The sequence below is a fragment of the Caballeronia glebae genome (assembly GCF_001545035.1).
Classification (GTDB): domain Bacteria; phylum Pseudomonadota; class Gammaproteobacteria; order Burkholderiales; family Burkholderiaceae; genus Caballeronia; species Caballeronia glebae.
In genome coordinates this window covers 1-54623 of record NZ_FCOJ02000044.1, presented here as the reverse complement: position 1 = coordinate 54623, position 54623 = coordinate 1, and the positions used below count along the sequence as shown (strand labels likewise).

59 protein-coding genes and 1 tRNA gene (1 of these 60 running past the window's edge) are annotated in these 54623 nt (G+C 63.3%); 28 read left to right on the top strand and 32 right to left on the bottom strand.

Going from position 1 to position 54623, the window contains the following annotated elements; translation table 11 throughout:
* On the bottom strand, window positions 1–572 hold the 5' portion of the coding sequence (locus tag AWB82_RS25675) for a cation:proton antiporter domain-containing protein (protein WP_086972174.1). 1423 nt of this gene lie to the left of the window's left edge; 572 of the gene's 1995 nt are visible here — the first part of the coding sequence; the start codon lies at window positions 570–572; its stop codon lies off the left edge, out of view.
* Between the two features lie 159 nt (window positions 573–731).
* Here AWB82_RS25675 and kdsD point away from each other — a divergent pair, with 159 nt between their 5' ends.
* From kdsD to AWB82_RS25620, 11 genes are all read left to right on the top strand, one after another.
* Window positions 732–1715, top strand: coding sequence for an arabinose 5-phosphate isomerase KdsD (kdsD, locus tag AWB82_RS25670; RefSeq protein ID WP_086972173.1), 984 nt, complete (start codon window positions 732–734; stop codon window positions 1713–1715).
* Complete coding sequence (locus AWB82_RS25665; RefSeq protein ID WP_086972172.1) at window positions 1715–2254, top strand: KdsC family phosphatase; 540 nt, start codon at window positions 1715–1717, stop codon at window positions 2252–2254. The genes kdsD and AWB82_RS25665 overlap by 1 nt, the downstream gene beginning before the upstream one ends.
* Before the next feature lie 5 nt (window positions 2255–2259).
* Window positions 2260–2862, top strand: a complete 603-nt coding sequence (gene lptC, locus AWB82_RS25660; protein WP_086972171.1) for an LPS export ABC transporter periplasmic protein LptC — start codon at window positions 2260–2262, stop codon at window positions 2860–2862.
* 30 nt (window positions 2863–2892) lie between these two features.
* Complete coding sequence (gene lptA / locus AWB82_RS25655; RefSeq protein WP_086972170.1) at window positions 2893–3579, top strand: lipopolysaccharide transport periplasmic protein LptA; 687 nt, start codon at window positions 2893–2895, stop codon at window positions 3577–3579.
* An 11-nt stretch (window positions 3580–3590) separates the two neighbouring features.
* Window positions 3591–4358, top strand: a complete 768-nt coding sequence (gene lptB, locus AWB82_RS25650; protein WP_086972189.1) for an LPS export ABC transporter ATP-binding protein — start codon at window positions 3591–3593, stop codon at window positions 4356–4358.
* A 153-nt stretch (window positions 4359–4511) separates the two neighbouring features.
* On the top strand, window positions 4512–6029 hold the full coding sequence (locus tag AWB82_RS25645) for an RNA polymerase factor sigma-54 (RefSeq protein WP_086972169.1): 1518 nt from the start codon (window positions 4512–4514) through the stop codon (window positions 6027–6029).
* Between the two features lie 184 nt (window positions 6030–6213).
* Complete coding sequence (gene hpf / locus AWB82_RS25640; RefSeq protein WP_061147280.1) at window positions 6214–6573, top strand: ribosome hibernation-promoting factor, HPF/YfiA family; 360 nt, start codon at window positions 6214–6216, stop codon at window positions 6571–6573.
* Window positions 6574–6948: 375 nt separating this feature from the next.
* The gene (ptsN, locus tag AWB82_RS25635; protein ID WP_341866800.1) at window positions 6949–7440 is read left to right on the top strand and encodes a PTS IIA-like nitrogen regulatory protein PtsN; all 492 of its coding nucleotides are present in this window, start codon (window positions 6949–6951) and stop codon (window positions 7438–7440) included.
* 185 nt (window positions 7441–7625) lie between these two features.
* Window positions 7626–8594, top strand: a complete 969-nt coding sequence (gene hprK, locus AWB82_RS25630; RefSeq protein WP_050453002.1) for an HPr(Ser) kinase/phosphatase — start codon at window positions 7626–7628, stop codon at window positions 8592–8594.
* An 82-nt stretch (window positions 8595–8676) separates the two neighbouring features.
* Window positions 8677–9573: an RNase adapter RapZ gene (gene rapZ, locus AWB82_RS25625; protein WP_086972168.1), complete on the top strand. Its 897-nt coding sequence runs from the start codon at window positions 8677–8679 to the stop codon at window positions 9571–9573.
* A gap of 34 nt (window positions 9574–9607) precedes the next feature.
* On the top strand, window positions 9608–10240 hold the full coding sequence (locus AWB82_RS25620) for an LON peptidase substrate-binding domain-containing protein (RefSeq protein ID WP_086972167.1): 633 nt from the start codon (window positions 9608–9610) through the stop codon (window positions 10238–10240).
* Here AWB82_RS25620 and mutY read toward each other — a convergent pair.
* Together mutY and mutM are read right to left on the bottom strand one after the other, a co-directional pair.
* Entirely contained in the window at window positions 10237–11298 is a 1062-nt protein-coding gene (mutY, locus tag AWB82_RS25615) for an A/G-specific adenine glycosylase (protein ID WP_086972166.1), read from the bottom strand. The genes AWB82_RS25620 and mutY overlap by 4 nt on opposite strands.
* A gap of 6 nt (window positions 11299–11304) precedes the next feature.
* Window positions 11305–12135 (bottom strand): bifunctional DNA-formamidopyrimidine glycosylase/DNA-(apurinic or apyrimidinic site) lyase, encoded by an 831-nt coding sequence (gene mutM / locus AWB82_RS25610; protein ID WP_086972165.1) that lies wholly within the window; start codon window positions 12133–12135, stop codon window positions 11305–11307.
* Window positions 12136–12220: 85 nt separating this feature from the next.
* Between mutM and AWB82_RS25605 the strand changes: the two genes are divergently transcribed.
* The 8 genes from AWB82_RS25605 (at window position 12221) to hisC (ending at window position 19302) form a co-directional block, all read left to right on the top strand.
* Window positions 12221–14080, top strand: a complete 1860-nt coding sequence (locus AWB82_RS25605; RefSeq protein WP_086972164.1) for a tetratricopeptide repeat protein — start codon at window positions 12221–12223, stop codon at window positions 14078–14080.
* The gene (gene lolB / locus AWB82_RS25600; RefSeq protein WP_086972163.1) at window positions 14080–14706 is read left to right on the top strand and encodes a lipoprotein insertase outer membrane protein LolB; all 627 of its coding nucleotides are present in this window, start codon (window positions 14080–14082) and stop codon (window positions 14704–14706) included. The genes AWB82_RS25605 and lolB overlap by 1 nt, the downstream gene beginning before the upstream one ends.
* Before the next feature lie 19 nt (window positions 14707–14725).
* On the top strand, window positions 14726–15607 hold the full coding sequence (ispE, locus tag AWB82_RS25595) for a 4-(cytidine 5'-diphospho)-2-C-methyl-D-erythritol kinase (protein WP_086972162.1): 882 nt from the start codon (window positions 14726–14728) through the stop codon (window positions 15605–15607).
* 53 nt (window positions 15608–15660) lie between these two features.
* A tRNA-Gln gene (locus AWB82_RS25590) sits at window positions 15661–15737 on the top strand.
* Window positions 15738–15787: 50 nt separating this feature from the next.
* On the top strand, window positions 15788–16741 hold the full coding sequence (locus tag AWB82_RS25585; RefSeq protein WP_086972161.1) for a ribose-phosphate pyrophosphokinase: 954 nt from the start codon (window positions 15788–15790) through the stop codon (window positions 16739–16741).
* A gap of 151 nt (window positions 16742–16892) precedes the next feature.
* Window positions 16893–17513: a 50S ribosomal protein L25/general stress protein Ctc gene (locus AWB82_RS25580; protein WP_086972160.1), complete on the top strand. Its 621-nt coding sequence runs from the start codon at window positions 16893–16895 to the stop codon at window positions 17511–17513.
* Between the two features lie 105 nt (window positions 17514–17618).
* On the top strand, window positions 17619–18221 hold the full coding sequence (gene pth, locus AWB82_RS25575) for an aminoacyl-tRNA hydrolase (RefSeq protein WP_035497577.1): 603 nt from the start codon (window positions 17619–17621) through the stop codon (window positions 18219–18221).
* Between the two features lie 13 nt (window positions 18222–18234).
* Window positions 18235–19302 carry a histidinol-phosphate transaminase gene (gene hisC, locus AWB82_RS25570; protein ID WP_086972159.1) on the top strand — a complete coding sequence of 356 codons (1068 nt, stop codon included), beginning with the start codon at window positions 18235–18237 and terminating at the stop codon, window positions 19300–19302.
* Here the strand turns inward: hisC and AWB82_RS25565 are convergent.
* The 3 genes from AWB82_RS25565 to rsmD all read right to left on the bottom strand — a co-directional run bounded on the left by AWB82_RS25565 (window position 19299) and on the right by rsmD (window position 20876).
* Window positions 19299–19559, bottom strand: coding sequence for a YfhL family 4Fe-4S dicluster ferredoxin (locus AWB82_RS25565; protein ID WP_086972158.1), 261 nt, complete (start codon window positions 19557–19559; stop codon window positions 19299–19301). The two genes, hisC and AWB82_RS25565, sit on opposite strands and share 4 nt — an antisense overlap.
* Before the next feature lie 84 nt (window positions 19560–19643).
* The gene (gene coaD / locus AWB82_RS25560) at window positions 19644–20150 is read right to left on the bottom strand and encodes a pantetheine-phosphate adenylyltransferase (protein WP_086972157.1); all 507 of its coding nucleotides are present in this window, start codon (window positions 20148–20150) and stop codon (window positions 19644–19646) included.
* A gap of 99 nt (window positions 20151–20249) precedes the next feature.
* Complete coding sequence (gene rsmD / locus AWB82_RS25555) at window positions 20250–20876, bottom strand: 16S rRNA (guanine(966)-N(2))-methyltransferase RsmD (protein ID WP_200818202.1); 627 nt, start codon at window positions 20874–20876, stop codon at window positions 20250–20252.
* Between the two features lie 232 nt (window positions 20877–21108).
* Between rsmD and ftsY the strand changes: the two genes are divergently transcribed.
* Window positions 21109–22368, top strand: coding sequence for a signal recognition particle-docking protein FtsY (gene ftsY / locus AWB82_RS25550; protein WP_086972156.1), 1260 nt, complete (start codon window positions 21109–21111; stop codon window positions 22366–22368).
* Between the two features lie 34 nt (window positions 22369–22402).
* On the opposite strand, the gene AWB82_RS25545 is transcribed toward ftsY, so the two are convergent.
* From AWB82_RS25545 to AWB82_RS25535, 3 genes are read right to left on the bottom strand one after another with little or no spacing between them, the layout of a single operon-like run.
* The gene (locus AWB82_RS25545) at window positions 22403–23035 is read right to left on the bottom strand and encodes a LysE/ArgO family amino acid transporter (RefSeq protein ID WP_086972155.1); all 633 of its coding nucleotides are present in this window, start codon (window positions 23033–23035) and stop codon (window positions 22403–22405) included.
* Complete coding sequence (gene maiA, locus AWB82_RS25540) at window positions 23032–23676, bottom strand: maleylacetoacetate isomerase (protein ID WP_086972154.1); 645 nt, start codon at window positions 23674–23676, stop codon at window positions 23032–23034. The genes AWB82_RS25545 and maiA overlap by 4 nt, the downstream gene beginning before the upstream one ends.
* Window positions 23677–23686: 10 nt before the next feature.
* Window positions 23687–24385 (bottom strand): fumarylacetoacetate hydrolase family protein, encoded by a 699-nt coding sequence (locus tag AWB82_RS25535; RefSeq protein ID WP_086972153.1) that lies wholly within the window; start codon window positions 24383–24385, stop codon window positions 23687–23689.
* Window positions 24386–24712: 327 nt separating this feature from the next.
* Between AWB82_RS25535 and ybiB the strand changes: the two genes are divergently transcribed.
* Together ybiB and leuA are read left to right on the top strand one after the other, a co-directional pair.
* Window positions 24713–25705, top strand: a complete 993-nt coding sequence (gene ybiB / locus AWB82_RS25530; protein ID WP_086972152.1) for a DNA-binding protein YbiB — start codon at window positions 24713–24715, stop codon at window positions 25703–25705.
* A gap of 427 nt (window positions 25706–26132) precedes the next feature.
* On the top strand, window positions 26133–27785 hold the full coding sequence (gene leuA / locus AWB82_RS25525; RefSeq protein WP_086972151.1) for a 2-isopropylmalate synthase: 1653 nt from the start codon (window positions 26133–26135) through the stop codon (window positions 27783–27785).
* Between the two features lie 16 nt (window positions 27786–27801).
* On the opposite strand, the gene AWB82_RS25520 is transcribed toward leuA, so the two are convergent.
* Window positions 27802–28185 carry a nuclear transport factor 2 family protein gene (locus AWB82_RS25520; protein ID WP_086972150.1) on the bottom strand — a complete coding sequence of 128 codons (384 nt, stop codon included), beginning with the start codon at window positions 28183–28185 and terminating at the stop codon, window positions 27802–27804.
* A gap of 45 nt (window positions 28186–28230) precedes the next feature.
* Window positions 28231–28797 (bottom strand): acyloxyacyl hydrolase, encoded by a 567-nt coding sequence (locus AWB82_RS25515; protein ID WP_086972149.1) that lies wholly within the window; start codon window positions 28795–28797, stop codon window positions 28231–28233.
* A gap of 361 nt (window positions 28798–29158) precedes the next feature.
* Here AWB82_RS25515 and rpoH point away from each other — a divergent pair, with 361 nt between their 5' ends.
* Window positions 29159–30094 (top strand): RNA polymerase sigma factor RpoH, encoded by a 936-nt coding sequence (gene rpoH, locus AWB82_RS25510; RefSeq protein WP_086972187.1) that lies wholly within the window; start codon window positions 29159–29161, stop codon window positions 30092–30094.
* Window positions 30095–30225: 131 nt separating this feature from the next.
* On the opposite strand, the gene nagE is transcribed toward rpoH, so the two are convergent.
* From nagE to AWB82_RS25485, 5 genes are all read right to left on the bottom strand, one after another.
* Window positions 30226–32016 carry an N-acetylglucosamine-specific PTS transporter subunit IIBC gene (gene nagE, locus AWB82_RS25505; protein WP_086972148.1) on the bottom strand — a complete coding sequence of 597 codons (1791 nt, stop codon included), beginning with the start codon at window positions 32014–32016 and terminating at the stop codon, window positions 30226–30228.
* Between the two features lie 86 nt (window positions 32017–32102).
* Window positions 32103–34691: a phosphoenolpyruvate--protein phosphotransferase gene (ptsP, locus tag AWB82_RS25500; protein WP_200818201.1), complete on the bottom strand. Its 2589-nt coding sequence runs from the start codon at window positions 34689–34691 to the stop codon at window positions 32103–32105.
* Between the two features lie 12 nt (window positions 34692–34703).
* Window positions 34704–35711 carry an SIS domain-containing protein gene (locus AWB82_RS25495; protein ID WP_086972147.1) on the bottom strand — a complete coding sequence of 336 codons (1008 nt, stop codon included), beginning with the start codon at window positions 35709–35711 and terminating at the stop codon, window positions 34704–34706.
* Window positions 35704–36807, bottom strand: a complete 1104-nt coding sequence (nagA, locus tag AWB82_RS25490; RefSeq protein WP_086972146.1) for an N-acetylglucosamine-6-phosphate deacetylase — start codon at window positions 36805–36807, stop codon at window positions 35704–35706. Before nagA ends, AWB82_RS25495 begins: the two co-directional genes overlap by 8 nt.
* Window positions 36808–36967: 160 nt before the next feature.
* Window positions 36968–37702, bottom strand: a complete 735-nt coding sequence (locus tag AWB82_RS25485) for a GntR family transcriptional regulator (RefSeq protein WP_086972145.1) — start codon at window positions 37700–37702, stop codon at window positions 36968–36970.
* Between the two features lie 124 nt (window positions 37703–37826).
* Here AWB82_RS25485 and AWB82_RS25480 point away from each other — a divergent pair, with 124 nt between their 5' ends.
* On the top strand, window positions 37827–38933 hold the full coding sequence (locus AWB82_RS25480; RefSeq protein WP_235023435.1) for a bifunctional helix-turn-helix transcriptional regulator/GNAT family N-acetyltransferase: 1107 nt from the start codon (window positions 37827–37829) through the stop codon (window positions 38931–38933).
* Window positions 38934–39008: 75 nt separating this feature from the next.
* Here the strand turns inward: AWB82_RS25480 and AWB82_RS25475 are convergent, their stop codons facing one another.
* Complete coding sequence (locus AWB82_RS25475; RefSeq protein WP_086972143.1) at window positions 39009–39821, bottom strand: MetQ/NlpA family ABC transporter substrate-binding protein; 813 nt, start codon at window positions 39819–39821, stop codon at window positions 39009–39011.
* A gap of 203 nt (window positions 39822–40024) precedes the next feature.
* Between AWB82_RS25475 and AWB82_RS25470 the strand changes: the two genes are divergently transcribed.
* Window positions 40025–40324 (top strand): YciI family protein, encoded by a 300-nt coding sequence (locus AWB82_RS25470; protein WP_086972185.1) that lies wholly within the window; start codon window positions 40025–40027, stop codon window positions 40322–40324.
* Between the two features lie 34 nt (window positions 40325–40358).
* On the opposite strand, the gene AWB82_RS25465 is transcribed toward AWB82_RS25470, so the two are convergent.
* From AWB82_RS25465 to AWB82_RS25445, 5 genes are read right to left on the bottom strand one after another with little or no spacing between them, the layout of a single operon-like run.
* The gene (locus AWB82_RS25465; RefSeq protein ID WP_086972142.1) at window positions 40359–40949 is read right to left on the bottom strand and encodes an SCO family protein; all 591 of its coding nucleotides are present in this window, start codon (window positions 40947–40949) and stop codon (window positions 40359–40361) included.
* Entirely contained in the window at window positions 40946–41851 is a 906-nt protein-coding gene (cyoE, locus tag AWB82_RS25460) for a heme o synthase (RefSeq protein WP_086972141.1), read from the bottom strand. The genes AWB82_RS25465 and cyoE overlap by 4 nt, the downstream gene beginning before the upstream one ends.
* A gap of 9 nt (window positions 41852–41860) precedes the next feature.
* On the bottom strand, window positions 41861–42973 hold the full coding sequence (locus AWB82_RS25455; protein WP_086972140.1) for a COX15/CtaA family protein: 1113 nt from the start codon (window positions 42971–42973) through the stop codon (window positions 41861–41863).
* A 9-nt stretch (window positions 42974–42982) separates the two neighbouring features.
* The gene (locus AWB82_RS25450; RefSeq protein WP_086972139.1) at window positions 42983–43633 is read right to left on the bottom strand and encodes an SCO family protein; all 651 of its coding nucleotides are present in this window, start codon (window positions 43631–43633) and stop codon (window positions 42983–42985) included.
* A gap of 30 nt (window positions 43634–43663) precedes the next feature.
* A complete protein-coding gene (locus AWB82_RS25445; protein WP_086972138.1) occupies window positions 43664–44419 on the bottom strand; it encodes an SURF1 family protein in 756 nt (251 codons plus the stop codon).
* 125 nt (window positions 44420–44544) lie between these two features.
* Between AWB82_RS25445 and AWB82_RS25440 the strand changes: the two genes are divergently transcribed.
* On the top strand, window positions 44545–44754 hold the full coding sequence (locus AWB82_RS25440) for a twin transmembrane helix small protein (RefSeq protein ID WP_061158857.1): 210 nt from the start codon (window positions 44545–44547) through the stop codon (window positions 44752–44754).
* 204 nt (window positions 44755–44958) lie between these two features.
* Here the strand turns inward: AWB82_RS25440 and AWB82_RS25435 are convergent, their stop codons facing one another.
* From AWB82_RS25435 to AWB82_RS25400, 8 genes are all read right to left on the bottom strand, one after another.
* Window positions 44959–45816 carry a cytochrome c oxidase subunit 3 gene (locus AWB82_RS25435; protein WP_086972137.1) on the bottom strand — a complete coding sequence of 286 codons (858 nt, stop codon included), beginning with the start codon at window positions 45814–45816 and terminating at the stop codon, window positions 44959–44961.
* Between the two features lie 85 nt (window positions 45817–45901).
* A complete protein-coding gene (locus tag AWB82_RS25430; protein ID WP_086972136.1) occupies window positions 45902–46105 on the bottom strand; it encodes a DUF2970 domain-containing protein in 204 nt (67 codons plus the stop codon).
* 4 nt (window positions 46106–46109) lie between these two features.
* Window positions 46110–46682: a cytochrome c oxidase assembly protein gene (locus AWB82_RS25425; RefSeq protein WP_086972135.1), complete on the bottom strand. Its 573-nt coding sequence runs from the start codon at window positions 46680–46682 to the stop codon at window positions 46110–46112.
* A 9-nt stretch (window positions 46683–46691) separates the two neighbouring features.
* A complete protein-coding gene (locus AWB82_RS38480) occupies window positions 46692–46832 on the bottom strand; it encodes a cytochrome oxidase small assembly protein (protein WP_086972134.1) in 141 nt (46 codons plus the stop codon).
* A gap of 55 nt (window positions 46833–46887) precedes the next feature.
* On the bottom strand, window positions 46888–48498 hold the full coding sequence (gene ctaD / locus AWB82_RS25415; protein WP_086972133.1) for a cytochrome c oxidase subunit I: 1611 nt from the start codon (window positions 48496–48498) through the stop codon (window positions 46888–46890).
* A gap of 94 nt (window positions 48499–48592) precedes the next feature.
* A complete protein-coding gene (coxB, locus tag AWB82_RS25410) occupies window positions 48593–50206 on the bottom strand; it encodes a cytochrome c oxidase subunit II (protein WP_086972132.1) in 1614 nt (537 codons plus the stop codon).
* Window positions 50207–50248: 42 nt separating this feature from the next.
* Window positions 50249–50722 (bottom strand): DUF2244 domain-containing protein, encoded by a 474-nt coding sequence (locus AWB82_RS25405; protein WP_086972184.1) that lies wholly within the window; start codon window positions 50720–50722, stop codon window positions 50249–50251.
* A gap of 232 nt (window positions 50723–50954) precedes the next feature.
* On the bottom strand, window positions 50955–51935 hold the full coding sequence (locus AWB82_RS25400; RefSeq protein ID WP_086972131.1) for a methyltransferase domain-containing protein: 981 nt from the start codon (window positions 51933–51935) through the stop codon (window positions 50955–50957).
* 149 nt (window positions 51936–52084) lie between these two features.
* Between AWB82_RS25400 and AWB82_RS25395 the strand changes: the two genes are divergently transcribed.
* Both AWB82_RS25395 and trmL read left to right on the top strand, forming a co-directional pair.
* A complete protein-coding gene (locus AWB82_RS25395) occupies window positions 52085–52870 on the top strand; it encodes a ComF family protein (RefSeq protein ID WP_086972183.1) in 786 nt (261 codons plus the stop codon).
* A gap of 22 nt (window positions 52871–52892) precedes the next feature.
* Window positions 52893–53363 carry a tRNA (uridine(34)/cytosine(34)/5-carboxymethylaminomethyluridine(34)-2'-O)-methyltransferase TrmL gene (trmL, locus tag AWB82_RS25390; protein WP_086972130.1) on the top strand — a complete coding sequence of 157 codons (471 nt, stop codon included), beginning with the start codon at window positions 52893–52895 and terminating at the stop codon, window positions 53361–53363.
* Here the strand turns inward: trmL and AWB82_RS25385 are convergent.
* Both AWB82_RS25385 and AWB82_RS25380 read right to left on the bottom strand, forming a co-directional pair.
* Window positions 53336–53866, bottom strand: coding sequence for an O-acetyl-ADP-ribose deacetylase (locus AWB82_RS25385; protein ID WP_086972129.1), 531 nt, complete (start codon window positions 53864–53866; stop codon window positions 53336–53338). The two genes, trmL and AWB82_RS25385, sit on opposite strands and share 28 nt — an antisense overlap.
* 29 nt (window positions 53867–53895) lie before the next feature.
* Window positions 53896–54623, bottom strand: a 728-nt coding sequence (locus AWB82_RS25380) for an NAD(P)H-dependent glycerol-3-phosphate dehydrogenase (RefSeq protein WP_086972128.1), incomplete at its 5' end; no start/stop codon positions are given.

Sequence of the window (54623 nt, the reverse complement as noted above, 5' to 3'; positions counted from 1 at the left end):
ATCTTCACCGCCGCGATGCCGAGCCACATCGGGAGTTTCGACGAATCGCCGTTGCCGAACGCCGCGATGATGATGAGCAGCGGCACGACCGCCAGATCCTGGAACAGCAGTACGCCGAAGATATTGCGGCCGTGCTCCGATTCGAGTTCGAGCCGCTCCGCGAGCAGCTTGCTGACGATGGCGGTCGAGGACATGGAGATCGCGCCGCCGAGCGCGAAGCTCGCCTGCCAGGACATCTCGGTCCAGAAATTCGCGATCCAGCCGAAGAGCAGCGCGAGCGCGATGGTCGCCGCGACCTGACACGCGCCGAGACCGAACACGATGCGCCGCATCGAGCGCAGCTTCGAGAGCGAAAATTCGAGCCCGATGGAGAACATCAGGAAGACGACGCCGAATTCGGCGAGATGCTGCGCGCGGTCGGTATCCGGCGCGATGCCTGCCGCGTTCGGCCCCACGATGATGCCAACCGCCAGATAACCGAGCATCGGCGGCAGGTTGAAATAGCGAAATACGACGACGCCTGCCACAGAGCAGAGCAGCAACAACAGCGTCATTTCAAGCGGAGAGGTCATCCGTCTAGCGTCCTCGTTCGTCAGCGATGCGAGGCGCGTTTCCAGCGCTCCGGCATCTTAAAAAAGGCCCCTGACGACAGGGCTTGCGGGGGCGGATAGGCGGCGGCGCACCGGGCTCCCGACGGGGCGGCCCGGAATCGCCTTTGCTATACTCCGCGCATGATAGCGAAAATCAATGGCGACCGGGCGCTGGCGCTGGCTCGCAACGTACTCCATATCGAAGCCGACGCCGTTCGCGGGCTCTCAGAACTCCTCGACGACAACTTCACGAACGCGGTCGAAACGCTGCTCGGCTGCCGCGGTCGCGTGGTCGTGTCGGGCATCGGCAAGTCGGGACATGTCGCGCGCAAATTCGCCGCCACACTCGCCTCCACCGGCACGCCGGCCTTCTTCGTGCATCCGGCCGAAGCGAGCCACGGCGATCTCGGCATGGTCACCGCCGAAGACATTTTCATCGCGCTGTCGAACTCGGGTGAAACCGAGGAACTCGTCGCCATTTTGCCGCTCATCAAGCGGCTCGGGGCGAAGCTGATCGCAATCACCGGCCGTCCGGAATCCAGTCTCGCCCAGCTCGCAGACATGCATCTGAACGCGCGTGTGGAAAAGGAAGCGTGCCCGTTGAATCTCGCGCCCACGGCCAGCACGACCGCCGCGATGGCGCTCGGCGATGCGCTCGCCGTCGCCGTGCTCGACGCGCGCGGCTTCGGTCCCGACGACTTCGCGCGCTCGCATCCGGGCGGCGCGCTCGGGCGGCGCCTGCTCACTTATGTACGCGACGTAATGCGCGTGGGCGACGAAGTACCGGTCGTTTCGCTCGATGCAACCGTATCGGACGCGCTCTTCCAGATCACGGACAAGCGCATGGGCATGACGGCCGTCATCGACGAAAATCGCCACGTCCACGGCATTTTCACCGACGGCGACCTGCGCCGCATCCTTCAGCGCGACGGCGATTTCCGCGCGCTCAAGCTCGCCGATGTCATGACCCGTAATCCGCGCACGATCGCGCCGGATCATCTTGCGGTCGAAGCCGTGGAACTGATGGAGCGCTTTCGCATCAATCAGATGCTGGTCGTGGACGCCGATGCGACTTTGATCGGCGCACTGAACATGCACGACCTCTTCTCCAAGAAGGTAATCTGATGGCGCAGAAGCCTCCCACCGCCGCCGAACGCGCGAGCCGGCTCAAGCTGATGGTGTTCGACGTCGACGGCGTTTTCACCGACGGCAGTCTCTACTTCACCGCCGAGGGCGACGCGATGAAGTCGTTCAATTCGCTCGACGGCCACGGCGTGAAGATGCTGCAATCCGCCGGCGTGCAAACGGCGATCATCACGGGACGGCAATCGGGTATCGTCGCGGCGCGCGCGCGCGAGTTAGGCATCACGCATCTCTATCAGGGCGTCGGCGATAAAACCGTCGCGCTCGCCGAACTCCTCGAAGCCACCGGCATTTCGGCCGACGAATGCGGCTACATGGGCGACGACTGGCCCGACCTCGCGGTAATGCGCCGCTGCGGCTTTGCGGCCGCACCCGCGAACGCGCATCCCGAAGTAATCCAGCGCGTGCATTGGGTCGCGGAAGCGCGCGGCGGCCAGGGCGCGGTGCGCGAAGTCTGCGACGCCATCCTGCGCGCGCAACATCGCTACGACGAACTGCTCGCCGCGGCGCTCGGAGGCTAACGCTCATGCCGCGCCCCGGAAAGCTCGCCTCCCTCGGGCCGCTCCTCACGATGGCGGCGCTCGCCGGCATCACTTACTGGCTGCTGCAAGCCACGCTGCCTCCGGCTCAGCCGGCGAGCGCGCCAGAGAAGCGCCACACGCCCGATTACTTCGCCAACGACTTTTCTGTTTCCGAACTCGACGCCACCGGCACGACACAATATCGTCTGACGGCGAAGTCGATGGTGCATTACGAAGACGACGAGATCAGCGACCTCACGCTGCCCGCAATGCGCATGTTCCAGCCGATGAAGCCGACCGTCACGGCAACGGCCCAGCGCGGCACGGTCAACGGAGACGTTTCGATCGTCGATCTGTATGACGACGCGCGTATCCTGCGCGCGGCCGGTTACGGCGATCCGCAGATGCAGGCGGATTCCCAGCATTTTCGCGTGCTGGTGAACGACGATGTCATCGAAACGGAAAAACCGGTTAGACTTCAGCGCGGCCCGTCGGTGATGACCGCCGCTGGCATGAACTACAACAACGTGACCCGGGTGATGAAGCTGTTCGGTAACGTGCGCGGCGCGATCGCCGCCACGGATATCAACGGCGGCTCCTCCAAGTAAGCCGGGCACTCCCATCCGAATTGTGACTGCATGAACGAAAGGTTCCCTCGTCCCGATGGCGGCCCTGCGCACGCAACGCGCGCGCGCCGTGCCACGCACGCCGTGCGGGCCGGGCTCGCTGCCGCCCTGACCGTCGCTGTCGCGCTGGCCGCATTGCCGGCGCACGCCGAAAAGGCCGACCGCGACAAACCGCTCAACATCGAAGCGGACAACATGTCCTACGACGATCTCAACCAGAAGAACGTCTTCACCGGTCACGTGGTCGCGACGAAAGGCACTATCGTGATCAAGGCCGACCGCGTCGACGTGACGCAGGACCCGCAGGGTTATCAATACGCGACCGGCACGTCGACTGGTGGCAATCTCTCGTATTTCCGCCAGAAGCGCGACGGCCTGGACGAGTACATCGACGGCAACGCGGTGCGCATCGATTACGACGGCAAGAACGACTTCACGAAACTCACGACGCGCGCCGTCGTGCGCCGCCTGCAAGGTCTGACGACGGTGCAGGACGAGGTGCATGGCAGCGTGATCACCTATGACGGCCAGAAGGATTTCTATACGGCGAGCGCGGGCAAGGACCAGGCCGGCCCCGGCAATCCGAGCGGCCGCGTGCGCGCGATGCTCGCACCGCGTTCCGGCGGCGCCGCGCCGCTGAACGGGTCGCCCGCCACGCTTTCTCCGTCGAACTCCATTAAAGGAACGCCGCAGCAGTGAATTCGCCCGCCATGCCCCACCGTAAGCCGGAAGGCGAATCGAGCTCGCTCGTCGTCCGCAATCTGAAGAAGCGTTACGGCTCGCGCACCGTGGTGAAAGACGTGTCGCTCGATGTGAAGAGCGGCGAAGTGGTCGGTCTGCTCGGCCCGAACGGCGCGGGCAAGACCACGTCGTTCTATATGATCGTCGGCCTCGTGCCGCTCGATGGCGGCGAGATCGACCTCGACGGCAACTCGATCAGCCTTCTGCCGATCCACCAGCGCGCGCACCTCGGCTTGTCGTATCTGCCGCAGGAAGCATCGGTGTTTCGCAAGCTCACCGTCGAGCAGAATATCCGCGCGGTACTGGAACTGCAAAGCGATGAATCGGGCAAACGCCTGTCAAAAGACGCCATAACCGAGCGCGCCGAAGCCTTGCTCGACGAGTTGCAGATCGCGCATCTTCGCGAGAATCCGGCGCTCTCGCTGTCGGGCGGCGAACGCCGTCGGGTCGAGATCGCGCGGGCGCTCGCGACCAATCCGAGCTTCATTCTGCTCGACGAGCCGTTCGCGGGCGTCGATCCGATCGCGGTGCTGGAAATTCAGAAAATCGTGAAGTTTCTGAAGCAGCGCAACATCGGCGTTTTGATCACCGATCACAACGTGCGCGAGACGCTCGGCATCTGCGATCATGCGTACATCATCAGCGACGGCTCGGTGCTCGCAGCGGGCGCGCCGAAGGAAATCATCGAGAACGAAAGCGTGCGCCGCGTGTATCTCGGCGAGCATTTCCGGATGTGAGCGGACCGACGCAAAGTGGCGCGCAATCGTGCGCCGCATCATGCGAAAGTTGCAATACTTACGTGCCGCCCTCCCGGGCGGCATGCGCTTTTTTGGAATCCCCGCGAGGTTTCGCGCGCGTGGCAAACTCTCTACAATGAATAAAACTTTGCCATGAAAGCCAGCCTCCAACTCCGCCTCTCGCAGCATCTTGCGCTGACCCCGCAACTTCAGCAGTCGATCCGGCTGCTGCAGTTGTCGACGCTCGAATTGCAGCAGGAAGTCGCGATGGCCATCGCTCAGAATCCGCTGCTGGAGAACGAGGACGACTGGATCGCGAGTCCGCTGCGCGTCGCCGCCGACGGCTCGCTGATCACATCGCCCGCGACGCAGAGCGCGCCGTCCGACTCGATGATGAGCAACGGCTCGTCATCGGGCACCTCCAGTTCCGAACGTTCGGAAAACAGCGAGCCGCAAGGCGTCGACGAATACAACGGAATGGGATCGGACAGCGGTCAGGATTCGAGTTCGTGGAACCTGGAGGACTACGGCCGCTCGAACAACGCTTCCGACGACGACGATCTCCCGCCGCTGCAAATCCACGAATCGACCACGACGCTGCGCGATCATCTGAGCGCGCAGTTGCGCATGACCGCGGCGAATCAGCGCGATCGCGCGCTCGTCACGTTTCTCATCGAATCGCTGGACGAGGACGGGTATCTCACGTCCTCGCTCGATGAGGTTCAGACCGATCTTCCCGAAGAACTCGAAGTCGATCTCGACGAACTGAGCGCGGCGCTCGCATTGCTGCAAAGCTTCGATCCGTCGGGCGTAGGCGGACGATCTGCGTCGGAATGTCTGAAGCTGCAACTGCTGCGGCTCGACGCTTCGCCCACGCGCACGCTGGCGCTCGAAATCGTCACGAATCACTTGGAATTGCTCGCCGCGCGCGACTTCACGCGTCTGCGCAAGCAACTGAAGGCGGGCGACGACGCCCTACGGGACGCGCATTTGCTGATCAAGTCGCTGGAGCCGTTCCCCGGCGCGGCATACGGCAAGAGCGAAGCGGACTACGTCGTGCCGGACATCATGGTGCGGAAAACTTCGGGCGGCTGGACGGCGGAACTGAACCCGGAAATCGTGCCGAAGCTGCGTATCAACCATCTGTACGCGAACATCCTGCGCAACAACCGCGGCGATCCGGGCAGCGGCTCACTGCGTCAGCAGCTTCAGGAAGCGCGCTGGCTCATCAAGAATATTCAGCAGCGGTTTGAGACGATCCTGCGTGTCGCGCAGGCGATTGTCGAGCGTCAGAAGAACTTTTTTGCACATGGTGAAATCGCCATGCGGCCCTTGGTTTTGCGGGAGATTGCTGATACGCTGGGATTACACGAATCGACGGTTTCTCGTGTGACCACTGGCAAGTACATGCTCACCCCATTCGGGACGCTTGAATTTAAGTACTTCTTTGGATCACACGTTTCGACCGACACAGGAGGCGCGGCATCGTCAACGGCGATCCGGGCCCTCATCAAGCAACTGATTGGAGCGGAAGAACCTAAAACTCCTCTTTCAGACAGCCGCATCGCCGAACTGCTGGCGGAACAAGGATTCGTGGTCGCGCGGCGTACCGTCGCCAAGTACCGCGAAGCCCTCAGGATCCCGGCAGTGAATCTGCGCAAGTCTCTATGACCCGTCTCTGTAGTCCATCGCGTGTTGCGATGGGCGTTTACCGGCCGCAACGCGAAAGCGCGGACGTGCCGGCCGATGCGCCCCGCTTCTCAAGCGCGCCAGAATGACGCGCCGGCGGGACACATCGCCGACCGGTATCGGACGAGCCGACGTGGCCTAGCGGCCATTAGCTTGGAGAGCAACTATGAATCTGAAGATCAGTGGACACCACCTCGAATTGACGCCTGCGTTGCGCGAGTATGTGATCACGAAACTGGACAGGGTGCTCCGTCATTTCGATCAAGTGATCGACGGCAACGTGGTCCTCTCGGTCGACAATCATAGGGAAAAGGAAAAGAGGCAGAAGGCGGAAATCAACCTGCATCTGAAGGGCAAGGACATTTTCATCGAGAGTTGTGACGCTGATATGTACGCGGCCATCGACCTGATGGTCGACAAGCTGGACCGGCAGGTCATCAAGCACAAGGACAAGATCCAAGGCCACGCCCATGAGTCCGTGAAGTACCGTGGCGAGCCGCATGAAGTCGAAGCGCCGTCGCCCTGAGCGTTAAGAAGGCATGCTTACCGGTCGATCCACGGATTAAAGCAACCCGCCGCCATACGACGGCGGGCGTGATTGGAGGAAGTCCTCGAATATCCGGAAACGACCGATTCCAGCATGTGCCGAACCGAAGCCGCCCCGACTGGCGGCTTTTTTGTTGGATTTACGCCGTAGTGCGGCACAAGCCATTGATTTTCAGGGCTTTGTCCTGCACATTTGATCGCAAAACGGTGCCATTGCGCGGCGCACCATCGCGCTGTGGCCTGTTCTATAATGATCCGGTAATTTTCGGGTCGCACGACAGGCACGCTGCAGGCAATGCCGCCAGCGCACTTTCTGTTTCACCATCGCCGTGAGCGCTTTCAGACAGCGGCCACGATGAGGAGCTATCAGGCCACGCATCAGCCTGCCAACATGAATCGTTTAGCTAAATTTCTTCCCATCGAGAACGTGGTTCTCGGACTGTCCGTTACCAGCAAGAAACGCGTATTCGAGCAAGCGGGCCTGATTTTTGAGAACCAGAACGGCATCGCCCGCAGCATCGTTACCGACAATCTCTTCGCGCGTGAGCGCCTCGGCTCGACCGGCCTCGGCGAGGGCGTCGCTATTCCGCACGGCCGTATCAAGGGGCTGAAGCAACCGCTCGCCGCCTTCGTGCGTCTAGCCGAACCCGTGGCATTCGAATCGCCGGACGGCCAGCCTGTCTCGCTGCTCATCTTCCTGCTCGTGCCCGAGCAGGCCACGCAGCAGCATCTTGAAATTCTTTCGGAGATCGCCCAACTACTCTCCGATAGCGAGGCGCGCGAGCGTCTGCACAAGGAAGAAAATCGTGACGCGCTCTATCAAGTGCTCACGCAATGGCAACCGTAACAGCCACACGAACCTAGCAATACGCGTCCGAGGCGCGTCCGTGCTGCTTTCGCGCCGGACGCGCCTCGCGCGCGTGTTGCATCTGGGGCACAATCGATCAAACGCAGCGCCATGCGGCGTATCGAAGCAATTCGCTTCGTCGTAACGCGAAGGCTGCGCCCGGCTTCCAACGGAGTTCCGGTCTCATGGATACGTCCAGCATCAACGCCCAAAGCATTTTTGACGACAACGCCGCCGCTCTGAAGCTCAGTTGGCTCACCGGGCACGAAGGCTGGGAACGCGGCTTTTCGAGCGAGACGGTCGCCAACGCGACGTCGAGCGCCGACCTGGTCGGCCACCTGAACCTGATCCACCCGAACCGTATCCAGGTGCTCGGCGACGCCGAGATCAACTACTACCAACGCCAGTCCGACGAAGACCGCTCGCGCCACATGGCCGAGCTGATCGCGCTCGAACCGCCGTTTCTGGTCGTCGCGGGCGAAGTGGGCGCGCCGCCGGAACTCGTTTTGCGCTGCACGCGCTCGTCGACCCCGCTCTTCACGACGCGCATGTCGGCGGCCGCCGTGATCGACAGCCTGCGCGCGTACATGTCGCGGATTCTCGCGCCGCGCGCCACGCTGCACGGCGTGTTCATCGATATCCTCGGGATGGGCGTGCTGCTCACCGGCGACTCCGGTCTCGGCAAAAGCGAGCTCGGACTGGAACTCATCAGCCGCGGCCACGGACTCGTCGCGGATGACGCCGTCGATTTCGTGCGCCTCGGTCCCGATTTCGTCGAAGGCCGCTGTCCGCCGCTGCTTCAGAATCTGCTCGAAGTGCGCGGCCTGGGCCTGCTCGACATCAAGACGATCTTCGGTGAAACCGCCGTGCGCCGGAAAATGAAGCTCAAGCTGATCGTGCAACTCGTGCGCCGGCCGGACGGCGAATTCCAGCGTCTGCCGCTCGAAAGCCAGAGCGTCGACGTGCTCGGCCTGCCGATCAGCAAGGTGACGATTCAGGTCGCGGCGGGCCGCAACCTCGCCGTGCTGGTCGAGGCCGCCGTGCGCAACACCATTCTGCAACTGCGCGGCATCGATACCCTGCGCGACTTCATGGATCGCCAGCGCCTCGCCATGCAGGACCCCGATAGCCAGTTTCCCGGCAAGCTGATCTGAGCGCGCATCGCGCAACGTCGCGCGCGCCGAAACGAATCGGGCACAGGTGCTAAGCTTAGGGAAAGCGAATCCCTCCAGACCCATGCGTATCATTCTGATTACCGGCATCTCCGGCTCCGGCAAATCCGTCGCGCTGAACGCGCTGGAAGACGGCGGCTACTACTGCGTCGACAACTTGCCGCCGCGCTTTCTGCCCGAACTCGCCGACCACCTCGCGAAGGAAGGCCAGACGCGGCTCGCCGTCGCGATCGACGCGCGTTCGAGCCTCTCGCTCGACGAGGTGCCGTCGATCATCGACAAGCTCTCGAAGGACTACGATCTGCGCGTGCTGTTCCTCAACGCCAGCACGCAGTCGCTCATTCAGCGCTTCTCCGAGACGCGCCGGCGTCATCCGCTGTCCGGCCCGCCGATGCGCGAAGCCGATGTCGGCGTGCTGAATTCGCTCGCCGAGGCGATCGAGCGCGAGCGCGAACTCGTCGCGAGTCTCGCGGAATACGGGCATCAGATCGACACGAGCAATCTGCGCGCGAACGTGCTGCGCGCCTGGGTCAAGCGCTTCGTCGAAACAGAAGCCGCCGATCTCACGCTGATGTTCGAATCGTTCGGCTTCAAGCGCGGCGTGCCGCTCGACGCCGACCTCGTTTTCGACGTGCGCACGCTGCCCAACCCGTACTACGACCGCGAGTTGCGCCCGTTCACAGGCCTCGATAAACCCATCATCGAGTTCCTCATCGCGCAGCCGCTGGTCGGCGAGATGATCGACGATATCGGCGCGTTCGTCGGCAAATGGCTGCCGCGCTTTCGCGACGACAACCGCAGCTATCTCACTGTCGCGATCGGCTGCACGGGCGGCCAGCATCGCTCGGTGTTCATCGCGGAGGCGCTTGCCGCGCGCTTTCGCGAGCAGGCAAACGTGATCGTGCGGCATCGTGACGCGCCCATCCCTGTGGATGAAAGCGCGACCCACACGCGAACCTGATCGCCGCGCCGGCGGTCCATCCTGGAGGGACGCGATGTCCGCGAATCCTATTCTGGCCGACTTGCCGCTGTTTCCGCTTCACACCGTGCTCTTCCCCGGCGGCCTGCTGCCGCTCAAGATTTTCGAGGCACGCTATCTGGACATGGCGCGCGAGTGTCTGCGCGAGAAGACGCCGTTCGGCGTGTGTCTGCTCAAAAGCGGACACGAAGTCGCTTCGCCGGGCGATCCGTCGGTGCCGGAGAACATCGGTTGCCTGGCCGAAATCTCGGAATGCGATGTCGATACGTTCGGTCTGTTGCTCGTGCAGGCGCGCGGAACCGATCGCTTCCGGCTGACGGATCATCGTGTTGAACCGAGCAATCTGATCGTCGGCACGGCTGAGTTGCTGGGCGAAGATCAGCCGCTGCAAGGCGTCGAAGCGCTCGCGAAGTTCGGCGCGTGCGCGGAAGTGCTGGAGCGCATCATCGACACGATCAAGGAGCGCGAGCCGCAAAATCTGCCCTTCGCCGAGCCCTTCCTATTCGACGATCCCACCTGGGTCTCCAACCGCCTCGCCGAAATCCTGCCGATCCCGATGCGCGCCCGCCAGAAGCTCATGGAGCTGATGGACGCCGGCGCGCGTATCGACGTCGTGCATCACTACATGCAGCATCATCAACTGCTTTAGATGAGCGAGCCCGTCAGCGCGTCGAGCAGCTTGCGCACGGGCGCGGGCACGCCATAGGCGTCGATCTTCGCGAGCGACGCCCAGACGGTTTCGGTGTCCATCAGATCGCGCGGTGCGTTTCGCGCCTCGCCCAGCCGCGGCTCGATATCCAGCTTGAAGTGCGTGAACGCGTGCGATAGCGGCGCGAGCCGCTGAAGATGTTCGTCCGCGCCCAGACGCTGCGCGACATCCGCGAGCGCGGCTTCGTCCGCCGCTTCGGGCAGGCTCCACAATCCGCCCCAGATGCCGATCGACGGACGCTTCTGCAGCAAGATCGAATCGCCATCTTTCAGGATCAGCATCCATGTCTTGCGCGTCGGCACGGCTTTCTTCGGGCGCGCGGCGGGCAACTCGCGCTGGCGCCCCTCGACCTTCGCCACGCAGTCCGATGCGAACGGGCAGCGCGCGCAATCCGGCTTGCCGCGCACGCACAGCGTCGCGCCGAGGTCCATCAGGCCTTGCGTGTACGCGGTCACTTCGTCCTTGTTCGCGGCATCCGGCAAGAGCGATTCCGCGAGCGTCCACATCGCGTTTTCGACTTTCTTCGCGCCCGGAAATCCTTCGATGCCGAACACGCGCGCAAGCACGCGTTTCACGTTGCCATCGAGAATCGTCGCGCGCGCGCCGAACGCGAACGACGCGATCGCCGCCGCCGTCGATCGTCCGATGCCCGGCAGCATCGCGAGTTCGTCGACGGTCTGCGGAAACCGGCCGCCGTGTTCGTGCGCGACAACCTGCGCGCAGCGATGCAGATTGCGCGCGCGCGAGTAGTAGCCGAGCCCGGCCCAGAGCGCCATGACGTCGTCGATGGGCGCGTCGGCGAGCGCCGTCACCGTCGGAAAGCGTTCCAGAAATCGCGCGTAGTACGGAATGACGGTGGAGACCTGCGTCTGCTGCAGCATGATCTCCGAGAGCCATATGCGGTACGCGTCGCGCGTGTTCTGCCACGGCAGTTCGTGGCGGCCATGAATGCGTTGCCACGCGATAAGGCGCGACGAAAAATCAGTGAGAGCGAGCATCGGAAATTAGCGTTGGCAGCGCGGACAAAAGTACGTCGAGCGCTGTCCCTGGACGATTTGTCTGATCGCCGTACCGCAGACGTGGCACGGCAAGCCCGCGCGATCATAGACGAAATAGTCGAGCTGGAAGTAGCCGGATTCGCCGTTGCTGCCGACGAAATCGCGCAGCGTGCTGCCGCCCTTTTCGATGGCGGCGGCGAGTGTTACGCGCACGGCGTCCGCGAGCAAATCGTAGCGCACGAGCGAGATACGCCCGGCCGCGGTCGTCGGCCGGATGCCCGCCCGAAAAAGGCTCTCCGACGCATATATATTCCCGACGCCCACCACGATGCCGCCCGCGAGCAGCGCCTGTTTCACCGAAACCTTGCGCCCGCGCGTCTCGCGAAACAGCAGCGCGCCCGAAAACTCCGGCGAAAACGGCTCGACGCCGAGGCTCGCGAGCAGCGGATGATCGAGCACGTCGCCATCCGCGCGCGGATGCCAGAGGATCGCACCGAAGCGGCGCGGATCGCGAAAACGCAGGATGAAATCGTCGAACACGATATCGACGTGATCGTGCTTGGCCGCTTCGGGCGGCTTCGGCACGTTTCGCAGCACGCGCAGCGTGCCGGTCATGCCGAGATGGACGATCAGCCAGCCTTCCACGGTTTCGAACAGCAGATACTTCCCGCGCCGTTCCACCTTCTCGATTTTCAGATGATCCAGCGTCTTCGGAAGATGCTTCGGGATGGGCCAGCGCAGCGCGGGCGTGCGCACATCGACGTGCTCGACGCGCCGTCCGGCGACATAAGGTTCGATTCCCCGGCGGGTGACTTCGACTTCCGGCAGTTCGGGCATTTTTCTGGAGTGAGACTTGCTCTGGCGTATGTGCCGGTATTTTAGCGACCGCGTTACAATCGACTGAAACATCGTCTGGATTTCCATGAACTCGTTCGTCATGAAGCTGTTTTCGAAGCGTCAGGCCATCTTGACGCATTCGTTCGCCATGCCAATGTCGCGAATCGCCGGCGCCGTTGCGCTCGCGATGGCCGCGCTAGCGTTCGCACCCGCGCACGCACAAACGCCGAACGCGACGCCCGCACCGAGCGCCGACGATCAGGCCGACGCGCAAAACGCCGCCGATCTGCTGACCGCGCCGGTCAGCGGCGCCGAGACGCAGGATTTGCCGAATGTGGCAATGTCCAGCCAGATCGTGTTCCAGGTTCTGGCGGCCGAAGTCGCGTTGCAGCGCGGCCAGCCAGCGCCCGCATTCCAGACCTATCTCGCGCTCGCGCGCGACACGCACGACCCGCGGTTTGCGCAGCGCGCGACCGAAATCGCGATCGCCGCGCAAAGCCCGAACGACGCGCTCACGTCGGCGCAACTCTGGCAGCAGTTCGCGCCTCATTCGGATCGCGCGGCACAGTTGAGCGCGTCGCTTCTGATCGTCAGCGGCAAGCCCGAAGACGCGAAACCGACGCTCCAACGCGAGCTCGCGAAGGTTTCGCCCGATCAGCGCGGCGACGCCATCCTTTCTCTTCAGAGCTTGCTCGCGCGCGGACCGAATCGCGTCGGCGGCCTGAACGTGCTCAAAGATCTGACGCAAAACGATCAGGACCGGCCCGAGACGCAACTCGCGCTCGCGCGCCAGCAACTAGTCGCCGACGATCCGCCGGGCGCGAAGGCATCGCTCGAAAAAGCGTTGCAACTCAAGCCGGACTATTTGCCCGCCGCGCTGACGCTCGCGCGCATGGGCCCGGAAGAACGCAAGGAAGGCATCGCATCGTTCGAGAAATATCTCGACAAGAATCCGAAATCGCACGACGCGCGGCTCGCGCTGGCGCAGTTGTATTTGTCGGCCGACAGGCTCGACGACGCGCAGAAGCAGTTCGAGATCATGCGCAAGAACGATCCGAAAGACCTGACGCCGTTGATGGCGCTCGCGCTCATCAACATTCAGAAGAAGCAGTTCGATCGCGCGCAGGATTTTCTGAATCAGTACGCGAAGACGGCGGAAAGCACGCCGGGCGCGGACCCCGGCCAGGCGTACATCTATCTCGCGCAACTGGCGCTCGAACAGAAAAACGACGACGCCGCGAGCCAATGGCTCGACAAGATTCCGCGCGCGAGCCAGCAATATCTGCCCGCGCAGATCACGCGTGCGCAACTGCTCGCGAAGCAAGGCAAGGTCGACGATGCGCGCGCGCTGATCGGCAACCTGCAAAGCTCCGATCCGCGCGATCTGGCGCTGCTCGCACGCACCGACTCGGCCATTCTTTTCGAGGCGCATCGCTACAAGGAGGCGGAGGCGAATCTCGCGAAGGCGGTGACCGCGTTCCCCGACGATCCCGATCTCGTCTACGACTACGCCATGGCCGCCGAAAAGAACGGTCACTACGACGTCATGGAGACTCAGCTTCGCACGTTGATGCGCACGCAGCCGAGCAACCCGCAAGCGTACAACGCGCTCGGCTATTCGCTCGTCGACCGCAATCAACGGCTTGACGAAGCGGTGAAGCTCATCGAGACGGCCGTTTCGCTCGCCCCGAACGACGCCTTCATCATGGACAGCCTCGGCTGGGCGCGCTTCCGCCAGGGCAACGCGGCCGAGGCGGAGAAGATTCTGAAGAACGCCTACAACCTTCAGCCGAATGCCGAAATCGGCGCGCATCTGGGCGAGGTCCAGTGGAAGTCCGGGCAGCAGGATCAGGCGCGCGCGACGTGGCGGCAAGCGCAAAAGCTCGAACCTGACAACGATACGCTCGTCAAAACGCTGAAACGACTCCAGGTAAATGACCTTTGATGGTATTCGATTTTCTCGCCGGCGCATCGCTTCGACGCGGCGCGCTCGGCATTGCGGCAGCCGCCTCGCTGGCCATGTCGGGTTGCGCGCTCCAGCCGCGCGTTCCCACAACGACGAACGCATCCACGTCGCTCACGGCCCAGACGAGCCACATGTATCACGGACGCTTCGCCGTGCAGTACAACGACCAGAACGGCGCGCAGCGCAATGCCTACGGCAATTTCGACTGGCAGGAGACTGGCGACACCGTCACGCTGCAGTTACGCAACCCGCTAGGCCAGACGATGGCGATCGTGACTTCATCGCCGTCGCTCGCCACGCTCGAATTGCCTAACAAGCAACCGGTGAGCGCCGACAACGTATCCCTGCTGATGCAGAACACGCTCGGCTTTGCGTTGCCGGTCGAAGGCCTGCGCTACTGGCTGCAACCGTCGGCCGCGCCGTCCTCGCGTGCGCAGACCACGCTCGATCCGGAAGCGAACAACGGACGTCCGAAGGAAATAAGGCAGGACGGATGGACCATCGACTATCTGGCCTATGCCGACGCGCCCGCGACGGGCGTGAAGCGCGTGAATCTTTCGCGCAACGAACCGCCGCTCGACATCAAGCTCGTGCTCGATCAATAACCTTGCCGTTGCATCACGCATGTCCTCATCGAACGATTCGCTCCGTGACTGCCTCGCGCCCGCGAAGCTGAACCTTTTCCTGCACATCACGGGCCGCCGTCCGGATGGCTACCATTCGCTGCAGACCGTTTTCCAGTTGCTCGACTGGGGCGACCATCTGCACTTCAAGCGGCGCAACGACGGCGTCATCACGCGCAAGACCGACGTGCCGGGCGTACCCGAAGAACACGATCTCGTCGTGCGGGCCGCGCGTCTGCTTCAGCAGCACACGGGCACGAAGTTCGGCGCGGAGATCGAGATCGACAAGCGTCTGCCAATGGGCGCGGGCCTCGGTGGAGGCAGTTCCGACGCGGCGACAACTCTTTTAGCGTTAAATCGTCTCTGGGGTGTTGATCTTTCGCGTGAGATTCTGCAGAATCTCGGCCTGCAACTCGGCGCGGACGTGCCGTTTTTTGTCTTCGGGCAAAATGCTTTCGCAGAAGGCGTAGGTGAGGCGCTGCAGGCAGTCAATCTGCCGAAGCGTTTCTTCCTCGTAGTAACGCCCGATGCTCACGTCCCCACCGCGGCGATTTTTTCCGAGAAAAGCTTGACACGGAACTCGAAAGTCGTCACAATGATGGACTTTCTCGCACAGCAAAGGTCAGACACAAACTGGCCAAACAGCTTCGGTCGAAACGACATGCAAGCTGTAGTTGCAGGAAAGTACGCGGAAGTTGCAACGGTGCTCGAGTGGTTTTCCGAACTCGCACCGGCGCGAATGACCGGATCTGGAGCAAGCGTGTTCGCTGCTTTCACCAGCCGAGCCGAAGCGGAACTGGCGCAAGCCAAACTGCCGGCAAGCTGGAAGAGTGTGGTGACAGCAAGTCTGGATTCTCATCCTCTCTTCGCTTTCGCGTCATAGGTTTTGTTTTGTCGGGTATGTTCTACACTTCCCGGCAAGATTCAGAGTTGTGTAGGGGAGTCGCCAAGTTGGTCAAGGCACCGGATTTTGATTCCGGCATGCGAGGGTTCGAGTCCTTCCTCCCCTGCCATTCCTTTTCTCGCGTTTTTCCTCTCGCCTCCAGCCGCAGACAGGTGCACGATGAGCAGTGACGGCCTGATGGTTTTTACTGGCAACGCGAATCCCGCGCTTGCACAGGAAGTCGTCAAAATTCTTGGAATTCCTCTCGGCAAAGCAATGGTCAGCCGCTTCTCAGACGGCGAGATCATGGTCGAGATTCAGGAAAACGTTCGGGGCAAAGACGCGTTCGTTCTGCAATCCACTTGCGCTCCCACGAACGATAACCTGATGGAACTGATGATCATGGTCGATGCGCTCAAGCGCGCATCTGCAGGCCGGATCACCGCAGCCATCCCCTACTTCGGCTATGCGCGTCAGGACCGCCGTCCGCGTTCCGCGCGAGTGGCCATCTCGGCGAAGGTCGTCGCGAACATGCTGGAAATTGCCGGCGTCGATCGCGTGATCACCATGGACCTTCACGCCGACCAGATTCAAGGCTTCTTCGACATCCCCGTCGACAACATCTATGCAACGCCCGTGCTGCTCGGCGATCTGCGCAAGCAGAACCATGACCATTTGCTGGTCGTGTCGCCGGACGTCGGCGGCGTGGTGCGCGCGCGTGCGCTCGCCAAGCAGTTGAACACGGACCTCGCGATCATCGACAAGCGCCGTCCGAAGGCGAATGTCGCCGAGGTGATGAACGTCATCGGTGAAGTGGAAGGCCGTACTTGCGTGATCATGGACGACATGGTCGACACCGCCGGCACGCTGTGCAAGGCCGCGCAAGTGCTGAAGGACCGCGGCGCGAAGCAGGTGTTCGCATACGCGACGCACCCTGTTTTGTCGGGTGGCGCGGCGGCGCGCATCACGGCTTCGGAACTGGATGAACTCGTCGTCACGGACACGATTCCCCTGTCGGCTGAATCGCTCGCGTGCGCGAAGATCCGCCCGCTTTCGAGCGCGGGTCTGCTCGCGGAGACGTTCTCCCGAATCCGGCGCGGCGACTCGGTGATGTCGCTCTTCGCCGAAGGTTAAACGGAATTGAGCAAGGAACGCGAAGCACACGCTTCGCGTTTTTGCATGATCGATGCGAACGGACGAAGGTTCGCGTCGCTAGTTGTGGGATCACACATTTTCGATGGTCCCGGTTTCCCTGCCTGGTCGCGGGCAGATATAGGAGTCAAAGATGAAAGTAGTCGCTTTCGAGCGTAGCAAGCAAGGTACGGGTGCGAGCCGCCGCCTGCGTAACTCGGGCAAGACCCCGGGTATCGTGTACGGCGGTGAAACGGACGTTCAACTGGTCGAACTCGACCACAACGCCCTGTGGCACGCCCTGAAGAAAGAAGTTTTCCACTCGTCGATTCTCGACCTGGAACTGGCCGGCAAGTCGCAACAAGTTCTGCTGCGCGACGTGCAATACCACCCGTTCAAGCAGCTCGTGCTGCACGTGGACTTCCAGCGCGTCGACGCGAAGAAGAAGCTGCACACCAAGGTGCCGCTGCACTTCATGAACCAGGAAAGCAATCCGGCCGTGAAGCTGGCGGGCGCGGTGATCTCGCACGTCGTGACGGAACTGGAAGTGGAATGCCTGCCGGCAGACCTGCCTGAGTTCCTGGAAATCGATCTGGGGAAGATTGAAGCTGGCCAGACGATGCACGCGAAAGACATCTCGCTGCCGAAGGGCGTGAGCCTGACGGTCTCCGTCGAGGCGGAAAATCCGGTGGTGGCTTCGGCGACCGTCCCGGCTGCCGTCGTGTCGGAAGAGGCTGGCGAGACTCCTGCAGGCGATAAGCCCGCAGCCGAGTAAGCACGCGGAACACCGCTATCCTCTCGATCCGTTCGCAAGAACGGTCGACGTGACCCGCCGGCGCGCAAGCCCCGGCGGGTTTTTTTTCGCTCTACAAGATTCGACATGATCAAGTTGATCGTCGGCCTGGGCAATCCGGGCGCCGAATACACCGCTACGCGGCACAACGCGGGCTTCTGGTTCGTTGACCAGTTCGCACGCGACGCCGGAGCCACACTGCGCGACGAACGCCGCTTTCACGGTTTCTATGGGAAGGGACGTCTGCACGGCCACGAAGTGCATCTGCTCGAACCGCAGACATTCATGAACCGCTCGGGACAATCGGTCGTCGCGCTCGCGCAGTTCTTCAAGATTCTTCCCGATGAAATTCTCGTCGCGCACGACGAACTCGATCTGCCGCCCGGCACGGTCAAGATGAAGCTCGGCGGCGGCAGCGGCGGACACAATGGCCTGAAGGACATCTCCGCGCATCTTTCGTCGCAGCAATATTGGCGGCTGCGCATCGGCATCGGGCATCCGCGCGACTTGATTCCCGAAGGCGCGCGCGCGGGCGCGAAGCCCGATGTCGCGAACTTCGTCCTCAAGCCGCCGCGCCGCGAGGAACAGGACGTGATCGATCAGTCGATCGAGCGCGCGCTTGCCGTGATGCCGTTCGTCGTCGCCGGCGAAACCGAACGTGCGATGATGAACCTGCACCGCAATTCATGATTTGGAGCCGACAGTGAGCCGTTTCTGGAGCGACATCGTCCATCGTCTGACGCCGTATGTGCCGGGCGAGCAACCTGCGCTGGCGCATCCCGTCAAGCTCAACACCAACGAGAATCCGTACCCGCCGTCGCCGCGTGTCGTCGAAGCGATTCGTCGCGAACTCGGCGAGGACGGCGCGTCGCTGCGCAAATATCCCGATCCGACCGCGCGTGCGTTGCGCGAGACCGTCGCGAAGCATCACGGGCTGCGCATCGAACAAGTATTCGCGGGCAACGGTTCCGACGAAGTGCTCGCGCACGCGTTCCAGGCCCTTCTCAAGCACGACCGGCCGATCCGCTTTCCCGACATCACCTACAGCTTTTATCCGGTCTATGCGCAGCTTTACGGCGTCGAATACGAGACCGTGCCGCTGAACGCCGATTTCGCGATCGACGTGGACGATTACCGCGCGCCGTGCGGCGGCGTGCTGCTTCCGAATCCGAACGCGCCCACGGGCCGTGCCCTGCCGCTTGCGGAAATCGAAGTGCTGCTCAAGGCGAATCCGGACGCGCCCGTCATCATCGATGAAGCGTATGTGGATTTCGGCGCGCAATCGGCGATGAGTCTGATCGACGCCTATCCGAACCTGCTCGTCGTTCAGACGACTTCGAAAGCGCGTTCGCTGGCGGGCATGCGCGTCGGCTTCGCATTCGGCGATCCGGCGCTCATCGAAGCGCTCACGCGCGTGAAGGACAGCTTCAATTCGTATCCGCTCGATCGCCTCGCGCAAGTCGCGGCGATTGCGTCGTATGAGGATCAGGCGTGGTTCGAGGAAGGTTGCGCGAAGGTAATCGCGAGCCGTGAGCGGCTCACATCGCAGTTACGAGCCTTGGGGTTCGATGTCGTTCCGTCGGGCGCCAACTTCGTCTTCACGAAGCATCCCGCGCTCGATGCGGCGACGCTCGCCGCCGCATTGAAAGAGAAAGAGTTTTTCGTGCGCCATTTCAAGCTGCCGCGCATCGATCAGCATCTGCGCATTTCCATCGGCACGCCGGCCGAATGCGACGCGCTCGTCGCGGCGTTGACGCAGATCGTCGGTTAGGAATTGCCTTTCGCCGCCATCAGCGCATGGTACTTGGCCATGAGTTGCTCTGGCGTTTCGACGTGCGCCGGATCGCGCGGAATGCATTCCACAGGGCACACTTGCTGGCACTGCGGCTCGTCGAAATGGCCGACGCATTCCGTGCATTTGTTCGGGTCGATCACGTAGATCTCGGGCCCCATCGAAATGGCGTCGTTCGGGCACTCGGGCTCGCAAACGTCGCAGTTGATGCACTCGTCGGTAATGATCAAAGACATGCTTCACTCTCTTGCGCCGGCTTCGAAACCGGCATGACGCCCGCGCGTAACATCCAGCGGCGATGAAACGCGCGGGCCCGGCGCTCAGGGCGCCGCGGGATCCTTCTGCGACAGAATAGCGACTTTGTCCATCAGCCGCTTTTCCACTGACGGGAACACGAACTTGCTCACGTCGCCGCCGAGTTGCGCGATCTCGCGCACGATGGAGCCGGAGATAAACTGATATTGATCGGACGGCGTCATGAACATCGTCTCGACATCGGGCAGCAGATAGCGGTTCATCCCGGCCATCTGAAACTCGTATTCGAAGTCGGAGACGGCGCGCAGTCCGCGCACGATCACGCGCGCATTGTTCGTGCGCACGAAATCCTTCAGTAGCCCGGTGAAACTGCTCACCTGCACGTTCGGGTAATGCCCGAGCACCTCGTGCGCGATATCCAGCCGCTCCTGCAGCGAGAAAAACGGCTTCTTTGCGCGGCTGTCCGCGACGCCCACGACGAGCTGATCGAAAATGCTCGATGCGCGCCGCACGATGTCTTCATGCCCGCGGGTGAGCGGGTCGAATGTACCCGGATACACGGCGACAACCATGAGCTTCTCCTCTTCTATTTACATTGGACCGCGTGGCTGCGACGACCAACTTTGCCTCATTCCCCGCGAGATCGGTCAAGCCGAAATCGGGAACGCGCATTATTCCTCATTTTCGCGGCGCAGCAAATGATAGCGAACGGCGCCCGCCTTGCCTTCGCGCGCGACGCTCCAGCCAGCGAGCGCATCGATGCCCGACAGATCCAGCGGATCGCCGCATTCGACGTAGATCGACCCATCCGGCGCGGCAAGCGGCGCGGCCAATTCGAGCGCGCGCAAAAGCAACGCGTGATCGCCGAAGGGCGGGTCCAGAAAAATGACGCCGAATGAACCGGGCGCGAGGCGCGCGACGAGACGCAACGCGTCGGTTTCCGCGATTTCGATATTGCGCGCGCCGAGCTTCGCCTGATTCGCGCGGATCTGCGCGGCCGCCTTCGCGCTTCGTTCGACCATCAAGACGCGCGCCGCGCCGCGCGACGCGGCCTCGAAACCGAGTGCGCCGGTGCCGGCGAACATGTCGAGACAATGCTGTCCGGAAAGATCCTGGCCGAGCCAGTTGAAGAGGGTCTCGCGCACGCGATCCGGCGTGGGCCTGAGGCCGTTGAGATCGAGCACGGGCAGCGGCGTGCGCTTCCAGTCTCCGCCGATGATGCGGATCGTGTGCGGTTTGCCTCCGCGCGATGGCGTATGGCTGGGCAAGGCGGAACGGGTAGCGGACGAGCGGGGCATGACGGGATGGCTGGAGTCGGGCTCGCCGGTCGTTTTTGCTTGAAGATCGGCCGGCGCGAGCAATGAAAGCCAACGTTACCACACGCGCGCGCCATGCCGGGAGCCGCACGGGCGCGCACGGCGGCGCCTGATAAAATATGCGGCTTCTATCCCATCGCGCGAGCCTCGCACAAAGCGACTCGAAAGCGCGCACAGGGCCGTCGGATCACGCGCGCATCATCGTCACACATCCATGTTCAGCTTCTTCAAGAAATTCAAAAAACCGGCCGATGAGCCGCTCGACGCGCCTCAGGAGGAATCCGTCGAGGCAGCCGTTGACGAAGAGATCTCCGACGCCGATCTCGAACGGCAGGCGCTCGCCGCCGAAATGCCGCTGGAAGAAGCGCCGCCGGAAGAGCCGGCGCCTGTTGCATCGGTTGAATCGGTCGCGCCGAAGCACGCAGCGTCCCCTGCCCCCGCGCCGCCGTCCACGCCATCCTCGGAAAAATCGAGCGAATATTGGCAAGGCCGCACGCAATCGCAATGGGCGCGCGGCCCGGAGACGGATCAGGCGAACGAGGAAGTCGTGCCGCCGCCCACGCTCGATCCGGCCGCGAAGAAGTCGTGGATCTCGCGTCTGCGTCACGGTCTCTCGAAAACAAGCTCCAATCTGACGGGCATTTTCGTCAGCGCCAAGATCGACGAGGACCTGTACGAAGAGCTCGAAACCGCGCTGCTCATGTCCGACGCGGGCGTCGATGCGACCGAATTCCTGCTCGAATCGCTGCGCGAGAAGGTGCGCGCGGAGCGCCTGACCGACGCGTCGCAAGTGAAGAAGGCGCTGCGCGAACTACTCGTCGACCTGCTGCGCCCGCTCGAAAAATCGCTGATGCTCGGCCGCGCGCAACCGCTCGTGATGATGATCGCGGGCGTGAACGGCGTCGGCAAGACGACGAGCATCGGCAAGCTGGCGAAGCACTTGCAGCGCTTCAACCAGTCGGTGCTGCTCGCCGCCGGCGACACGTTCCGGGCCGCGGCGCGCGAACAACTCACGGTCTGGGGCGAGCGCAACAACGTGATGGTGATCGCGCAGGAAAGCGGCGACGCCGCCGCCGTGATCTACGACGCGGTCGGCGCGGCGCGAGCACGCAAGATCGACGTGATGATGGCCGACACCGCCGGCCGTCTGCCGACGCAACTGCATCTGATGGAAGAACTGCGCAAGGTGCGCCGCGTGATCGCGAAGGCCATGCCCGACGCGCCGCACGAAGTGCTGCTCGTGATCGACGCGAACACGGGTCAGAACGCGCTCGCGCAGGTCAAGTCGTTCGACGACGCGCTCGGCCTGACCGGGCTCATCGTGACGAAGCTCGACGGCACCGCGAAGGGCGGCATTCTCGCCGCAATCGCGCGTCAGCGGCCCGTGCCGGTTTATTTCATCGGCGTGGGCGAGAAAGTCGAGGACTTGCAGCCGTTCAGCGCCGAGGAATTCGCCGACGCGTTGCTCGGCTGAATCTGAAAAGAGCGTCCACACGGACGCTCTTTTTTCATCGGGCGAAGATCAGGGAAGCCGCGATCCACCACATCACGCAGCCGACGATCACATCGAGCACGCGCCACGACACGTCTTTCTCGAACCACGGTTCCAGAAGCCGCGCGCCATAGCCGAGCGCCGTGAACCAGACGGCCGACGAACACATCGCGCCCGCCGCGAACCACGCGTTGCCCGGCCAGCCGCGTTGCGCGCCGATGCCGCCGAGCAGCACGACGGTATCGAGATAGACGTGCGGATTGAGCAGCGACAAGGCGAGCACGGTGGATGCCGCGCCGATCGCCGTCTGCGAATCGCCCTCCGATGCGTTCAGATGTCCCGGCCCGCGCCACGCCGCGATGAACGCGCGCACGCCGTACAGGAACACGAAGATCGCGCCGGCCCAGCGGATCACGTCGAGCAGAAAGGGCGCACGCGCGATGAGCGCGCCCATTCCGGCGACGCCGAGCGCGATCAACATGACATCGATGAACGCGCAGATCGATACGACGATGCCCACGTGCCGGCGCTTCAAGCCCTGCCGCAACACGAACGCATTCTGCGCGCCGATCGCGACGATCAGGCTCGCCCCCAGTCCCGCGCCCGACAGATAACTCGACAGCGCTCCGGCCGAGACCGCCGTCGTCATTCGGCGTCCGGCTGCTGCGCCGGAGCGGCCCGCGCGAAGGCGTCGAGCGTGCAGGCGTAGTCGGCGATGCGCGCGATGGTCGGATAAGGGCTCACGTCGATGCCGAAGCGCCGCGCGTTGAACACCTGCGGCACGATGCACAGATCGGCAATGGTCGGCGTGTCGCCGAGGGTGAGCGAGCCGACGCGCCTGTCGGCGGCCAGCCGCTTCTCCAGCGACGCGAAACCCGCCTCGACCCAATGCCGATACCACGCGTCCTTCACGTCATCCGGCACCTTGACCTGATGCTTCAGGTACTTGAGCACGCGCAGATTGTCGAGCGGATGAATCTCGCACGCGACCTGCATCGCCACCGAGCGCACGAACGCGCGATCGGACGGGCTCTTCGGCAGCAGCGCCGGCTCGGGATGCGTCTCCTCCAGATACTCGATGATCGCGAGCGACTGCGTGAGAACGTCGTCGCCATCGACGAGCGCCGGCACGATGCCGTCCGGATTCACCGCGCGATATTCGGGCTTCAGTTGCTCGCCGCCGTCGCGCAGCAGATGAACGCCCTCGTACTCGTAATCGAGTCCCTTCAGATTCAGCGCGATGCGCACGCGATACGCCGCCGAACTGCGGAAATAGCTGTAGAGCTTCATGTTCGCGGACTCAGACCACGCGCACGGAGAACTCGCCGATGCCGTCGACGCCGCCCTTCAGCACGTCGCCCTTCACGACCGCGCCGACGCCTTCGGGCGTGCCGGTGAAGATGAGATCGCCGGGGAAGAGTTCGAAGAGCGTCGACAGATACGCGACCGTCTCACCGACCGACCAGATCAGTTGCGAGATGTCCGAGCGCTGCTTTTGCTCGCCGTTCACGGTCAGCCAGATCGTGCTCTTTTCCAGATGCCCGACCTTCGATACCGGATGAATCGGGCCGATCGGCGCGGAGTGGTCGAAACCTTTCGCCGTGTCCCACGGACGGCCGAGCTTCTTCGCTTCGGCCTGCAGGTCGCGGCGCGTCATATCGAGCCCGAGCGCGTAGCCGTAGACGTAATCGAGCCCTTTATCGGCGGGAATGTCCTTGCCCTGCTTGCCGATCGCGGCAACGAGTTCCATCTCGAAGTGCAGGTTTTTCGTCTGCGACGGATAGGGGAATTCGGCCGTCGAGCCCGGCGCGACGTTCAGCACGGCGTCTGCCGGCTTGCTGAAGAAGAACGGCGGCTCGCGGTCCGGATCGTGGCCCATTTCGCGGGCGTGGGCTTCGTAGTTTCGACCGACGCAGTAGATTCGGCGGACGGAAAACTGCTCATTCGAACCATCGACGGGTACGGCTGCTGCCTGCGCCGGAGGAAACACATAACTCATCCTGCTCTCCTGTTGCTGTTTTGATTTGCAGATTCACGGACGAATGCGTCGGCGCTCACGGCCGGCGAGAACGAAGAGTGTAACGTGCGCGCGCAAATCGTGGCGGACCCTGCCGGGCTTGGCTGTGCGAGCTTTCGCCGGGCCTTCGGAGAAGCGGTTCGCGACGCGGTTTTCGTAAGCATCGCAGGAATATTGCGGGAATCACCCGGCCGGCAAACCTTGCCAGCGCTGCTCAAATGCGGTACTCAATAGCATTCCCGCACCCTAAAACGCGCAACGGCATCGCTCACATTACGTAATCGAGCGCCCGAATCGCGCACCTCTCCGATGACCGACTCCGCTTCCTCCACTTTCGCCTGCGCACGCTACATCAAGGAAATCGGCCGTGGGCCGAACGGCGCGCGCGCACTTTCGCACGAGGACACCTACGCGCTCTACGAAGCGATGCTCGACGATCGCGTGCCCGAACTCGAACTAGGTGCGGTGCTTCTCGCCTACCGCGTCAAGGGCGAATCCGCCGCCGAACTCGCGGCGATGCTGTCCGCCGCGCATCGCTCGTTCGAGCCACTGCATGTCCAGGACGGCCGCGAGCACGCGCGGCCCGTGTCGATTCCGAGCTACAACGGCGCGCGTAAGACGCCCAACCTCGTGCCGCTGCTGTCGCTTCTGCTCGCGCGCGAAGGCGTGCCGGTGCTGGTGCACGGTGTTACCGAAGATCCCGGGCGCGTGACGAGCGCGCAAATCTTCGCGGAACTGGGCATCGCGCACGCGGCCTCGCACGATGAAATCGAGGACAGCCTCGCGTCGCGCCGCCTCTCGTTCGCGCCGATTGCGGTACTCGCGCCGAAGCTCGCGCGACTTTTGGCGCTCAGGCGGCGCATGGGCGTGCGTAACTCGACGCACACGCTCGTGAAGATCCTTCAGCCGTTTGCGGAGCCGGGCTTGCGGCTCGTCAACTACACGCATCCCGAATATCGCGAGAGTCTCACCGCGCTTTTCACCGCGCATCCGGACGCGGCGGCGGGCGGCGCGCTGCTCGCGCGCGGCACGGAAGGCGAAGCCGTCGCCGATACGCGTCGCCAGGTGCAAGTCGACTGGTTCCACGACGGTCGCGTCGACACGCTGATCGCGCCGGAGCATTCGCAGGCGCACGCGCCGCACATCGAGCTGCCCGAGACGCTCGATGCCGCAACCACCGCGCGCTGGATCGAATGCGTGTTGCGCGGAGATGTGCCGGTGCCGCCCGCGGTCGCCCGTCAGGTCGAGGTGATCGCCAATGTGGTGCGCAAACCGGTCGATAACCACGCAAACCCGATTTGACACGTTCTTCAGCGCTGGTTTAAAGTAAGCGCCATGAGCTTTACCCAGCACACTTCCCTCCGAATTATTTCGGGCCGCCTAGCGCGGCCCCTATCGCTACGTCTAGCGTAAGTCGCCAGACGTAGCGCCGCGCGTCGCCGGGTTTTCCGAGCAAGCGCGGTCCTGCCAGCAGTTCCTGTAGCTCCTTTTCTTACCACCTGTAGTCGTCAGCTTTTTCGTTCGCGCATCCCGCGAGCCGAAAACGCGAGGGTCACATGCACGCTGCTTCGCGCACGTTCACGTCGGTCGCAGGCGTCACCATCGCCGGTGATTCGTGTGAACGCGCGCGCGGTCCGGTCTTACGTGCATCCCGCCACGCCCGGCCAGCCGCCGGACACGGCCTCTCTCGCAGACGCTACGCAAACCGTCCGAAGAGAGATCGACGATCATGATGCCGAACCCCGCCGAGAAATACCGCCCGTTTCCGCAAGTCCGTCTGAATGGCCGCCGCTGGCCGAACCGCACGATCGAAAAGGCGCCCATCTGGATGAGCACCGATCTGCGTGACGGCAACCAGTCGCTCATCGAGCCGATGAGCATCGCCGCGAAGCTCGAATTCTTCGAGATGCTGGTGAAGATCGGGTTCAAGGAAATCGAGGTGGGCTTCCCGTCGGCATCGCAGACCGATTTCGACTTCGTGCGCAAGCTGATCAGCGAAAAGCGCATTCCGGACGACGTGACCATCGAAGTGCTCGTGCAGTCGCGCCGCGAACTGATCGAGCGCACGTTCGAAGCCGTCGAGGGCGCGAGCAAGGTGATCGTGCATCTCTATAACGCGATCGCGCCGTCGTTCCGCAAGATCGTGTTCAATCAGTCGAAGGACGAAGTGAAGGCGCTCGCAGTCGACGGCACGCGCATGATCAAGGAGTGCGCGGCGGCGCGGCCGGATACGCGCTGGATCTACCAGTACTCGCCCGAAACTTTCAGCATGACCGAGCTTTCGTTCGCGCGCGAAGTCTGCGACGCAGTCGCGCAAATGTGGCGTCCGACGCCCGATCACAAAATGATCGTGAATCTGCCCGCGACCGTCGAAGCCGCCATGCCCAACGTATTCGCCGATCAGGTCGAGTGGATGGACCGCAACATGGGGTTTCGCGACAGCATCGTGCTGTCGGTGCATCCGCATAACGATCGCGGCACTGCTGTGGCGGCGGCGGAAATGGCGGTGCTTGCAGGCGCGGATCGCGTCGAAGGATGCTTGTTCGGCAACGGCGAGCGCACCGGCAATGTCGATCTCGTCACGCTCGCGTTGAATCTCTACACCCAGGGCATCGATCCGGGCCTCGATTTCTCCGATATCGACGCCGTGCGACGCGTCGTCGAGCGCTGCAATCAGATTCCGGTGCATCCGCGCCATCCGTATGCGGGCGATCTCGTGTTCACCGCGTTTTCGGGTTCGCATCAGGACGCGATCCGCAAGGGTTTCGCGCAGCGCGTGCCGGGCGCGGTCTGGGAAGTGCCCTATTTGCCGATCGATCCGGCCGATCTCGGCCGCAGCTACGACGCCGTGATCCGCGTGAACAGCCAGTCCGGAAAGGGCGGCTCCACGTATCTGCTCGAACGCGGCCTCGGCTTCGCGCCGCCGCGCCGCGTGCAGATCGAATTCAGCCACGCCGTCCAGAAAGTCACCGATGCATCCGGCGCCGAAGTCAGCGGCGAAGCGATCTGCGCGCTCTTCAGGCGCGAGTATTTCGACGCGGGCGGGCCGGTATCGCGCATCGACGTTTCCACGCTGGCGGTATTCGAAAGGCGCGTCGCGCTGGCGCCGGCGGCGAGCGCGACGAGCGGCGACGCCTACGCGCAAACGGTCGCCGCGGCGCTTGGCGTGGACGCGAACGTGAACTGGTTCGAGACGGCCGTGACGGCGAGCGGCGACACGGCGGCGTTCGTCGGCTGTCGCGTCGGCGAGGGGCAGACGCGCTTCGGCGTCGCGGTGCACGTGAATCCGGCGCTCGCCGTCGCCGATGCGATCGTGAGCGCGGTCAACCGTTCCGGGCGCGTCGTGGAGAGCGTGCGACAGGACGAAGCGGTCGTTGCATGACGAGCGGCGCGCGTGGCTATTCGAGCGCCACGCGCGTCGCCTGCAGCGCGAGCAGCAGCCATTGGCCTTCTGTCTGCACATGAACGGCGGTATAGGCGATCGGAAACAGCAGCGCGCCGTTCTTCGATTCCATCTCGATCAGCGCGCGGCCCGACACGAGGCACGTATCGCGGCCGGCGGGCAGCACGTCCTGGGACTGAATCTCGATCTGACGATAACGTCGGCGGCCGGCGGTGATCGCGTCGATGAACTGACGCTTCGTCTCCCGTTTGCCGTTCGTGTGGACGTAGCTGACGTTCTCGGCCAGCAGCGCATCCAGCGCCGGGCCGTCGCCGTCGACCATGGCACGGAAGCGGTCGCGCTCGAGGCCACGGATGGCCTCAATGGTTTTTGCCGGCATCTGTCGATTCCCCTTGTGTCGAGGAACCCATACGCCGGCGCCTCGTCAGAAGTTGTATTGCAGATATAGCTGGCTGAAATTTATACCAGGATTCGGCTCTTTGATACCGCCGTTCGACAGATGCTGGAAACGATAGCCGACCTGATAGTTCTGTTTGGCTCCGAAGATCATGCCGACGCCCACCATATCCGCGAACTGGAAGGCCGACCCGACGCTGAAATCCTGCGTGATGCGCGTATGCGAAAGCAGCCGCACGCCGACGCCAGCTTCGATGAATGGCCGAATGTAGCCCGCGCTCTTCACGAAGCGCACCACCGGCGTGAAACCGACTTCCCAGATGTTCGGGTGAACGGCGTTGTCCTCGGTCGTGTGCCAATAGGACACGTGTCCTTCGCCGACGAGCGTGAAGTGAAAGCCGCCGATCTCCCACCAGGTGAGGCCCGGGTCCCAGGACACGCCGAGATCGGCTTTCTTGATGTCGCGGTCGGCCACGCCGCCGGCGAACTGAACGCCAAAGCGATCTGCCTGCGCTGCGGCCGACGCGAGACCAAGCGCGGTACACACCGCCACGCGCAGTAGCGGGCGGCGCCACGAACTCTTGTTTTTATGCATGAGCACCCCAAATATACTCGGATGGCGGGTGTGTTTCTTCTGTCGCTGTTGTTTGGCGATTCTAGTGATGTTTTAAAGCATTTGCAGAAATCGCATCAAGTCCTCGTTTTGTAGAATTTCTTGTCGCGCAACGCGCAAAAACGGTAATCGATGCAAATCCAGTCGTTCTGCCGATCGTTTCTGCCGCCTTTCGCGCAACAGTCCATCCTATCACCACCACCAATCTGATAGTTTTGGTGGGAACTCCAACATTCCTCCATGCTCTAACACTTAGCACTCGCTGAACCGGAGTGCTAATATCGTGTCTGACTTGCCGCCGTCTTTAAGCGGCACATGAATTGTTGATAAGGAGCTTATGAGCGTGACCAATGCGATGACCCTTCCGAATATCGTGAGCTCGGCACCTGCCAAGGCATCTTCGGCAGGCGCGCTGACGTACGCACAGTCGTCGGTGTTGACCGGCCAGATCGGCAACATCGATTCATACATACAAGCAGTGAACCGTATTCCGATGCTTTCGCAGGCAGAGGAACGACAGTACGCCACCGAATTCCGCGAGCAGGGCGACCTGAACGCCGCGCGCCAGCTCGTGCTTTCGCACCTGCGCCTCGTCGTGTCGATCGCCCGTAACTATCTCGGTTACGGCCTTCCGCACGCGGACCTGATCCAGGAAGGCAACATCGGTCTGATGAAGGCCGTGAAGCGCTTCGACCCCGAGCAAAACGTGCGCCTGGTTTCGTATGCCATGCACTGGATCAAAGCGGAGATCCACGAGTACATCTTGCGCAACTGGCGCATGGTGAAGGTCGCCACAACCAAGGCGCAGCGCAAGCTGTTCTTCAACCTGCGCAGCCACAAGACCAGCCATTCGGCGTTCACGCCGGGCGAGATCGACGGCCTCGCGAACGAGCTGAACGTGAAGCGCGAGGAAGTCGCGGAGATGGAAACGCGCTTGTCGGGCGGCGATATCGCGCTCGAAGGCCAGGTCGACGACGGCGAGGAAGCATTCGCGCCCATCGCCTATCTGGCGGACTCGCATAACGAGCCGACCAACGTCATCGCGGCGCGCCAGTTCGACGAACTGCAAACCGACGGCCTCGCCGACGCGCTTGAATCGCTCGATGAGCGCAGCCGCCGCATTATCAAGGCGCGTTGGCTCGACGTGGAGGACGACGGCTCGGGCGGCATGACGCTGCATGAACTAGCTGACGAGTTCGGTGTATCGGCGGAGCGCATTCGCCAGATCGAGGCGAGCGCGATGAAGAAGATGCGTTCTGCGCTGCACGAGTATGCGTAACAAATGACTGTACCATTGCAGAAATTGCGAAGCCCGCTATCGACACGATAGCGGGCTTTTTCTTTGGCCTCGCGCTGAAAAAACAAACGGCGCCCGAAGGCGCCGTTTGTTATCGAGCATCGACTACCGCATCAGGCAGGCATCGGGGCAGCGCCGCCGTCGTTACCCGACAAGCGCGTGGACAGTTGCGTTGCATAGCGCTGCGCCGCCGCGCCCACGACGATGTGGAACGTATCCGCCGACACCCACGCGACATCCAGCGAAGACAAACGCTGACGATCCACCGACGACGGATCGCGCACGACCACGCGCAGGCGCGTCTGGGCGACCGCGTCGAGCGAAGCGACGTTGGTCGCACCGCCGAACACCGCGAGCCAGCGGAACGGGTCCGGATCGAGCGGGCCGGGCGTCTGGTCGCCGCTTGGCACCGCGGCTACCGGCTGCGCCGGCGTCGAAGATGCGGGCGTCGCGCCGCGCGTCGACGAATGTTCCAGTTCGGTGCGGATTTCATCGGCGATCAGGTCGGCTTCCGGCCCGATGATCACCTGCACGTTGGTCGCGCCGCGCTTGAGCACGCCGCGCGCGCCGATGGTCTTCAACTGCGGTTCCGACACCTTTTCCGAATCCACGACCGACAGACGCAGACGCGTCGTGCAGGCATCGACGAGAGACAGATTGGACGCGCCGCCGAGCGCCGCGATGTACTTCGCGGCGCGTGAGTTCGATGCCGACGCGGCCACACCCGGAACCGGCGGAATCAGACCGCCCGCGACCGCTGTATCGACGTCGGTTTGCGCGTCGGTCGTGGCCGGCTCGCGGCCCGGCGTCGCCATGTTGAATTTTCGGATGAAGAAGCGGAACAGGCCGTAGTAGACGACGAAGTACACCACGCCGACCACGAGCGCCAGCCAGCCGCGCTGCGACAGACCGTAGTTCAGCACGAAGTCGATCGCGCCCGCCGAGAACGTGAAGCCCAGATGGATGCCGAGCGCCGAGCAGATCGCGAGCGACAGACCCGTCAGCACCGCATGAATGCCGTAGAGCACCGGAGCCAGGAACATGAACGAGTACTCGATCGGCTCGGTCACGCCCGTCAGGAACGCGGTCAGCGCCATCGAGAACAGCAGGCCGCCGACGATCGCGCGACGCTCCTTCGGTGCTTCATGGAACATCGCGAGACAGGCTGCCGGGAGGCCGAACATCATGACCGGGAAGAAGCCTGTCATGAAGCCGCCGGCGGTTTTGTCGCCCGCGAAGAAGCGATGCAGGTCGCCGTGGACGATCGCGCCACCGTCGGGCGGCGTGAACGAGCCGAACACGAACCACGCGAGCGAGTTGATGATGTGATGCAGACCCGTCACGAGCAGAATGCGGTTCAGCACGCCGAACACGAACGTACCGAGCGCGCCGGCCGTCGTGAGCCAGTTGCCCGCGGTGTCGATGGCCGCCTGCACCGGCTGCCATATGTAGCCGAGCAGTATGCCGAGTATCAGACACGCGACGCCCGTGACAATCGGCACGAAGCGCTTGCCGCCGAAGAACGCCAGATACTCGGGCAGCTTGATGTCCTTGTAGCGGTTGTACATATAGCCGGCCACCATACCGGCGATGATCCCCGACAGCACGCCCATGTTGAGCTTGTCGTTGATGTCCTTCATCACGGCCACTTCGATGAGATAGCCGATCGCGCCGGCGAGACCCGCCGTGCCGTTGTTGTCCTTCGCGAAACCCACCGCTACGCCGATCGCGAACAAGAGCGGCAGATTAGTGAAGATCGCATCGCCTGCATCGGCGATCATCTTGATGTTGAAGACATCGGGCTGGCCGAGCCGCAAAAGCAGGCCGGCCACCGGTAGTACGGCGATCGGCAGCATCAGCGCGCGGCCGAGTCGCTGCATCTTTGCAAACGGGTTGGCGTCCATCGGGTTCTCCAAAAATATAGGTCTTGTCGTTGCTGCTTCGGGGGATCGCTGAAAAAGGCTCCGCGAATCGTTGGCAGGACGGACGTTTAGTCCCGCGGCCAGATTTCGCGGCTCGCCGCTCTTACTGCCTGAGCCGATTCGAGCGCGAGGCAATCCTCGGCGCGCTGACGGCACAGTTGGTAATCGAGATTGCGCACGCGCGCCTTGATGCCGGGCACGGAGCCCGGATCGACCGACAATTCGGTCACGCCGAGCCCGATGAGCAAGGGCGCCGCGACCGGATCGCCGCCGAGCGCGCCGCACACGCCGACCCACTTGCCGTGCTTTTCCGCGCCCTGCACCGCCGTCTTGATGAGGCGCAACACGGCGGGATGCAGGCCGTCGGACAGCGCGGCGAGATCGGGCTGGCAACGGTCCATCGCGAGCGTGTACTGCGTGAGATCGTTGGTGCCGATCGAGAGGAAATCCGCGTGTTTCGCGAGCTGATCGGCAAGCAGCGCCGCCGACGGCACTTCGATCATCACGCCCACTTCCACCGGATCGCTGCGACCCGCCTCGCGCGCCAGTTCGTCGATGCGCGCGCGCAGGCGCTGCAATTCGCCGGAATCGGTGACCATCGGCAGAAGAATGCGCACCGCGCCCGCCGGCTTCACGGCGAGCAGGCCGCGCAACTGGTCGTCGAGCAGATCGGGTCGCACTTGCGCGAGACGGACGCCGCGCAGACCGAGCGCCGGGTTTTCTTCGGGCGGGAGCGTCAGATAATCGACTTCCTTGTCCGCGCCGACATCGAGCGTGCGAATGATCGCCGTGCGGCCCTGCAATGCCTCGACGATGCCCTGATAACTTTGCGCGTGCTCCGCGGCCGTCGGCGCCGACTGGCGATGGATGAACAACAATTCGGTGCGCAAGAGGCCTACCGAATCGGCGCCGTTTTCGACGGCGGCTTTCGCATCGTCGAGCGTCGCGATGTTCGCGGCGACTTCGATTGCGCGCCCATCCTTGGTCGACGCGGCCTCGCCCGACAGCTTGCGATTCGCCTCGCGCACGCCCGCGAGCCGCTCGCGCTCGTTGCGCGCGCGTTCGACGTCGAGCGCGGTCGGCGCGTGTTCGATGCGCCCCGCCGATGCGTCCACCACCACTTGCGTGCCTTCGGGAATCGCGTGCAGCGCATCGCCGATCGCGACGAGCGCCGGAATGCCGATCTGCCGCGCGATGATCGCCGCGTGCGAGGTCGCGCCGCCGCGCGCCATCACGAGCGCGGTGACGCGCGTGCGGTCGATCGACGACAGATCGGACGGCGTGAATTCGGTGGCGGCGAGCACGGCCTCCGGCGGCAACTCGACCGCCGCCGCGCTGCTCAGACCGAGTGCGCGCAACACGCGCTTTTCGATGTCGCGCAGATCGGCCGCGCGCTCGGCGAGCAATTCGTCCTGCACGTTCGAGAGCAGCGCGATCTGCGCGCGGATCGCCTCGCGCCACGCGAAACCCGCGCTCTTGCCGAGGCTGATCAGATCGCGCGCGGCATCGACGAGCGTCGGATCTTCGAGCAGCACGCGATGCACCGCGAAGATGCCCGCCTCGCCGACCGCGCCGCGCTGCGACGCGGTGCGCACGGTTTCGCCGAGTTCGGCGTCGACCTGCGCGATGGCTTTATCGAGCGCACGGCTTTCCGCCGCCGACGCTCCGCTCGCCTGTTCGGGCGGCACGATTTCCTGATCGTCCCAGCGCACCAGCTTGCCCACCGCGATGCCCGGCGCGGCGCACACGCCCGCGAGCGTGTTCGGCGGCAACGGCTCGCCCGATGCGGCCGGCTTCACGGCCGGCGCGGGCGACTTCGCGCGCGCGGGCGTCTCTTCGATTTCGCCCTGCCCCGCGCGCAGCAACTCCGCCGCGACCGCGTCGACGGCCTGTTGCGATTGCGCGCCGATGCCCACCAACTCGATGGTCGCGCCCTCGCCCGCACCGAGACCGAGCAGCCCGACCACGCTTTCGATCGGCGCCTTCTTGCCTTCGTAGCGCACTTCGACCTTCGCATCGAGACCGCGCGCCGCTTCGCGTGCCCGCGCCGCCGGACGCGCATGCAAGCCGCCCGCATGCGAGAGCGTGAGGCTGCGGCGCGCTTCGTCGAGAACGACCGCGCCCGCGCGCGCCGTATCGGCTTTCTCGCCGTGCTTCTGGCGCAGAACCAGCATGCGCGAGCCGGCCTTCAGCACGCCGCGGCCGGCGCGATCGATGACGTCGAAGGCATCGCCATTGGCGATCGCGATCACCGAGACGAGGCTCGGCGCGTGTTGCGCGACGAAGTCCGTGTCGAATTCGATGAGCGCCTCGCCCGCGCGCACCGTCGCGCCTTGCTGGACCTTCGGCGTGAAGCCCTTGCCGCCCAGCTCGACCGTGTCGATGCCGATATGAACGAGAATCTCCGCGCCTTCCTTCGTGCGCAGCGTCACGGCGTGATGCGTGCGCGCGAGATGCGTGACGACGCCGTCGCAGGGCGAGACGAGCACGTTATCGAGCGGATCGATGCCGATGCCGTCGCCGAACATGCCCTCGGCAAACACGGGATCGGGCACGTCCGCCAGCGGCACGACGGGACCGGTGAACGGCGCGAGCAAAACGACGTCGTTCGGGTTATCGATGGAATGGTTCAACTGTGACTCCTCGGCACGGCGCATCGGCTATCTCACTCAATGGGTTTCGGTGACTTTGTTCAGGTGGCGCGGCGCGTCGGGATTGCGCCCGCGCGCGGCGGCCAGACCTGCGGCCATCACATAGAACGAAAGGATCGCGGCGATCGGATCGAGCGCCGGATGATCCGTGGCGACAAGCGGCAGTTCCGCTTCGGCGACGTCGGCCGGCGCGGCGAGCAGCACGCGCGCGCCGCGAGCACGCATGTCGGCGGCAAGCTGGATGAGACCCGCTTGCTCCGGCCCGCGCGGCGCGAACACGAGCAGCGGATAGTCCTTTTCGATGATTTCCATCGGACCGTGACGCACTTCCGCGCTGGAAAACGCTTCGGCCTGGATGCCCGACGTTTCCTTCAGCTTGAGCGCGGCTTCCTGCGCGATTGCGAGGCCGAGGCCGCGGCCGATCACGATCATGCGTTCGACATTCTTCAGTTCGTCGACGGCGCGCGTCCAGTCGAGCTTGCCGGCGGCGCGCAACGCGTCGGGCAGCGACTTCAGCGCGTTGAGCAATTCGACGTCGCGCTGAACGTGCGCGATCACGATGGCCGACAGCGACAACATCGCGATATAGCTCTTGGTCGCGGCGACCGAAAGCTCGGGGCCGGCGAGCAAAGGCAGGAAGTATTCGCACGCGCTTTCGAGCGGCGAACCGGTGACGTTGACGGCCGCGACAGTGAACGCGCCCGCGTCGCGCAGCGCCTGCATCGTGCCGACGAGATCGGGGCTCTTGCCCGACTGCGAGAACGCGACGGCGAGTTGTCCGGAAACGCGCAAAGGCGCCTGCTGCAACGTGGCGACCGACATCGGCAGCGAGGCCACCGGAACGCCGATGCGGCTCATCGTCAGGCTTGCGAAATAGCTGGCGGCGTGGTCCGAACTGCCGCGCGCGACGGTGAGCGCGACATTGCGCGGCTGTTCCTTGAGCTTCTCCGCGAGCTCTTCGATGCGCGAGGTATCGGCGAGCTGGGCCGCGACGACGTCGGCGGACTCCAGCGCTTCATTAAGCATATTCGACAATTGATTCTCCTTCGACATACGTGGCGGTCAGCGCGTGTTCCCGGTCGAGCACGACGAGATCGGCCCATGCGCCGCGCGCGATGCGGCCGCGGTCTTCGAGTCCGAGATAGTCGGCGGGGAAACGCGACAGGCGATTCGAGACGTCCGCGAGCGGAATGCCCAGCGAGACGAGATTGCGCAGCGCCTGATCCATCGTCAGGGTGCTGCCGGCGAGCGTGCCGTCCGCGAGACGCACGCCGCCCATGCACTTCGTGACGTGCTGGCTGCCGAGGCGATATTCGCCGTCGGGCATGCCGGCCGCCGAGGTGCTGTCGGTCACGACATAAAGACGCGGGATCGCGCGTATCGCGGCGCGGATGGCGCCCGGATGCACGTGCAGCAGATCGGGAATCAGTTCCGCGTATTCGGCGTGTGCGAGCGCCGCGCCGACCATGCCGGGATCGCGGTGATGCAGCGGCGACATCGCGTTGAACAGATGCGTGAAGCCGCGCGCGCCGTGCTTGAGCGCGTTGACGGCGTCGTCATACGTGCCGAGCGAATGGCCGAGCTGCACGCGCACGCCGCGCGCCGCCAGTTCGGAAATGATGTCGAGATGTCCGGAGATCTCCGGCGCGATCGTGACCACGCGGATCGGCGCGAGATCGAGGTACTTCAGCACCTCGTCGCGCACCGCCACGGTGGCCGCGTCCGGCTGCGCGCCCAGCTTGCCGGGATTGATGTACGGGCCTTCGAGGTGCACGCCCAGCATGCGCGCGCCACCCGCGGCGCGGTGTCGCGCCTGTTCGCAGAGACCGGCGACGACTGCCATGAGTTCGTCCCGCGGCGCGGTCATCGTGGTGGCGAGCAGGCTCGTTGTGCCGTGCTGCGCGTGCTGGCGCGCGACGGTGTCGGCCGCGTCGCCGCCTTCCATGATGTCGCGCCCGCCGCCGCCGTGCACATGCAGGTCGATGAAGCCCGGCAGGATGTACGGCGCGTCGTTGGCGAGCGGATCGGCGATATGGCCTTCGAGCGCCGTCACGCGGCCGTTCTCGAAGCGGACCGAGCCGTTGATCCAGCCATCGGTCGTGAGTATGTTTCCTTTCAGCATGAATTTCTCGGGAAGTACGCGATGCATGGATGAGGTTCAGTGCCGTCCGCGCCGTGCTGCGAGCACGCTTTCGTCGCGAAAGAAGCGAACGGCGTCCTTGGGTCCTCTCGTTCTCTTGTTTGCTTGATGCGTCCTGAGTGATGCGCGTCTGTGCCGACGCTTATCGATGCAGTTCCGCGACGAAGTCGTAGTAGTCGTCGCGACAATACGTGTCCGTCAATTCGATCGCGCGTTGATCCGCCGAATAGCCGATACGCGTGATCACGAGCAGCGCCGAGCGCGGCGCCACGCCCATGAGCCGGGCGATTCCCACGCCGGCGTTCACCGCGCGAAAGTGCTGCAATGCGCGCACCACCGACAACCCGCGCGCCTCCAGATGCCGGTAGAGCGAAGCGCCGATCGCGAGCGGATCGGGCACTGCGGCCACAGGCAAGCTCGAATGCTCGACCGCGATCACGACGCCATCCGCGCGCCTCAGCCTGCGCAGACTCGCAACGGGTGCGCCCGGCGACAATCCCAGGTGCACGATCTCCTCGCGACTGGCCGCCCGCAGCCTGCGTTCGAGCCAGATCGAATCCGGCTTGAAACCACGTTGCTCAAGCATTTCGCTGCAGCCCGTGAGACCCGAAAGCGGATCGCTTGCGCGCGGCGTGATGAAACTGCCCGCTCCTTGCACACGCCGGATCAAGCCTTGCTCGACCAGCAGCGCGACTGCCTTTCGCGCCGTGATGCGCGACACGCCGACACCCTCCGACAGCGTGCGCTCCGACGGCAACGCCTCGCCCGCCGACCAGTTGCCCGCGTGGATCGCCGTGGCGAGACGCGAGGCCAACTGGAGATAAAGGGGCGTGTCGCTTTGCGCGTCGGGCCTCAGATCCTGCCAGCGATGCTCCATCGAGCGCTCTCACCTCCTGAAGTGGAGCCCATTATATAACCAACATAATACCAGTCAACGCTAAAGCAACGCTTCATCACAAAAGCATAATTTGCATACAAATCAATGCGTTAAACGATGTTTAGTGAAGCTTAAGAAAACAAGACGGTCATCGGGACTTACCCGTACAGGCAGTCCACTTTGCGAATTGGTTACAAGATCGCCGGATAACCCGTTTTTAAGCCATTTTCGTATTCGCACGATCGTTCTTCTTTGGCACAATGCGGGTATTAATTCGGATTCAAAATTAATTCAACAAAACCGACGAGAGACTAACGCGATGGGCTGTTCTGACCCGAGCCGGGCCGTCGAAGCGGTACGCCGCTTCAACCGTTTTTATGCGCGCCATACCGGCGCGCTCCACGAGCGGCTTCACAAAAGCCGTTTTTCGCTGACTGAAGTTCGCATCCTGCACGAGCTGGCGCAAGAGCGGGCGGCCACGGCCGCCGATTTGTCGCGCAGTCTCGGCCTGGATACGGGCTATCTGAGCAGATTGATCAACAATTTTCAGAAGCTCGGCCTCGTGGTGCGGCGAAAGAACGAGTCCGATGGAAGAGCGCATTTGCTGCACGTTACACCTGAAGCGAAAGCCCAGGTCGATGAAATCGATCTGCACGTGTCGGCCGAGGCCGCCACGCTGCTTAAGCGGCTGACCAGCGCCGAGATCGATCAGCTATGCACGGCAATGGCGGACGTCGAGCGGCTTCTCTCGCCTGCGAACGTCGATGGAGAAACTCGGCTGCGCGTGCCGCGCGCCGGCGACTTCGGCTGGATGATCGAGCGCCAGGCGCATCTTTACAGCGGCGAGCGGCCGAAGCTTTTCGGCGAGGCGTGGGCGGCCAAGACGGTCGCGCGCTTTCTCGCCGAGATGCAGGCGAACACCCCGCGCATGGCGTGCTGGGTCGCAGAACAAAACAACGCTACGCGCATCGGTGCGGCGATACTTGCTGCGGAGTCCGAAAGTCGGGCGCGCATCGACATGATGTTTGTCGAGCCGGGCGCGCGGCGTCGCGGACTAGGCGAGCGACTCGTCGCGGCGTGCACGAATTTCGCACACGGTGCTCGCTACGATCAGGTGATCTGCCGCCTGGACGAACCGCACGAAGATTTTTGCGCGCTATTCCTGCGAACCGGGTTCACGCCGGTGCAGGAAGGGCGCACGGGCATCCTGTGGCAACGAGACTTGCAATAAGTTTGCGTCGACTAAGCGCGCGATAAAAAAACGGCGTCCCGCAGGACGCCGTAGCAAATACCTGAGCAACGCCGCTTAGAACGAAGGCACGACCGAGCCTTTGAACTCGCTCTTGAGGAACTGGCGCACATCTTCGGACTGGTAAGCCGCGACCAGTTTCTTCACCCACGGCTGATCCTTGTCCTTCGCGCGCACCGCGATGAGGTTGGCGTACGGGCTATGCACGTCTTCGAGCGCGATCGCATCCTTCGTGGGTTGCAGGCCAGCCGCAAGCGCGAAGTTCGTGTTGATCGCGGCGGCGTCGACGTCGGCGAGCGTGCGCGGCAACTGCGCGGCGTCGAGTTCGACGAGCTTGATCTTCTTCGGATTTTCCGCCACGTCGAGCGCCGTGGCGTTATTGCCGCCGGTGCCGGCGCCCGCCTTCAACTTGATCACGCCTTGCGATTGCAACAGCAGAAGTGCGCGATTCTCGTTCGACGGATCGTTCGGCACGGCCACCTTCGCGCCCTGCTGCAAATCCTTCAGCGACTTCAGCTTCTTCGAATACACGCCGAGCGGCGAGATATACGTCAGCCCCGCGTTGACGATCTTGTAGCCGCGCTGCTTGACCTGACTGTCGAGATACGGCTGATGCTGAAAGCTGTTCGCGTCGAGATCGCCGGCGTCGAGCGCCGCGTTCGGCTGCACGTAATCGTTGAACTCGATCACCTTCACGTTGAGTCCTTCGCGCTTCGCAACCTTCTGCACGACTTGCCAGATTTGCGCGTCGGGCCCGCCGATGGTGCCGACCTTGATCACCTTGTCGTCGGCGTGAGCGGCAATGCTCGTGAACAACGCCGCGGACGCCGCGACGGCGGTAATGGCTTTAAGCAAATTTCTACGCTGCATGGTGTTCCTGTTTCGATGATGCGTTCGTGCCGGATTCGCGTGATTCGTCTCCGGCCGATGATTCAGACCGGGTGACGGATGTTCGCACAGCTATGGTGCGAGGTGAAATACAGAATGCTCATGTGAATATCCGCTGCGGCAAGGTGCGGATAGAATCGCGACAGAACGTCACAAACTTTCGCGCACTGGAGGCGGACCTCATCATGTACGTCATCAATCTTCGATATACGGGCGCGCTCGCCGAGATCGACGATGCCCTCGATGCGCATCGCGTCTATCTCGAACGGTATTTCGCGGCGGGTGTGTTCGTGATCGCGGGGCCGAAGGTGCCGCGCGAAGGCGGCGTCATCGTGGCGTCGGGCATCGATCGCGATCGGCTCGACGCGATCATCGCGGAAGACCCGTTCGCGCAGCAGCGGCTCGCGCACTACGACGTTATCGAATTCAAGGCGACGCGGCTTGCGCCCGGCCTGAATCTGCCCGAGCCGTTTGTGGATCGCTGAAAAGAAAAGTGGCCCGCGTGGGCCACTTTCGCAATCAGTCGATCAAGAGCTTCAGGTCGTGCACCCACGGCTCGACGCCCTGCCCGTCGCGCGCGAAGAGGCGCAGCTTGCCGTCCTTGTCGAACACATAGCTCGCGGCCGTGTGATCCATCGTGTAGTCGCCGGGCGTCTTGCCCTGCGACTTCGCGTAGTAGACGCGAAAGTCCTTCGCGACCTTCACGAGTTGCGCATCGTCCGCGGGGCGCAAGCCGATGTACGTCGGGTTGAACGCAGCCACGTACTGGCCGAGCAGATCGGGCGTGTCGCGCGCCGGATCGACTGTGACCATCAGCACCTGCACGTCCTTCGATTTGTCGCCGAGTTGCTGCATTGCTTGCGAGAGTTCGGCGAGCGTCGTCGGGCACACGTCGGGGCAATGCGTATAGCCGAAGAACAGCACGACGGCCTTTCCCCTGAAGTCCGCAAGCGTGCGCGTTTTGCCGTGCGTATCGGGCAGGGAGAAGTCGCTGCCGAATTGCGTGTTGCCGGTGATGTCGAGATTCTTGAAACTGGGGGCTTTCTCGCACGCCGAAAGCAGCGCCGCCAGAAGTAGCAGCTCGAATACGCGACGAAGAACGGCCGTCATGCGCCGATCACCGTGCGCACGTAATGATCGACGAGCAGCGCGCCGAACAGCAGCGACAGGTACACGATCGAATAACGGAAGGTCTTGCGCGCGAGCGCATCGGAATAATCGCGATACATCTTCCACGCGTAGCCGATGAAAACCGCGCCGAGTGCCATCGCGCTCGCCAGATACACGACGCCGCTCATGCCGGAGATATACGGCATGAGCGTGACTGCGAACAGCACGAGCGTGTAAAGGAAGATGTTGAGCAGCGTGTACTTTTCACCGTGCGTGACCGGGAGCATGGGGAGGCCGGCGTTTTCGTAATCCTTGCGGCGATACAGCGCGAGCGCCCAGAAATGCGGCGGCGTCCACACGAAGATAATGAGCACGAGAATCCACGCGTCGCCGGGCACGTGACCCGTGACCGCCGCCCAGCCGAGCGCGGGCGGCATGGCGCCTGACGCGCCGCCGATCACGATGTTCTGCGGCGTATAGGGCTTCAACAGCAGCGTGTAGATGACCGCATAACCGACGAAGGTGGCGATGGTGAGCCACATCGTGAGCGGATTGGTGAAGGTGTAGAGCGTCCACATGCCGACGCCGCCGAGCACCGCCGAAAACGCCAGGATTTGCACCGACGTGATCTGCCCGCGCGCTGACGGACGCCACGCGGTGCGGCGCATTTTCGCATCGACTTTTTGCTCGACGAGACAATTGATTGCAAATGCCGCGCCGGCCAGCAACCAGATGCCGACGGCGCCGCCGATCAGTTTGTCCCACGGCACCATGCCGGGCGTGGACAGGAACATGCCGATGACGGCGCAGAACACGGCAAGCTGCGTGACGCGTGGCTTGGTCAGCGCGAGATACTGCGATGCGCGGCTGCCGAGTGGGGAGTTGAGTGTCGTGCTATCCATGATGTGGAGTCACGCTGAAACGACGTCGCGCGCGGGAATTGCGGCGCGGCCGGGACGGCTTGAAGAGATTCGAAAGTTTAGCATAACGAGTAGCAGCAACAGGATCGCGGCCCCGCCGTTGTGCGCCACCGCGACCGGTAGCGGCCACTGCAGCACGATGTTCGACATGCCCGTCAGGAACTGGACGACGATCATCAACAATACGCCGTTTGCGGGCTTTCGCAGTGATTCGAAACGTCGCAGTCGAAGCGCGAGCCAAAGCAGATAAAGCACGACGACGACCGCGAAGGTGCGATGCGTCCAGTGAATCGCGACGAGCGCGTCTTGCGAGATCACGTCGCCGTCGCCGGTCATGCCGAGCGCGCGCCAGAGGTGAAAGCCGTGCTCGAAGTTCATCGGCGGAACCCATTGGCCGTTGCACAGCGGAAAGTCCGTGCACGCCAGCACCGCGTAATTCGTGCTGACCCAGCCGCCGAGCGCGATCTGCACGACGAGCAGCAGCAAGCCGAATGCCGCCGCGGGCATCCAGCGCGCGGCGGCAGAATCGAGCGACGGAATCGGCGTCATGCGCGCCGCCAGCCAGCCGAGCACGCCGAGCAGCGCGAGCCCGAGCAGCAGGTGCGTCGTGACGATCACCGGTTGCAGCTTCAACGTGACGGTCCACGCGCCGAACGCGCCTTGCAGCAGGATGAGCAGCAGAATGCCGGTCGGCCACCACGGCGACACGTGCAACGGGCGCTTCTTGATGCGCGCGGTCCACGCGATGATCACCTGCGCGATGATCAGCACGCCGATCGCCATCGCGAAATAGCGATGCAGCATTTCGATCCACGCCTTCACCATGCTGACGGGACCGGTCGGCAGCGCGTGATACGCGGCCGCGATCTGCGCATGCGCGATGAACGGCGACGACGTGCCGTAGCAGCCGGGCCAGTCGGGGCAGCCGAGGCCGGAATCGGTCAGTCGCGTGAAGCCGCCGAACATGATGAGGTCGAGCGTAAGAAACGTCGTCAACCAGACGAGCTTGCGGAATTTGTCGTCATCGGCCTTCACCCACACATACGAGAGCGGCAACAGCGCGACGCACAGGCCGATCAGTCCCAACTGCAATACATAACTCATCTTTCACCTTCAGCCGATGCGCGACCACTTCAGAAGCTTCGCCACATCGGCGTTGATCTTCTTCGGATCGGGATTCTTCGGGAAGCGCATCATCAGATTGCCGTTCGGATCGACGAGAAAAATGTGATCCGTGAGTTTCGTGCCGTCATCGACGGGCAGCCACGCCGCGATCGCCTTCTGGTCGACGACGAGCATGCGCGTGTCCGGCTGCGGGTAGGCAGTCTTGATGACATCGGCGACCGGCTTGTCATCGGTGCGCAGCCAGACGTTCAGGACGCGCTCGCGTTCGCCGCTTTGCAATGCGCGCACTTGCCGCATGAAATAGAGGCGCGTCGCGCATTGCTCGTCGCAGTCGCTGCCGTTGACGGTGATCATCAGCCATTTGCCTTCGAGCGACTTGAACGGCAGGCTCTGCCCTTTTTCGTCGGTGACGACGAGCTGCGCGGGAATCGGGCGCTGCGGGTCGATCAGCGTGCCGTAGCTCGACGTGCCGCCCGCCGGCTTGAACACGTAGTACATCAGATACGACGCGATCACGGGCGCGGCGCATACCAGCGCAAGCAGCACGAGCATCCAGCGACCGCTGATCCAGGAGCCTTTGCTGGCGTTTCGTTGCTGCGTGCGCGTCTTGTCGGCGGCGGTGGGACGTTGTGATTGCATCGGTGAAAACGTGTCTCGGTTCGTCAGTGTTCAGGCGTGGCGCTCGGCTTCTTCGTCGTCGTTGTCGTCTTCGTCGCCTACGTCGTCGCGCTTCTTCGCGGCGCGGCGCGCGGCATACAGGCCGAAGGCGACGGCCGCGGCCGCCATGCCCCACCACTGGAACATGTAGCCGTAATTGCGGTCGACGCCGAGCGTCGGCGCGGGCCAGTCGCGCACGAGCTTGTCGCCGGTATCGTTCGTCTGCTGGATCACGAACGGCTGGAACGCGAGCCCGGTTTCGCCCGCGTAGGAGCGGATATCGAGGTTCTGGCGGATCTCCTTGTGCGCAGCCGATCCGCCGTTGCCCAGTTCGAACGCCTGCGATGCATTCGCGCGCGCGATTCCTTTCACCTCGACGACACCCTTCGGCGTCTCATACGACGCGATGCCCGTGCGGTCCGCCATGTTGCGCGGCAGCCATCCGCGATTGACGAGCACGTAGCCGCCGCCCTCAAGTTTAAGCGGCATCACGACATAAAAGCCCGGCTGGTCGTTATACGGACGATTGTCCAGATACACGACGCGTTCCGGCATGAACTCGCCGCGCGCCTCGACGCGATGGAACTCGATCGACTTGAGCGGCATCGGCTCGACGCCGACTTCGCGCGCGGGCGCGTTCTCGAACGCGGTGATCTGCGCGTTGAGCGCTTCTTTCTGATGCGCGCGATCGCGCTGCCAGAAGCCGAGACGCATCGTCACCGCGACGACGATCAGAATCACGAGCGCGGGCCAGAATCGAATCTTCATACTGAGCGCCTTACCGCCGGCATCCGGCGGGGCGCCACACACCACGATCCGTCGGGTGAGATAATGAGATAGTCCAAATCAATACTGCTCACTGTGGTTCCCGAGCAAATTCGGCGGCTGGTTTCATGCACATCATCGTTGCTATCGCATTCATCCTTATCATCGGCAGCCTGGGCTCGGCGCTCTACTTCATGATGACCGACCGGGGCAGGACGAAGCGGATGGTGTGGTCGCTCGCCGCGCGCGTCGGGCTGTCCATCTCGCTTTTCCTCTTCATCCTGTTCGCGCACTGGATGGGCTGGATTCAATCGTCGGGCATTCCCATGGGACGCTGATCGCGACGATACGCGCAGTGCGATCTCGGCCCTGCGAGACGTATTGTCGCGCGCGACACTCAAACGCACCGATCCTTCAAACGACAACGCCGCCCCGTGAGACATCGAGGGCGGCGTGTTGAACACTGCTTCTGGCTCTCGGACCGGCGTCGTCGCCGGCCTTGCATTGGGAACGGCGCAGCGCGCCGCCCTTCCGAAAATCGCTTACAGCCAGTAGACGACGACGTACAGACCCAGCCACACGACGTCCACGAAGTGCCAGTACCACGCGGCGCCCTCGAACGCGAAGTGGTGCTCCGCTGTAAAGTGGCCGCGGATCAGGCGGACCATCACTACCGCCAGCATCGTGCCGCCGAGGAACACGTGGAAACCGTGGAAGCCCGTCAACAGGAAGAACGTCGAGCCGTACACGCCGGAATTGAGCGTCAGGTTCAGTTCGTTGTACGCGTGGAAATACTCGTAGCCCTGGCAGAACAGGAAGATGAAGCCGAGCAGCACGGTCGCGCCGAGCCAGATGATCGCCTTCCTGCGATGGTCTTCACGCAGCGCATGGTGCGCCACCGTCAGCGTCGCGCCGGAGGACAGCAGAAGCGCCGTGTTGATGGTCGGCAGGGGCCACGGCACCATCGCGCGGAAATGCGGCACGAGCGCGGCCGGGCCGTTGTTCGGCCACACGGCGGTGAAGTCCGGCCAGATCAGCTTGTAATCGAGGCTGCCGAGTTCATGCATCGCGATCTGGCGCGCGTAGAACAGCGCGCCGAAGAACGCCGCGAAGAACATCACTTCGGAGAAGATGAACCAGCTCATGCTCCAGCGGTACGACACATCGACACGCTTGCCGTACATGCCGCCTTCGGATTCGGAGATTGCGTCGCCGAACCAGTGCCACAGCACGAACAGCACGAACAGCAGACCGATGAACGTGCCGGCCGGCCCGAAACTATGGCCGTTCACCCATGAGGCCAGCGAGGCCAGCATGATCAGCAAGCCAGTTGCAGCCATCACCGGATGCCGCGACGGATGCGGCACGAAATAGTACGGGCTCTCGTTTTGACCGCTCATTGTTGACTCTCCACTTCGATCCAGTTGCTTGAATTTTCTTGTAGCGCCGCGCGTCCGACCCACGATACGCCCGGCGTTTTTTCGTCTATCCCACTACCGCGCGCACGATCAGCAGCAACACGACGATGAACAGCACCGCGCCGATGACGCCCGCCGCGATCAGATGCAGCGGGTTCAACTGCGCCGCGTCGCTTTCCAGGTCGGCTCGGCGCCGCACGCCGAAAAACGACCAGAACACCGCCTTCACGAGCTTAAGGAAGCCACCCTTGTTCGGCGTATCCGCGCTCATGACTTCACGAACCTTTCGCCACCGACTTCGGCGCGTTCAGCTCGAAGAACGTGTACGACAGCGTGATCGTCTTCACGTCTTTCGGCAGCTTCGGATCGACGACGAACACGACCGGCATGCGCCTGGTTTCATTCGGCGCGAGCGTCTGCTGCGTGAAACAGAAGCATTCGATCTTCTTGAAGTACTCGGTGGCCTGCTTCGGCGCGTAGCTCGGAATGGCCTGCGCGTTCACCGTGCGATTCTGCTCGTTGGTCACGTCGTACATCACCGTCATCACTTCGCCGGGGTGAATGTCCAGCGTGTTCTGCTCCGGCTTGAATTTCAGCGGGCCGCGCGCGTTCGCGTCGAATTCGATCGAGATCGAGCGGCTCATGTCCACTTGCGTGTTCTTCGCCTCGCGCGCGCCGACGTCGCGTTGCACGAGATTGTTGATGCCGGTGATCTGGCAGATCGCGCGGTACATCGGCACGAGCGCGAAGCCGAAGCCGAACATCAGCGCGGCGACGACGAAGAGTTTCACCAGCATCGACCGGTTGAAGGACCGGTCGACATGCGAATTTTCCTGCTGAGTGGACACGTTGCTTTCCTACCCTCGCGACAAAAGGTATTGCCTGACGACGATACCCAGAAAGAAGACGGCGGCAATCAACATCATGATGATTCCGAGCCGCTTGTTGCCCGCGCGGATTTCCTCGGGCGTGCGTCTTTTTTGTGGATTCGGGGCCATGCTTTCCTGATTTTTACGTCGCGGGACGTTCTTTCGAGCGTCCCGCGAAACTTGCTTACTCGACCGTCGGCGGATTTTCGAACGTATGGAACGGCGCCGGGCTCGGCACGGTCCATTCCAGGCCTTCCGCGCCATCCCACGGCTTGTCGGACGCCTTCTCCAGCTCGCCGCCGCCGCGATACGCCGGCAGCGCGACCGCGAACAGGAAGTACACCTGCGCGAGACCGAAACCGAACGCGCCGATCGTCGCGACCTGGTTGAAGTCGGTGAACTGCGCCGGATAGTCCGCATAGCGGCGCGGCATGCCGGCGAGACCCAGGAAGTGCATCGGGAAGAACGTGATGTTGAAGAAGATCATCGACGCCCAGAAGTGGATCTTCCCGCGCATTTCGTTGTACATCCAGCCGGTCCACTTCGGCGACCAGTAATACCAGCCCGAGAACAGCGCGAACAGCGAGCCCGCCACCAGCACGTAGTGGAAGTGCGCCACCACGTAGTAAGTGCCGTGCATCTGGATATCGAGCGGCGCCATCGACAGGATCAGGCCCGTGAAGCCGCCCATCGTGAACACGAACAGGAAGCCGATCGCGAAGAGCATCGGGGTTTCGAAGGACAACGCGCCGCGCCACATCGTGGCGACCCAGTTGAACACCTTCACGCCCGTCGGGACGGCGATCAGCATGGTCGCGTACATGAAGAACAGCTGGCCCGTCACCGGCATGCCGGTCGCGAACATGTGGTGCGCCCACACCATGAACGACAGAATCGCGATCGATGCGGTTGCGTACACCATCGAGCTATAGCCGAACAGCGGCTTGCGCGAGAACGCCGGGATCACCTGCGACACGATCCCGAACGCAGGCAAGATCATGATGTACACCTCGGGGTGCCCGAAGAACCAGAAGATGTGCTGGTACATCACCGGATCGCCGCCGCCCGCCGCGTTGAAGAACGACGTGCCGAAGTGACGGTCGAACAGCACCATCGTGATCGCGCCCGCCAGAACCGGCATCACGGCGATCAGCAGATATGCGGTAATCAGCCACGTCCACGCGAACATCGGCATCTTCATGAGCGTCATGCCGGGCGCGCGCATGTTCAAAATCGTCACGACGATGTTGATGCCGCCCATGATCGACGACGCACCCATGATGTGGACCGCGAAAATCGCGAAGTCCATGCCCGGGCCCATCTGCGTGGAGAGCGGCGCGTAGAGCGTCCAGCCAGCGGCGGTCGCGCCGCCCGGCGCGAAGAACGAGCCGACGAGCAGAACCGCGGCGGCCGGCAGCAGCCAGAAGCTGAAGTTGTTCATGCGCGCGAACGCCATGTCCGATGCGCCGATCTGCAGCGGCACCATCCAGTTCGCGAAACCGACGAACGCCGGCATGATCGCGCCGAACACCATGATCAGGCCGTGCATGGTGGTCAGCTGATTGAAGAACTCGGGGCGCATGATCTGCAGGCCCGGCTCGAACAACTCGGCACGGATGCCGAGCGCCATCACGCCTCCGGAGAGGAACATGATGAAGGAGAACAACAGGTACAACGTCCCGATGTCCTTGTGGTTGGTGGCGAAGAGCCACCGGCGCCAGCCATGCGGCGTCTCGTGCGCATGGTCGTGCGCGTGGTCGTGACCTGCGCCTACATCGTGTCCGATGCTAGACATGACAATCATCTCCTAAAGCGAATACTCGGGGCACTTGGCAATGACGCGTGGTCTTCCGTTGCCCTAAGGTGAAGGAAGACGCACGCTCGGCACGTCAAGCAGCCGGACTGATTTCCACGCGGCGTGCTTCCTTGTTATCGGCGCCGCCCGTGATGGTTTCCGGTTTCTTCAACACGATGCGGTCTTCCGACACGCCCGCTGCCTTCAGCGCGTCGCGCACGGCTTGCGCGCGGCGCTTGGCGAGATCGGCGTTCACGTCGGCGTTGCCGGTCGCATCGGTGAAACCGGACAGCGCGATCTTCGCGTCCGGATGCGCTCGGGCATAGGCCGCTGCGGCGTCCACCGCGCTTTTCGCGTCGGCGGGCAGCGTGTCCTTGCCTGTCTCGAAATAGATGCTGGCGGGCAGGCCGGCGGCTTGCGTCGCCTCTGCCCCCGATGCAGCCGGCGCGCTCGCTTCTGCGGCCGCGGGTGCGGCGCTCGCCGCCTCGGGTGCCGATGCCGCCGCCGCATTGCCGCCACCTTCGGGCATCTTGCCCGCTTTGGCGTCGATCACTTGCTTCGGTTGCAGCAGGTCGCCGGTGTGGTTGCCCCAGCTATTACGCTCGAACGTGACGACCGACGCGATCTCGACATCGTTCAACACGCCTTGCCACGGCGGCATCGCGCCTTTGCCGTGCAACACGATGTTCAGATGGCCGGCGATCGAGCCGTTCGCGATCTTCGAGCCGTCGAGCGCCGGAAACTGGCCCGCGCCCTTGCCGGTCGCCTGATGGCACACCGCGCAGTTCGACGTGTAGACCTGCTGGCCGCGCGCCATCAGTTCGTCCTTCGTGTAGGTCTTGAGCGGATCGTCGGTGCCCGCGGCCATCTTCTTCTTTTGCGCGTCGACCCACTTCGCGTAGTCGTCAGCCGACAGCACCTCGACGACCACCGGCATGTACGCGTGCTCCTTGCCGCACAGTTCCGTGCAGAAGCCGCGGAACGTGCCGACCTTCTCGGCCTTGAACCAGGTATCGCGCACGAAGCCCGGAATCGCATCCTGCTTTACGCCGAACGCCGGCACGTACCACGAGTGCACGACATCGTTCGCCGTCGTGATGATGCGGATTTTCTTGTCGACCGGCACGACGAGCGGGTTGTCGACTTCCTGCAGATACAGCGTGGAGATCGGCTTCTGGCCGTTCACTTCGCTGCGCGGCGTGGAGAGCGTGGAGAGAAAGCTGATGCCCTCGCCCGGACCCTTCACGTAGTCGTAGCCCCACTTCCACTGATAGCCCGTGACCTTGACGGTGAGGTCGGCGTTGGAGGTGTCCTTCATCGCGACGACGGCCTTCGTTGCCGGCAGCGCCATCAGAATGACGATGATGAACGGCGCGATCGTCCAGATGATTTCGACTGTGGTGCTTTCGTGGAAGTTGGCCGGCTTGAAGCCTTTCGACTTGCGGTGCATGAACATCGAATAGAACATCACCCCGAACACGCCAACGAAAATGACGGTGCAGATGATGAGCATGAAGATATGGAGGCCGTAGAGCTCCTCGGCGATCTTCGTCACAGGCTGCTGGAAGTTGATCTCGTTGACAGCGGGACCGCCTGGACTGTTTTCGACCGCCAGGGCCGCGCCGGCGGTAAGCAGTGCGCCTGCCGCCAGCACGCCCGAGAGGGCTCGCTTGATTGTTTTCATAGCATCCTTACCCAAATTTTCCATTCAAACCCTCGACCCCCGTGACATCGCGCCCGCCGGCTCCTCTCAAAGACGTCTCAGCGACGCCTGCAACTCGGCAGCAAATTGTTTGCGACGATGCTGTGCAAGGTGTTGTCCGATTTTCACCGATTGACCGCGCGATACGATCGTGAGCGGCTCTCTCGGCGTCGCGCCCGCTTCGACCCGCACCCAACGCGGGTTGAACTCGAACTGCGTCAGCTCTTCGGCGTTCATCTGTTCGATCAACAACCGGTTTTGATACAGCCGGATTCGTTCGTAGTCGACGGCATGGCGCGCGTAAATCACGAACGCGATGCCCACGACCGCCAACTCGACTCCGGTGAACGGCAGCACCAGCCAGGCGCCGTTCAAAAACAGCGGCGTTGCGATTGCCAGCGAAAACAGAGCAAGCGACAAATAGAAGCCCACGAACTGACGCGGCGAGACCGAGCAGTTTCGCTTCATCAGCCAGTCCTTGATGACCGGCTCGGACTCCGTCAGCGTCTGACTGGCTTGCATCGCTGCCTCCATCAATCCGCACGCAATCACACACTTCTGCTCGGATTTCGCCCAAATTTGTCTCAGTCTGGGCGACAAACTGACGCATTATAGGCGTGTTAAGTGGCATCCACAAGCAAGGGTCGTAACCTCGCAAAGCCAAGCGCGACAAGCTTCTGCGCCTTTTTGACGCACCTTTTTGCACGCTTTTTTTGCGCAAATTTCAGACATAACAACGGCGCTCTTTACCGATTCAGCGTTTCGGTTTGGAGCCTCGTCCGATATCTTCGAGACGCACGATGCCGTGTCCTTCGGCCGTCGTGCGCGGCACCGCCTTCCATGCGTGGCCGTAAATGACTTCGAAGGTGAGCGGAATGGAGCCGTCGTCGCGGCGCAGTGCTTCGAGCGCGCCGTACACCGCGCCGCGCAAGGCCTGGGCATCCGCGCGGCCCGCGTCGAACGCGCGCTCGAATGGATACGCGCCCCAGCGCGTCACGTCGGCGAACAGCGATTCAGGCGATTTGTACGTGATGGTCAGGACTTCCTGATCCATCACCGGAATTTCGAAGCCGCTTTCCACGAGCATGTCGCCGAGATCGTGCATGTCGACGAAATCGATCGTATGAGGTTCCGGCGCGATCGCAAGCGTGCGCTCCGCTTCGCGATAAGCGGCCCGAAGCTCGCGCAAGGTATCCGGGCCGAACGTGCTGAACATCAGCAGGCCGTTCACCTTGAGCACGCGTTGCCATTCGGGGAAAACGAGGTCGGGACGCGCATGCCAATGCAGCGCGAGGTTCGACCACAACAATTCGAATGCGCCCGATGCGAACGGCAGCGCGGAAAAGTCGGCCTGCGCGAGTTGCGGGCCGCGTGCGCCGAACGCCTTTGCGAGCGTCGACGGAAGAAAGCGCCGCCAGCCCGCGCTGTTGTCGGCGTCCGCGGCTTCGGCGGCGCGCGCGCGCGCGAGCATCGCGGACGAAATATCGACGCCCGTGACCGACGCCTCCGTGAAGCGTTCCCGCAGACCACCGAGGTCCGCCCCGATGCCGCACGCCGCATCGAGGACGCGCATCGGCGCAACCTTGATGTATTCGAGCCGCTCGCGCATGCGCTGCGCGATCTCGCGCGGCAGGAACGCGACCTCGTCGAAGGCGGCGGCGCGACCGTCGAAGATCGCGCGCAAACGGCGCGGATCATAGGCCGGACGGCTAGTTTTAGGGGATGTCGGGGACATGTCGATCTTTTCGCGGAGAGTGCGAAGTATACTCGGTCGTCTCGAAAACAACCCATGCAAAGTGCTGATACGAGGCATAAACGCTTCCTGAGGCGCAACGAATGCGCGTGTTTAGCGCATCGAGCCGCGATTTTTCCGATCCAGCCGTCATGAAATCCGACCGCATCCGCGTTCCGTTCCGGACGCTCATCACAGCGCGCGCTCGCGGATTCGCGTCGGCGGCGCAATGGCTCATCGCCCGGGCGCTGCCGAGCCAGTGCGCGTTATGCGGCAATTTGTCGCAAGCGCTGCTGTGCGGGGGTTGCGACGCGCAGTACTGGAACGAGCCGCGCCTGCGTTGCGCGACATGCGCGCTGCCGCTGGCGGCTTCGGTCATGCGCCGTGAGCGCGAAGACCTACGCGTGCACTGCGCCGCGTGCCTCGAATCGCCGCCCGCGTTCAACGACACGCTCGCGCTCGCCGACTATCGCGCGCCGCTCGATACGCTTGCCGTCGAGTTGAAGTTTCGGGCGCGGCTTGCTGCGGGCGAAGCGTTCGCGCGGCATCTGCATGCGCTTTTCGAAGGGTGCAATTTGCCCGTGCCGGACGTGATCGTGCCGACGCCGCTCTCCCGTGCGCGTCTCACCGCGCGCGGCTATAACCAGGCGTGGGCCATCGCGCGTCCGCTCGCGCGCATGATGCGCGTGCACAGCGACGCGTCGATGGTCGCGCGTGTCCGGCATACGTCGGCGCAATCGCGGCTCGATCGGGAAACACGCCGTCGCAATGTCGCGAGCGCGTTCGCCGTTTCGGGCGATGTGCGCGGCAAGCATATCGGCGTCGTCGACGATGTGATGACATCCGGCGCAACGCTCGACGCGCTTGCGCGCACACTCAAGCTTTCCGGCGCGAGGCGCGTCACCAATTTCGTGGCGCTGCGCACGCCGAACGATTAATCATCTTTTTTAGAAGCAATCCATGTTTAACGTCGTACTCGTCGAACCCGAAATCCCGCCGAACACCGGCAACGTGATCCGCCTGTGCGCGAACACGGGCGCGCGCCTTCATCTGATCGAGCCGCTCGGCTTTCCGCTCGACGATGCGAAGATGCGCCGCGCCGGCCTCGACTATCACGAGTACGCCGAAATGAACGTGCATCCGAACTGGGATGCCTTCATCGCGAAGGAAGCGCCCGACGCCACGCGCATGTTCGCGTTCACGACGCGCGGCTCGACGCCGTTCTTCGACCACGCGTTCAAGTCGGGCGACTGGTTCGTGTTCGGCGCCGAGACGCGCGGCCTCGCGCCCGAACTGCTGGCGGGTTTCCCGACGCAACAGCGCGTTCGCCTGCCGATGCGGCCGGGCAATCGCAGCCTGAACTTGTCGAACACCGTGGCGGTCGTGACGTTCGAGGCGTGGCGTCAGGCGGGTTTCGAAGGCGGAGCCTGAGCGTCGAGCGCGGCCCGATAGAGCGCGAGCATGTCGTCCTGAAAACAGGCAAAGACGACGCGTTGCACGGCAGGCGTGGAAGACAAGGTATCGATGACCGTGCGGACCGCGATCATCACGGCCTGTTCGGGCGGAAAGCGATAGATGCCGCAACTGATCGCGGGAAATGCAATCGACTGGCAGCCCGCTTCCTGAGCGAGTTCGAGCGAGCGCCGGTAGCAGCTCGCGAGGAGTTCGGGCTCGTTCTTCTTGCCGCCGCTCCAGCGCGGCCCGACCGCATGAATCACGTGTTTCGCGGGGAGACCGTGGCCGCGCGTGATTTTCGCGTCGCCGGTTTCGCAGCCGCCGAGCGTCTCGCACTCGCGCAGTAAGCCTTTCCCGGCTTTGCGATGAATCGCCCCGTCGACTCCGCCGCCGCCGAGCAGCGATTTGTTCGCCGCATTGACAATGGCGTCGACTTCGAGCGTGGTGATGTCGACGAGTTGCGCTTCCAGCTTGACCATCGCACATCTCCTTGCGGACGAACGCGATGTTATTCGGCTTTCGCGTCCCGGCTGAGTAACGCGTGCACGGCGTCGCGCGGCGTCACGTTATCGAAGAGCACGCGGCATACCGCCTGCGTGATCGGCATCTCGATGCCACGCGATTGCGCGAGCCCGAGCACGGCGCGCGCGCATCGCACGCCTTCCGCGACATGGCCGAGCGCCGCGAGAATCTCGTCGAGCGTGCGTCCGCTCGCGAGTTGCATGCCGACGGTGCGGTTGCGCGACAGATCGCCCGTCGCGGTGAGGATGAGATCGCCCAGGCCGGTGAGCCCGGTGAAGGTTTCCGCGCGGCCGCCAAGCGCGACGCCCAGTCGCGACATTTCCGCGAGCCCGCGCGTGATCAGCGCCGCGCGTGCGTTCAGGCCGAGACCGAGGCCGTCGGAAATGCCGGTCGCGATCGCCAGCACGTTCTTCACCGCGCCGCCCACTTCGACGCCGACCACGTCGTCGCCGGTGTAGATGCGCATCGCGCCGTGATGGAATGCCGCGACGGTGCGCGCGCCCAAGTCCGCCGAGGCGCTCGCGACCGTCAGCGCGACCGGCAAGCCTCGCCCCACTTCGCGCGCGAAGCTCGGGCCGGACAACGTGCCATTGCTGCGATGCGCCGGCAGTTCGGCCGCGACGACCTCGTTGGGCAGACACTGCGTGTCCGCCTCGAAGCCTTTGCAAAGCCAGACGATATGCGCGGGCACGACGCCGGCCTGCCGCATTGCAC

Bases quoted from the DNA above. Each gene is read 5' to 3' on its own strand.
- coxB (WP_086972132.1), bottom strand. From the start codon at position 50,206: ATGGAAAATTTGGGTAAGGATGCTATGAAAACAATCAAGCGAGCCCTC.
- lptC (WP_086972171.1), top strand. From the start codon at position 2,260: ATGCCGCGCCCCGGAAAGCTCGCCTCCCTCGGGCCGCTCCTCACGATG.
- pth (WP_035497577.1), top strand. From the start codon at position 17,619: ATGATCAAGTTGATCGTCGGCCTGGGCAATCCGGGCGCCGAATACACC.
- AWB82_RS25475 (WP_086972143.1), bottom strand. From the start codon at position 39,821: ATGCAGCGTAGAAATTTGCTTAAAGCCATTACCGCCGTCGCGGCGTCC.
- AWB82_RS25465 (WP_086972142.1), bottom strand. From the start codon at position 40,949: ATGACGGCCGTTCTTCGTCGCGTATTCGAGCTGCTACTTCTGGCGGCG.
- ispE (WP_086972162.1), top strand. From the start codon at position 14,726: ATGTCCTCATCGAACGATTCGCTCCGTGACTGCCTCGCGCCCGCGAAG.
- mutM (WP_086972165.1), bottom strand. From the start codon at position 12,135: ATGCCCGAACTGCCGGAAGTCGAAGTCACCCGCCGGGGAATCGAACCT.
- AWB82_RS25455 (WP_086972140.1), bottom strand. From the start codon at position 42,973: ATGAGTTATGTATTGCAGTTGGGACTGATCGGCCTGTGCGTCGCGCTG.
- AWB82_RS25545 (WP_086972155.1), bottom strand. From the start codon at position 23,035: ATGACGACGGCGGTCTCGGCCGGAGCGCTGTCGAGTTATCTGTCGGGC.
- AWB82_RS25430 (WP_086972136.1), bottom strand. From the start codon at position 46,105: ATGAGCGCGGATACGCCGAACAAGGGTGGCTTCCTTAAGCTCGTGAAG.
- AWB82_RS25450 (WP_086972139.1), bottom strand. From the start codon at position 43,633: ATGCAATCACAACGTCCCACCGCCGCCGACAAGACGCGCACGCAGCAA.
- leuA (WP_086972151.1), top strand. From the start codon at position 26,133: ATGATGCCGAACCCCGCCGAGAAATACCGCCCGTTTCCGCAAGTCCGT.
- AWB82_RS25435 (WP_086972137.1), bottom strand. From the start codon at position 45,816: ATGAGCGGTCAAAACGAGAGCCCGTACTATTTCGTGCCGCATCCGTCG.
- hpf (WP_061147280.1), top strand. From the start codon at position 6,214: ATGAATCTGAAGATCAGTGGACACCACCTCGAATTGACGCCTGCGTTG.
- AWB82_RS25385 (WP_086972129.1), bottom strand. From the start codon at position 53,866: ATGGTCAAGCTGGAAGCGCAACTCGTCGACATCACCACGCTCGAAGTC.
- AWB82_RS25580 (WP_086972160.1), top strand. From the start codon at position 16,893: ATGAAAGTAGTCGCTTTCGAGCGTAGCAAGCAAGGTACGGGTGCGAGC.
- kdsD (WP_086972173.1), top strand. From the start codon at position 732: ATGATAGCGAAAATCAATGGCGACCGGGCGCTGGCGCTGGCTCGCAAC.
- ftsY (WP_086972156.1), top strand. From the start codon at position 21,109: ATGTTCAGCTTCTTCAAGAAATTCAAAAAACCGGCCGATGAGCCGCTC.
- AWB82_RS25470 (WP_086972185.1), top strand. From the start codon at position 40,025: ATGTACGTCATCAATCTTCGATATACGGGCGCGCTCGCCGAGATCGAC.
- ybiB (WP_086972152.1), top strand. From the start codon at position 24,713: ATGACCGACTCCGCTTCCTCCACTTTCGCCTGCGCACGCTACATCAAG.
- AWB82_RS38480 (WP_086972134.1), bottom strand. From the start codon at position 46,832: ATGGCCCCGAATCCACAAAAAAGACGCACGCCCGAGGAAATCCGCGCG.
- nagE (WP_086972148.1), bottom strand. From the start codon at position 32,016: ATGGACGCCAACCCGTTTGCAAAGATGCAGCGACTCGGCCGCGCGCTG.
- AWB82_RS25445 (WP_086972138.1), bottom strand. From the start codon at position 44,419: ATGAAGATTCGATTCTGGCCCGCGCTCGTGATTCTGATCGTCGTCGCG.
- ptsN (WP_341866800.1), top strand. From the start codon at position 6,949: ATGAGGAGCTATCAGGCCACGCATCAGCCTGCCAACATGAATCGTTTA.
- coaD (WP_086972157.1), bottom strand. From the start codon at position 20,150: ATGGTTGTCGCCGTGTATCCGGGTACATTCGACCCGCTCACCCGCGGG.
- AWB82_RS25520 (WP_086972150.1), bottom strand. From the start codon at position 28,185: ATGCCGGCAAAAACCATTGAGGCCATCCGTGGCCTCGAGCGCGACCGC.
- AWB82_RS25565 (WP_086972158.1), bottom strand. From the start codon at position 19,559: ATGTCTTTGATCATTACCGACGAGTGCATCAACTGCGACGTTTGCGAG.
- maiA (WP_086972154.1), bottom strand. From the start codon at position 23,676: ATGAAGCTCTACAGCTATTTCCGCAGTTCGGCGGCGTATCGCGTGCGC.
- AWB82_RS25495 (WP_086972147.1), bottom strand. From the start codon at position 35,711: ATGCTTAATGAAGCGCTGGAGTCCGCCGACGTCGTCGCGGCCCAGCTC.
- lptB (WP_086972189.1), top strand. From the start codon at position 3,591: ATGCCCCACCGTAAGCCGGAAGGCGAATCGAGCTCGCTCGTCGTCCGC.
- trmL (WP_086972130.1), top strand. From the start codon at position 52,893: ATGTTTAACGTCGTACTCGTCGAACCCGAAATCCCGCCGAACACCGGC.
- AWB82_RS25665 (WP_086972172.1), top strand. From the start codon at position 1,715: ATGGCGCAGAAGCCTCCCACCGCCGCCGAACGCGCGAGCCGGCTCAAG.
- cyoE (WP_086972141.1), bottom strand. From the start codon at position 41,851: ATGGATAGCACGACACTCAACTCCCCACTCGGCAGCCGCGCATCGCAG.
- rapZ (WP_086972168.1), top strand. From the start codon at position 8,677: ATGCGTATCATTCTGATTACCGGCATCTCCGGCTCCGGCAAATCCGTC.
- mutY (WP_086972166.1), bottom strand. From the start codon at position 11,298: ATGCTCGCTCTCACTGATTTTTCGTCGCGCCTTATCGCGTGGCAACGC.
- AWB82_RS25620 (WP_086972167.1), top strand. From the start codon at position 9,608: ATGTCCGCGAATCCTATTCTGGCCGACTTGCCGCTGTTTCCGCTTCAC.
- lptA (WP_086972170.1), top strand. From the start codon at position 2,893: ATGAACGAAAGGTTCCCTCGTCCCGATGGCGGCCCTGCGCACGCAACG.
- rsmD (WP_200818202.1), bottom strand. From the start codon at position 20,876: ATGCCCCGCTCGTCCGCTACCCGTTCCGCCTTGCCCAGCCATACGCCA.
- AWB82_RS25440 (WP_061158857.1), top strand. From the start codon at position 44,545: ATGCACATCATCGTTGCTATCGCATTCATCCTTATCATCGGCAGCCTG.
- AWB82_RS25645 (WP_086972169.1), top strand. From the start codon at position 4,512: ATGAAAGCCAGCCTCCAACTCCGCCTCTCGCAGCATCTTGCGCTGACC.
- hprK (WP_050453002.1), top strand. From the start codon at position 7,626: ATGGATACGTCCAGCATCAACGCCCAAAGCATTTTTGACGACAACGCC.
- AWB82_RS25535 (WP_086972153.1), bottom strand. From the start codon at position 24,385: ATGAGTTATGTGTTTCCTCCGGCGCAGGCAGCAGCCGTACCCGTCGAT.
- AWB82_RS25515 (WP_086972149.1), bottom strand. From the start codon at position 28,797: ATGCATAAAAACAAGAGTTCGTGGCGCCGCCCGCTACTGCGCGTGGCG.
- AWB82_RS25585 (WP_086972161.1), top strand. From the start codon at position 15,788: ATGAGCAGTGACGGCCTGATGGTTTTTACTGGCAACGCGAATCCCGCG.
- AWB82_RS25400 (WP_086972131.1), bottom strand. From the start codon at position 51,935: ATGTCCCCGACATCCCCTAAAACTAGCCGTCCGGCCTATGATCCGCGC.
- AWB82_RS25605 (WP_086972164.1), top strand. From the start codon at position 12,221: ATGAACTCGTTCGTCATGAAGCTGTTTTCGAAGCGTCAGGCCATCTTG.
- lolB (WP_086972163.1), top strand. From the start codon at position 14,080: ATGGTATTCGATTTTCTCGCCGGCGCATCGCTTCGACGCGGCGCGCTC.
- nagA (WP_086972146.1), bottom strand. From the start codon at position 36,807: ATGCTGAAAGGAAACATACTCACGACCGATGGCTGGATCAACGGCTCG.
- AWB82_RS25395 (WP_086972183.1), top strand. From the start codon at position 52,085: ATGAAATCCGACCGCATCCGCGTTCCGTTCCGGACGCTCATCACAGCG.
- AWB82_RS25485 (WP_086972145.1), bottom strand. From the start codon at position 37,702: ATGGAGCATCGCTGGCAGGATCTGAGGCCCGACGCGCAAAGCGACACG.
- ctaD (WP_086972133.1), bottom strand. From the start codon at position 48,498: ATGTCTAGCATCGGACACGATGTAGGCGCAGGTCACGACCACGCGCAC.
- ptsP (WP_200818201.1), bottom strand. From the start codon at position 34,691: ATGCGCCGTGCCGAGGAGTCACAGTTGAACCATTCCATCGATAACCCG.
- AWB82_RS25405 (WP_086972184.1), bottom strand. From the start codon at position 50,722: ATGCAAGCCAGTCAGACGCTGACGGAGTCCGAGCCGGTCATCAAGGAC.